General features: G+C 59.7%; 52 protein-coding genes and 2 pseudogenes (1 of these 54 only partly in view). 25 read left to right on the top strand and 29 right to left on the bottom strand.

All coding sequences use genetic code 11. The features are described 5' to 3' along the window. Positions 1–422, top strand: partial view of an oxygen-dependent coproporphyrinogen oxidase gene (gene hemF, locus ACIQVE_RS14265; protein WP_402809231.1) — the 3' portion only. Its footprint begins 493 nt before the window's first position; 422 of the gene's 915 nt are visible here — the last part of the coding sequence; its start codon lies beyond the left edge, outside the window; it ends in the stop codon at positions 420–422. A gap of 9 nt (positions 423–431) precedes the next feature. After that, positions 432–1,253 carry a shikimate dehydrogenase gene (gene aroE, locus ACIQVE_RS14260; RefSeq protein WP_402809228.1) on the top strand — a complete coding sequence of 274 codons (822 nt, stop codon included), beginning with the start codon at positions 432–434 and terminating at the stop codon, positions 1,251–1,253. 90 nt (positions 1,254–1,343) lie between these two features. Here the strand turns inward: aroE and ACIQVE_RS14255 are convergent, their stop codons facing one another. The 3 genes from ACIQVE_RS14255 to betC all read right to left on the bottom strand — a co-directional run bounded on the left by ACIQVE_RS14255 (position 1,344) and on the right by betC (position 5,737). Beyond that, positions 1,344–2,912, bottom strand: a complete 1,569-nt coding sequence (locus ACIQVE_RS14255; protein WP_402809226.1) for a SulP family inorganic anion transporter — start codon at positions 2,910–2,912, stop codon at positions 1,344–1,346. 373 nt (positions 2,913–3,285) lie between these two features. Further along, on the bottom strand, positions 3,286–4,206 hold the full coding sequence (gene choX / locus ACIQVE_RS14250; RefSeq protein ID WP_402809223.1) for a choline ABC transporter substrate-binding protein: 921 nt from the start codon (positions 4,204–4,206) through the stop codon (positions 3,286–3,288). A gap of 16 nt (positions 4,207–4,222) precedes the next feature. Next, entirely contained in the window at positions 4,223–5,737 is a 1,515-nt protein-coding gene (gene betC, locus ACIQVE_RS14245; protein ID WP_402809220.1) for a choline-sulfatase, read from the bottom strand. 114 nt (positions 5,738–5,851) lie between these two features. On the opposite strand from betC, the gene ACIQVE_RS14240 reads away from it, so the two are divergent. After that, positions 5,852–6,802: a choline sulfate utilization transcriptional regulator gene (locus ACIQVE_RS14240; RefSeq protein ID WP_402809218.1), complete on the top strand. Its 951-nt coding sequence runs from the start codon at positions 5,852–5,854 to the stop codon at positions 6,800–6,802. Positions 6,803–6,859: 57 nt separating this feature from the next. Here the strand turns inward: ACIQVE_RS14240 and ACIQVE_RS14235 are convergent, their stop codons facing one another. Beyond that, positions 6,860–7,522, bottom strand: coding sequence for an NAD(P)-dependent oxidoreductase (locus tag ACIQVE_RS14235; protein ID WP_402809215.1), 663 nt, complete (start codon positions 7,520–7,522; stop codon positions 6,860–6,862). A gap of 403 nt (positions 7,523–7,925) precedes the next feature. On the opposite strand from ACIQVE_RS14235, the gene ACIQVE_RS14230 reads away from it, so the two are divergent. The 9 genes from ACIQVE_RS14230 to ACIQVE_RS14190 all read left to right on the top strand — a co-directional run bounded on the left by ACIQVE_RS14230 (position 7,926) and on the right by ACIQVE_RS14190 (position 18,417). Continuing rightward, the gene (locus ACIQVE_RS14230; RefSeq protein WP_402809212.1) at positions 7,926–9,233 is read left to right on the top strand and encodes a CitMHS family transporter; all 1,308 of its coding nucleotides are present in this window, start codon (positions 7,926–7,928) and stop codon (positions 9,231–9,233) included. A gap of 85 nt (positions 9,234–9,318) precedes the next feature. Beyond that, positions 9,319–10,086, top strand: a complete 768-nt coding sequence (locus tag ACIQVE_RS14225; protein ID WP_402809210.1) for a TerC family protein — start codon at positions 9,319–9,321, stop codon at positions 10,084–10,086. Between the two features lie 307 nt (positions 10,087–10,393). Then, positions 10,394–12,052, top strand: a complete 1,659-nt coding sequence (locus tag ACIQVE_RS14220) for a Na/Pi cotransporter family protein (RefSeq protein ID WP_402809208.1) — start codon at positions 10,394–10,396, stop codon at positions 12,050–12,052. Between the two features lie 175 nt (positions 12,053–12,227). Beyond that, positions 12,228–13,616: a M16 family metallopeptidase gene (locus tag ACIQVE_RS14215; RefSeq protein ID WP_402809207.1), complete on the top strand. Its 1,389-nt coding sequence runs from the start codon at positions 12,228–12,230 to the stop codon at positions 13,614–13,616. Positions 13,617–13,807: 191 nt separating this feature from the next. Beyond that, on the top strand, positions 13,808–14,836 hold the full coding sequence (locus ACIQVE_RS14210; protein WP_402809204.1) for a DUF5924 family protein: 1,029 nt from the start codon (positions 13,808–13,810) through the stop codon (positions 14,834–14,836). Between the two features lie 54 nt (positions 14,837–14,890). Beyond that, entirely contained in the window at positions 14,891–16,039 is a 1,149-nt protein-coding gene (locus ACIQVE_RS14205) for an ABC transporter permease (protein WP_402809202.1), read from the top strand. Next, positions 16,036–16,839 carry an ABC transporter ATP-binding protein gene (locus ACIQVE_RS14200; protein ID WP_402809199.1) on the top strand — a complete coding sequence of 268 codons (804 nt, stop codon included), beginning with the start codon at positions 16,036–16,038 and terminating at the stop codon, positions 16,837–16,839. The genes ACIQVE_RS14205 and ACIQVE_RS14200 overlap by 4 nt, the downstream gene beginning before the upstream one ends. Position 16,840: 1 nt before the next feature. Continuing rightward, on the top strand, positions 16,841–17,779 hold the full coding sequence (locus ACIQVE_RS14195) for an MlaD family protein (protein WP_402809198.1): 939 nt from the start codon (positions 16,841–16,843) through the stop codon (positions 17,777–17,779). Beyond that, positions 17,776–18,417 (top strand): ABC-type transport auxiliary lipoprotein family protein, encoded by a 642-nt coding sequence (locus ACIQVE_RS14190; protein WP_402809195.1) that lies wholly within the window; start codon positions 17,776–17,778, stop codon positions 18,415–18,417. The genes ACIQVE_RS14195 and ACIQVE_RS14190 overlap by 4 nt, the downstream gene beginning before the upstream one ends. 54 nt (positions 18,418–18,471) lie before the next feature. On the opposite strand, the gene ACIQVE_RS14185 is transcribed toward ACIQVE_RS14190, so the two are convergent. The 5 genes from ACIQVE_RS14185 to ACIQVE_RS14165 form a co-directional block, all read right to left on the bottom strand. Continuing rightward, positions 18,472–19,701, bottom strand: coding sequence for a nucleoside recognition domain-containing protein (locus ACIQVE_RS14185; protein WP_402809192.1), 1,230 nt, complete (start codon positions 19,699–19,701; stop codon positions 18,472–18,474). 203 nt (positions 19,702–19,904) lie between these two features. After that, a complete protein-coding gene (gene gltP / locus ACIQVE_RS14180; RefSeq protein ID WP_401188382.1) occupies positions 19,905–21,236 on the bottom strand; it encodes a glutamate/aspartate:proton symporter GltP in 1,332 nt (443 codons plus the stop codon). Between the two features lie 705 nt (positions 21,237–21,941). Beyond that, complete coding sequence (locus ACIQVE_RS14175) at positions 21,942–22,406, bottom strand: inhibitor of vertebrate lysozyme family protein (protein ID WP_402809188.1); 465 nt, start codon at positions 22,404–22,406, stop codon at positions 21,942–21,944. 2 nt (positions 22,407–22,408) lie between these two features. Then, positions 22,409–22,573 carry a DUF1328 domain-containing protein gene (locus tag ACIQVE_RS14170; RefSeq protein ID WP_042556943.1) on the bottom strand — a complete coding sequence of 55 codons (165 nt, stop codon included), beginning with the start codon at positions 22,571–22,573 and terminating at the stop codon, positions 22,409–22,411. A gap of 74 nt (positions 22,574–22,647) precedes the next feature. Continuing rightward, positions 22,648–22,932 (bottom strand): hypothetical protein, encoded by a 285-nt coding sequence (locus ACIQVE_RS14165; protein WP_402809186.1) that lies wholly within the window; start codon positions 22,930–22,932, stop codon positions 22,648–22,650. A gap of 427 nt (positions 22,933–23,359) precedes the next feature. On the opposite strand from ACIQVE_RS14165, the gene algB reads away from it, so the two are divergent. Together algB and ACIQVE_RS14155 are read left to right on the top strand one after the other, a co-directional pair. Then, positions 23,360–24,706: a sigma-54-dependent response regulator transcription factor AlgB gene (gene algB, locus ACIQVE_RS14160; protein WP_402809183.1), complete on the top strand. Its 1,347-nt coding sequence runs from the start codon at positions 23,360–23,362 to the stop codon at positions 24,704–24,706. A gap of 10 nt (positions 24,707–24,716) precedes the next feature. Continuing rightward, on the top strand, positions 24,717–26,507 hold the full coding sequence (locus ACIQVE_RS14155; RefSeq protein ID WP_402809180.1) for a KinB sensor domain-containing domain: 1,791 nt from the start codon (positions 24,717–24,719) through the stop codon (positions 26,505–26,507). Here the strand turns inward: ACIQVE_RS14155 and ACIQVE_RS14150 are convergent. From ACIQVE_RS14150 to ACIQVE_RS14115, 8 genes and pseudogenes are all read right to left on the bottom strand, one after another. Further along, positions 26,504–28,117: an EAL domain-containing protein gene (locus ACIQVE_RS14150; protein ID WP_402809270.1), complete on the bottom strand. Its 1,614-nt coding sequence runs from the start codon at positions 28,115–28,117 to the stop codon at positions 26,504–26,506. The two genes, ACIQVE_RS14155 and ACIQVE_RS14150, sit on opposite strands and share 4 nt — an antisense overlap. Positions 28,118–28,193: 76 nt before the next feature. Beyond that, positions 28,194–28,976 carry an N-acetylmuramoyl-L-alanine amidase gene (locus ACIQVE_RS14145; protein ID WP_402809178.1) on the bottom strand — a complete coding sequence of 261 codons (783 nt, stop codon included), beginning with the start codon at positions 28,974–28,976 and terminating at the stop codon, positions 28,194–28,196. Between the two features lie 99 nt (positions 28,977–29,075). Further along, positions 29,076–31,133, bottom strand: coding sequence for a diguanylate cyclase (locus tag ACIQVE_RS14140; RefSeq protein WP_402809175.1), 2,058 nt, complete (start codon positions 31,131–31,133; stop codon positions 29,076–29,078). Beyond that, positions 31,130–32,008 carry an endonuclease/exonuclease/phosphatase family protein gene (locus ACIQVE_RS14135; RefSeq protein WP_402809172.1) on the bottom strand — a complete coding sequence of 293 codons (879 nt, stop codon included), beginning with the start codon at positions 32,006–32,008 and terminating at the stop codon, positions 31,130–31,132. Before ACIQVE_RS14135 ends, ACIQVE_RS14140 begins: the two co-directional genes overlap by 4 nt. A gap of 14 nt (positions 32,009–32,022) precedes the next feature. Beyond that, complete coding sequence (gene dsbA / locus ACIQVE_RS14130) at positions 32,023–32,664, bottom strand: thiol:disulfide interchange protein DsbA (protein WP_402809169.1); 642 nt, start codon at positions 32,662–32,664, stop codon at positions 32,023–32,025. A 188-nt stretch (positions 32,665–32,852) separates the two neighbouring features. Then, positions 32,853–33,464 (bottom strand): c-type cytochrome, encoded by a 612-nt coding sequence (locus ACIQVE_RS14125; protein WP_402809167.1) that lies wholly within the window; start codon positions 33,462–33,464, stop codon positions 32,853–32,855. Between the two features lie 45 nt (positions 33,465–33,509). Continuing rightward, positions 33,510–33,641: pseudogene (locus tag ACIQVE_RS14120) on the bottom strand (c-type cytochrome); the annotation flags it as partial. A 123-nt stretch (positions 33,642–33,764) separates the two neighbouring features. Next, positions 33,765–33,890: pseudogene (locus ACIQVE_RS14115) on the bottom strand (cytochrome c5 family protein); the annotation flags it as partial. Positions 33,891–34,107: 217 nt separating this feature from the next. Between ACIQVE_RS14115 and yihA the strand changes: the two are divergent. Then, positions 34,108–34,752, top strand: a complete 645-nt coding sequence (gene yihA / locus ACIQVE_RS14110; RefSeq protein ID WP_402809164.1) for a ribosome biogenesis GTP-binding protein YihA/YsxC — start codon at positions 34,108–34,110, stop codon at positions 34,750–34,752. A 409-nt stretch (positions 34,753–35,161) separates the two neighbouring features. Here the strand turns inward: yihA and polA are convergent, their stop codons facing one another. Further along, positions 35,162–37,966 carry a DNA polymerase I gene (gene polA / locus ACIQVE_RS14105; RefSeq protein ID WP_402809161.1) on the bottom strand — a complete coding sequence of 935 codons (2,805 nt, stop codon included), beginning with the start codon at positions 37,964–37,966 and terminating at the stop codon, positions 35,162–35,164. A 74-nt stretch (positions 37,967–38,040) separates the two neighbouring features. On the opposite strand from polA, the gene ACIQVE_RS14100 reads away from it, so the two are divergent. Together ACIQVE_RS14100 and ACIQVE_RS14095 are read left to right on the top strand one after the other, a co-directional pair. Beyond that, positions 38,041–38,337 (top strand): DUF2782 domain-containing protein, encoded by a 297-nt coding sequence (locus ACIQVE_RS14100; RefSeq protein ID WP_402809158.1) that lies wholly within the window; start codon positions 38,041–38,043, stop codon positions 38,335–38,337. A gap of 61 nt (positions 38,338–38,398) precedes the next feature. Next, entirely contained in the window at positions 38,399–39,352 is a 954-nt protein-coding gene (locus tag ACIQVE_RS14095; protein ID WP_402809155.1) for a homoserine kinase, read from the top strand. A gap of 96 nt (positions 39,353–39,448) precedes the next feature. Here the strand turns inward: ACIQVE_RS14095 and ACIQVE_RS14090 are convergent, their stop codons facing one another. Then, on the bottom strand, positions 39,449–40,369 hold the full coding sequence (locus ACIQVE_RS14090; RefSeq protein WP_402809152.1) for a zinc ABC transporter substrate-binding protein: 921 nt from the start codon (positions 40,367–40,369) through the stop codon (positions 39,449–39,451). Between the two features lie 66 nt (positions 40,370–40,435). Between ACIQVE_RS14090 and ACIQVE_RS14085 the strand changes: the two genes are divergently transcribed. From ACIQVE_RS14085 to ACIQVE_RS14070, 4 genes are read left to right on the top strand one after another with little or no spacing between them, the layout of a single operon-like run. Beyond that, complete coding sequence (locus ACIQVE_RS14085; protein WP_122612889.1) at positions 40,436–40,918, top strand: Fur family transcriptional regulator; 483 nt, start codon at positions 40,436–40,438, stop codon at positions 40,916–40,918. Beyond that, the gene (gene znuC, locus ACIQVE_RS14080; RefSeq protein WP_402809149.1) at positions 40,918–41,703 is read left to right on the top strand and encodes a zinc ABC transporter ATP-binding protein ZnuC; all 786 of its coding nucleotides are present in this window, start codon (positions 40,918–40,920) and stop codon (positions 41,701–41,703) included. Before ACIQVE_RS14085 ends, znuC begins: the two co-directional genes overlap by 1 nt. Continuing rightward, positions 41,696–42,484, top strand: coding sequence for a zinc ABC transporter permease subunit ZnuB (gene znuB / locus ACIQVE_RS14075; RefSeq protein WP_402809147.1), 789 nt, complete (start codon positions 41,696–41,698; stop codon positions 42,482–42,484). The genes znuC and znuB overlap by 8 nt, the downstream gene beginning before the upstream one ends. A 37-nt stretch (positions 42,485–42,521) precedes the next feature. Continuing rightward, on the top strand, positions 42,522–43,235 hold the full coding sequence (locus tag ACIQVE_RS14070; RefSeq protein WP_402809144.1) for a PA5502 family lipoprotein: 714 nt from the start codon (positions 42,522–42,524) through the stop codon (positions 43,233–43,235). Positions 43,236–43,356: 121 nt separating this feature from the next. Here ACIQVE_RS14070 and katE read toward each other — a convergent pair whose 3' ends face one another. Continuing rightward, positions 43,357–45,498 (bottom strand): catalase HPII, encoded by a 2,142-nt coding sequence (gene katE, locus ACIQVE_RS14065; protein ID WP_402809142.1) that lies wholly within the window; start codon positions 45,496–45,498, stop codon positions 43,357–43,359. A 262-nt stretch (positions 45,499–45,760) separates the two neighbouring features. Here katE and ACIQVE_RS14060 point away from each other — a divergent pair, with 262 nt between their 5' ends. The 3 genes from ACIQVE_RS14060 (at position 45,761) to ACIQVE_RS14050 (ending at position 48,287) form a co-directional block, all read left to right on the top strand. Beyond that, complete coding sequence (locus ACIQVE_RS14060; RefSeq protein WP_402809139.1) at positions 45,761–46,768, top strand: methionine ABC transporter ATP-binding protein; 1,008 nt, start codon at positions 45,761–45,763, stop codon at positions 46,766–46,768. Continuing rightward, the gene (locus tag ACIQVE_RS14055) at positions 46,768–47,442 is read left to right on the top strand and encodes a methionine ABC transporter permease (protein WP_402809137.1); all 675 of its coding nucleotides are present in this window, start codon (positions 46,768–46,770) and stop codon (positions 47,440–47,442) included. The genes ACIQVE_RS14060 and ACIQVE_RS14055 overlap by 1 nt, the downstream gene beginning before the upstream one ends. Before the next feature lie 74 nt (positions 47,443–47,516). After that, entirely contained in the window at positions 47,517–48,287 is a 771-nt protein-coding gene (locus tag ACIQVE_RS14050; protein ID WP_150605084.1) for a MetQ/NlpA family ABC transporter substrate-binding protein, read from the top strand. 233 nt (positions 48,288–48,520) lie between these two features. On the opposite strand, the gene ACIQVE_RS14045 is transcribed toward ACIQVE_RS14050, so the two are convergent. Genes ACIQVE_RS14045 through ACIQVE_RS14025 form a run of 5 tightly spaced genes read right to left on the bottom strand, consistent with a single transcriptional unit; the run spans position 48,521 to position 52,429 of the window. Then, positions 48,521–49,156 (bottom strand): SCO family protein, encoded by a 636-nt coding sequence (locus ACIQVE_RS14045; RefSeq protein ID WP_402809135.1) that lies wholly within the window; start codon positions 49,154–49,156, stop codon positions 48,521–48,523. Continuing rightward, on the bottom strand, positions 49,153–50,052 hold the full coding sequence (gene cyoE, locus ACIQVE_RS14040; RefSeq protein WP_402809132.1) for a heme o synthase: 900 nt from the start codon (positions 50,050–50,052) through the stop codon (positions 49,153–49,155). Before cyoE ends, ACIQVE_RS14045 begins: the two co-directional genes overlap by 4 nt. Next, positions 50,040–51,119, bottom strand: coding sequence for a heme A synthase (locus ACIQVE_RS14035; protein WP_402809130.1), 1,080 nt, complete (start codon positions 51,117–51,119; stop codon positions 50,040–50,042). The genes cyoE and ACIQVE_RS14035 overlap by 13 nt, the downstream gene beginning before the upstream one ends. Before the next feature lie 10 nt (positions 51,120–51,129). Then, a complete protein-coding gene (locus tag ACIQVE_RS14030; RefSeq protein ID WP_402809128.1) occupies positions 51,130–51,723 on the bottom strand; it encodes a hypothetical protein in 594 nt (197 codons plus the stop codon). Next, complete coding sequence (locus tag ACIQVE_RS14025) at positions 51,689–52,429, bottom strand: SURF1 family protein (RefSeq protein WP_402809127.1); 741 nt, start codon at positions 52,427–52,429, stop codon at positions 51,689–51,691. Before ACIQVE_RS14025 ends, ACIQVE_RS14030 begins: the two co-directional genes overlap by 35 nt. A gap of 70 nt (positions 52,430–52,499) precedes the next feature. Here ACIQVE_RS14025 and ACIQVE_RS14020 point away from each other — a divergent pair, with 70 nt between their 5' ends. Beyond that, the gene (locus ACIQVE_RS14020; RefSeq protein ID WP_402809124.1) at positions 52,500–52,703 is read left to right on the top strand and encodes a twin transmembrane helix small protein; all 204 of its coding nucleotides are present in this window, start codon (positions 52,500–52,502) and stop codon (positions 52,701–52,703) included. Positions 52,704–52,710: 7 nt separating this feature from the next. Here the strand turns inward: ACIQVE_RS14020 and ACIQVE_RS14015 are convergent, their stop codons facing one another. The 4 genes from ACIQVE_RS14015 to ACIQVE_RS14000 form a co-directional block, all read right to left on the bottom strand. Then, positions 52,711–53,598 (bottom strand): cytochrome c oxidase subunit 3, encoded by an 888-nt coding sequence (locus ACIQVE_RS14015; RefSeq protein WP_402809121.1) that lies wholly within the window; start codon positions 53,596–53,598, stop codon positions 52,711–52,713. 25 nt (positions 53,599–53,623) lie between these two features. After that, positions 53,624–54,175, bottom strand: coding sequence for a cytochrome c oxidase assembly protein (locus ACIQVE_RS14010; RefSeq protein WP_402809118.1), 552 nt, complete (start codon positions 54,173–54,175; stop codon positions 53,624–53,626). Between the two features lie 282 nt (positions 54,176–54,457). Continuing rightward, entirely contained in the window at positions 54,458–56,044 is a 1,587-nt protein-coding gene (gene ctaD, locus ACIQVE_RS14005; RefSeq protein ID WP_402809116.1) for a cytochrome c oxidase subunit I, read from the bottom strand. Between the two features lie 82 nt (positions 56,045–56,126). Next, a partial coding sequence (locus ACIQVE_RS14000; protein ID WP_402809113.1) for a c-type cytochrome occupies positions 56,127–56,846 on the bottom strand: 720 nt, incomplete at its 5' end.

The following is a 56,846-nucleotide window of genomic DNA, read 5'->3' as shown; positions in this document are numbered from 1 at the left end:
AGGCGTGGTGCGACACCTACTTCCACATCAAGCATCGCCACGAACCGCGCGGCATCGGCGGCTTGTTCTTCGATGATCTGAACGAGTGGGATTTCGACACCAGTTTCACCTTCATGCGCGCCATTGGCGATGCCTACATCGATGCCTATCTGCCGATTGTGCAGCGCCGCAAGCACGATGCGTTCTCCGCTCAGCAGCGTGAGTTCCAGGAATTCCGCCGTGGCCGCTACGTCGAGTTCAACCTGGTTTACGACCGTGGCACGCTGTTTGGCCTGCAATCGGGCGGGCGTACCGAGTCGATCCTGATGTCGCTGCCGCCGCAAGTACGCTGGGGCTACGACTGGAAGGCTGAACCTGGCAGCGAAGAAGCGCGCCTGACCGAGTACTTCCTGCAAGACCGCGACTGGCTGACCCAGGCCTGAGGACATCTGATGGATCGTTACGTCGTTTTCGGCAACCCGATCGGCCACAGCAAATCGCCGATGATCCACAAGCTGTTCGCTGAGCAGACCGGCGATAGCCTCGACTACAGCACGATGCTGGCGCCGCTCGACGACTTTTCCGCCTGCGCTACGGCGTTTTTCCGCGAAGGTCGCGGCGCCAATGTCACCGTGCCGTTCAAGGAAGACGCCTATCACCTGGCCAACAGCCTGACGGCCCGTGCGCAGCGGGCCGGTGCTGTGAATACCTTGAGCAAACTGGCCGACGGTTCGTTGCTTGGCGACAACACCGACGGCGCCGGACTGGTACGCGACCTGACAGTGAATGCAGGTTTCAGCCTGACCGGTAAACGCATCTTGCTGCTCGGTGCCGGTGGCGCCGTGCGTGGAGCGCTGGAGCCGTTACTGGCGGAAAAACCGGCGTCGGTGATCATCGCCAACCGCACGGTGGACAAGGCTGAGTTACTGGCGCAATTGTTCTGCGATCTGGGGCCGGTGTCGGCCAGCGGCTTTGATTGGCTGCGCGAGCCGGTGGACGTGATCATCAACGCCACTTCCGCCAGCCTCACCGGCGATGTGCCGCCGATTGCGCCGAGCCTGATCGAGCCGGGCAAAACCCTGTGCTACGACATGATGTACGGCAAAGAACCGACCGCGTTCTGCCGCTGGGCCAGTGAGCACGGTGCGGCGGTGTCGATGGATGGCTTGGGCATGCTCGCCGAGCAGGCAGCCGAGGCGTTCTATTTGTGGCGCGGAGTTCGCCCGGATACGACGCCGGTTCTGGCCGAGCTCCGCCGGCAGTTGGCCCTTTAAAAGCTTCGCGAGCAAGCTCGCTCCCACATTTGACCGCAATTCAATGTGGGAGCGAGCTTGCTCGCGAATGGCAACAGCGCCGACATTGGATCAATCCTCAAACCGGATCGGGCATTTCTCCGGCCCTTCCAGCTTGCGCAGTTCCTCCACCACCTGCGGCCGTGCACCGCGCAAGGTCAGGCTGCGACCCTGACTCAGCAAGCGCCGCGCCTCCTGATGCAGCATCTCCACTCCCGAATAGTCGATGAAGTTGATCTGCTGCGCCTCGATCACCACCCGCGCGCCGTGCATGCGCTGCAAACGCACTTGCAGATAATGGCTGGCGCCGAAGAAGATCGAGCCGCCGACCCGCAGCACATCGTCTTCGCCATCACGCGAATGCTGCACCCGCGGTTGCGAAGTGCGTTTGAGATAGAAAAACAGCGATGCCAGCACGCCGGCGTAGATCGCGGTCTGCAACTCCAGCAACAGCGTGGCGAGGCAGGTCAGCGCCATTACCACGAACTCGGCGCGGCTGACTCGAAGCAACGATCGAATCCCACGATGATCCACCAACCCCCAGGCGATCAACAGAATGCTTCCGGCCATGGCCGGAATCGGGATGTGCGCAATCAGCCCGGCGCCAAAAACCGCAAACAACGCCACCCAGATCGCCGAAAACACGCCGGCCAGCGGTGAGCAGGCGCCCGCCTCATAACTGAGGCCCGAACGGGTAAACGAGCCCGCCGACAGCGATCCGGAAAAGAACGCCCCGACAATGTTCGACAGGCCCTGCGCACGGACTTCCTGATTTGCGTCGAGCAACTGCTGCGAACGTGCAGAAATCGAACGGGCAATCGACAAACTGGTGACCAGCCCAAGCATGCCCACCGCCACCGCACTGGGCAGCAGGCGCAGCACCAAATCCAGATCCAGCGGCAACCCGCTGAACGGCGGCAAACGCCCGACAAACGCGCTGACCAGATGCACATGGCCGAACATCGCCGGCCACAGCCACACCAGCAGACTGGCCAGCACCAACGTTATCAACAACGTCGGCCAGCGCGGCAGCCATTGTTTGAGCACAACGCCGACCATCACCGTGGCCACTCCGAGCAGCAACGAAGGTTTATCCACATCCCGAAGGTGTTGCAGCAGCTCCATCAGACTGTCCAGCGCCGTGGCTTTGCCCGGCAGATCCAGCCCCAACAGGTTTGGCAACTGCCCAATGGCAATCACCACCGCCGCGCCGAGGGTGAAACCCAACACCACCGAATGCGAGACGAAATTCACTAGCGCGCCAAACCGGAGCAAGCCAAGCAACCACTGAAATATCCCGGCGAGGAAAGTCAGCAGCAGGATCAGGGTGACGTAGTCCTGCGACGCCGGCACCGCTAGAGGACTGACGCTGGCGTAGAGCACGATAGAAATCGCTGCGGTCGGGCCGCAGATCAGATGCCATGACGAACCCCACAGACAGGCGATCAGCACCGGGATGATCGCGGCGTACAGGCCATATTCAGGTGGGAGACCGGCGATCAGGGCGTAGGCAATCGACTGAGGTAACGCGAGAATTGCACCGCTGAGGCCGACGATCAGGTCCCGTCCGACGCTGGCGCGGGTTTGCCGGGGCAGCCAGGTGAGGAAGGGAAGCAGTGAGCGGCGACTGGGGAAGGCCATGGGTCCTCGCGGTTTGGGGTTTTGTTCAAGGTTATCAGGGTGGCAGGGGGAAAAGCCCCTCACCCTAGCCCTCTCCCGGAGGGAGAGGGAACTGACCGAGGTGTTTGGACGAATTACGCCGACGTGAAATTTCAGCGTCGAACTCAAATCCTGAAAGCAACGAAGATCGGCTCCCTTTCCCCCGTGCCCGCTTTGGGTAAAGGGAACTGACCGAGGTGTTTGGTCGAGTTACGCCGACGTGAAAAATCTGCGTCGAACTCAAATCCTGAATACACCAGAGATCGGCTCCCTTTCCCCTCGCCCCCTCTGGGGGAGAGGGCTGGGGTGAGGGGGCAAAAGTCTCAAGCCGAGCACAATTCCAGCAACCCAACGATCAGAGCTTGGCTTTAACCGCCGCCAACGCATCCTTCCCATCCAGCGTCTTCACCCCATCCAGCCACTTGTCCAGCACCGCCGGATTCGCCTTGATCCACGCCTTCGCCGCCTCGGCATTGCTGACCTTCTTGTTCACGACCTCGGCCATGATGCTGTTCTCCATCTCCTGAGTGAACGAAAGATTGGTCAGCAATTTACCCACATTCGGACAAGCCTCGGCGTAACCCTTGCGTGTCAGAGTGAAGACGCTGCCGGTGTCGCCAAAGTACTTCTCACCGCCCTTCAGATAGCGCATTTTCAACTGCACGTTCATCGGATGCGGTGTCCAGCCGAGAAAGGTGACGAATTTCTGTTTCTTCACCGCCCGCGACACTTCGGCGAGCATCGCCTGTTCGCTGGACTCGATCAGTTTCCACTGACCCATGTCGAAGTCATTCTTCTTGATGATCTCCTGCAACGATATATTCGCCGGGGCGCCCGAGCCGATACCGTAGATCTTCTTCTCGAACTTATCTGCGTATTTGTTCAAGTCGGCAAAGTTATGCACACCCGCGTCCCACACGTAGTCCGGCACGGCCAAAGTGAATTCGGTGCCGTCGAGGTTTTTCGCCAGTTGCGTGACATCGCCGGTGGCGATGAATTTGTCGTAGAAGCCCTGCTGCGCCGGCATCCAGTTGCCGAGGAACACATCCACCTGGCCGTCCTTCAAACCACCGAAGGTGATCGGCACCGCGAGCGTGTCGACCTTGGCCTTGTAGCCCATGCCGTCCAGCAAAAAACCGGTAATGGCGTTGGTTGCGGCGATGTCGCTCCAGCCCGGGTCGGCCATCTTCACTGTGTTGCAGCTTTGCTCGGCGAATGCCGAGGCACTGCTCAGCGCTATCAGGCCAAACGTCACTGCTGTGGATAACTTGCGCATGGACTTCCCCTTAACTTTATTGGTTTTGGCAGGGTTGTGGATAACGGGCCTTGCGTTCCAGATCATCGAGATCGATGTGGTTGCGCATGTACTGCTGACTGGCGTCCACCAGCGGCTGGTGATCCCAGCTCTTCAGCTTGCCGATGGTTAACGCATCGGCGACAAAGCGGCGGCGGCGCTGGCTGGCGAGAACGTCCCGGTGGATTGCGGGGATATCCCACTTGGCCCGCGCCTCGACGAGAAAATCGTCGAAAAGCTGGCGATGCTGCGGCGATTGGCTGAGTTCTTCCATTTCGCGCGGATCGTTGGCTACGTCAAAGAGTAGGCATGGGTCGCTTTCGCTGTAGATGAATTTGTAGGCGCCGCGGCGAATCATCATCAGTGGGCTGACCGTGCCTTCGGCCATGTACTCGCCGAACACTTCGTCATGGCCGCCCTGCCCTTGCAGGTGCGGCACCAGCGAACGGCCATCCAGCGGCAAATCCGGCTCCAGCGTGCCGCCCGCCAGTTCTACGAAGGTTGGCAACAGGTCGGCGGTGGACACCGCAGCGCTGATCCGGCCAGCATCAAACAAACCTGGCGCACTTATCAACAGGGGCACTCGCGCCGCCATCTCGTACCAGTGCATTTTGTACCAGAGGCCTTTCTCGCCGAGCATGTCACCGTGGTCGCCGGAGAAGACAATGATGGTGTCGTCAATCAGCCCGGTTTCTTCAAGGGTTTGCAGGAGTTTGCCGACGTTGGCATCGATATAGCTGCAAGCACCGAAGTACGCACGACGCGCGTCGCGAATCTTATCCACAGGCAAAGGTTTATCCCACAGGTCATAAACCTTGAGCAGCCGTTGCGAGTGCGGATCGAGTTCGTGCTGATCCGGCGTTGTAGGCAACGGGATATCGCCATCGTCGTACAAATCCCAGAATGCCTTGGGAATCGTGTACGGATCGTGTGGGTGAGTCATCGACACGGTCAGGCAGAAAGGCTGATCGCCATCCTCGCGAATGTGATCGAACAGATATTGCTGCGCCTTGAACACCACCTCTTCATCGAAGTCGAGCTGATTGGTGCGCACGCACGGCCCGGCTTGCAGCACCGATGACATGTTGTGATACCAGGTCGGCCGCACATCTGGCTCATCCCAATTCACCGACCAACCGTAATCGGCGGGATAGATATCGCTGGTCAGGCGCTCTTCGTAGCCATGCAACTGATCCGGGCCGCAGAAATGCATCTTGCCCGACAGTGCAGTGCGGTAGCCGAGGCGACGCAGGTAGTGGGCATAGGTCGGAACATCGGCGGGGAAGTCGGCGGCGTTGTCATAAGCGCCGATTTTGCTCGGCAGTTGGCCGCTGACCAAGGTGAAACGCGACGGCGCGCACAACGGGCTATTGCAGTACGCGGCATCGAACACCACGCCTTGGGCGGCGAGGCGAGAAAGATTCGGCAGTTTGATCGGCAAAGGACCGTAGATCGGCAACATTGGCGCGGCCATCTGATCGGCCATGATGAAAAGAATATTCTTGCGCTTCATGTGATCGCGGCATTCCATAGTGAATATTTATGCGACATTGCTGCGATCGAGCATGGAGTCCATGCTCTGTCGGGTAAAGCCCGCGCCGGGCAATGACTAGGATAAGCACAGCTTATGTATGAAGCCCTTGGGGATCTGTCGCTCGACCTGTTGCGCGCCTTCGAGGCCGCTGCCCGGCATCGCAGTTTTACCGCCGCCGCGGTGGAGCTTGGGACCACGCAACCGGCAATCAGCCAGCAGATCAAACGGCTGGAAGAACAGCTTGGCTCACGGTTGTTCGATCGAATCTACCGTGGCATTGAACTCACCGAAGTCGGCACTCTTCTGTTTGAGCAAGTTAGCATCGGTTTGCAGAACATCGACGCTGGTTTGAGTGCGATCAGCGCACAGCAACAACATGAGGTGCTGCAAGTCGCGACTGATTTTGCGTTCGCCGCGTATTGGTTGATGCCGCGTTTGCACCGCTTCCATGAAGCCAATCCGCACGTCGACGTCAGCCTGGTCACCAGCGAGCGCAATCACAACATGCTGCGCACCGATATCGACGTGGCGATCCTGTTTGGCGATGAACGTTTTAAGCAGGGCGAAAGCCATTGGCTGTTCAGCGAAGAAGTGTTCCCGGTGTGCAGTCCGCTATTGCTCAAGGATCGTGTTTTGCCCTTGGCCGCGCAGGCATTATTGGAATTTCCGTTGCTGCATCTGCGCGGGGAAAACAGCAGCAACTGGTTCGACTGGAGCGGTCTGTTCCGTGAACTCGGTATCACCACCCCGCCGGCGCCGGGACAATTGCGTTTCGACAATTACACGCTGTTGATCCAAGCGGCGATTGGCGGCCAAGGCGTGGCGATTGGCTGGCGTCACCTTGTGGATAACTTGCTCAGTCAAGGTTTGTTGTGTCGGCCGATTGCCGAAACCACCCTATCGCGCCTCGGCTATTACGTGGTGTTGCCGCAGCGTAAACGGCGGGGAGTGTTGATTCAGCAGTTTGTCGATTGGTTGATGGAGGAGCAGGCACGCAGCGCCGAGTCGTTGGCCGGGTTGGAGTTGCCGTCTATTGCGGTTTGAAGATCAAAAGATCGCCCGAGCCTGCGGCAGCGCCTACATCGGTATCGCGATCTTTTACTAACCCGATGCCGCGACAAAATTAACATGCTGGCCCACATGCAGATTCAGCCGCAGCTCATCGGCAATCCCTACCGCCACGCGATTCAAGCGTTCCAGCGGCTCGGCCAGACCCGGCTCCAGATTGCCGCCGACCTGACCGAAATGCTCGATGGTCAGCCCCGCAACCCCGTTTGGTGCGTTCACCAGTGTCCAGTGCAGCGGGCTGCTTTGCACCGCTTCGCGGATTTCTTCGGCGGCGTGGCGTTGCAGGCGATTGTCCAGATCCGGCTCATCGAGCACGGCAAACTCCCCCACCAGAAACAGCCGCGAGACATTCGCCGCTTGCAGCCCATCGACCAGCGCATCCACGGCCAACACCTGTTCGACCGGCCCGAGCACTACAGAGCGTTCAACATGATCGCTACTGAACGGCAGTCCCGGCGCATCGAGCAAACAGATCACCGCTGAACTGCCGGCGACACTTTGATTAACCCGCTCGGAATCGAACAGGTCGCCGCTTTTGGTTCGCAATCCCGGACGCGGCGCGAGCGCAGTCAGGTCGTCGAGAATGGCGATGACTTCGTGCTGTCGGCGCAGCAACTCAGCCATCAACGCAGCGCCCAAGCTACTCATGGCACCATAGAGCACCACTTTTACCGCCGGGGTTTCGGCATTTTTCATGGCTGATCCCTTTTATTTTCCCTTGTATGGCGTGTGACATACGGGCAACGCAGAGGGTTCGAACCGATTGCCGAGGGTTTGCGAAGCAGACGTTCAAGGACCCTGATCGCATCCGACGACCGGCTGACCGTTCATTCAAAGCTTTCACCCGCGAAAGGTAGCTGAAAGCTTCCCCGATTAGGATCGCCCTCACTTCCGGCAATAGACCGGTTGGCCAACGCGTGTGATGCCTCGCCCGCCCGGCCCAATTAACAACAACAATGGTGATTCTGATGTCCTCTGTAGCCCGCCTCTTCCCGCGTTTTCTCATTGCCACTCCGCCCGTACGTCTCGTGCTTCCCGTTCTGCGCTGATCCGACCGATCCGCTCACTTAACTAGCCGCGCTACGCCTGGAGTATTCCCATGCTGACTTTCCTTGGCTTCGCCATGGTCATCACGTTCATGTTCCTGATCATGACCAAGCGCCTGTCCGCGCTGATCGCCCTGATCATCATCCCGATCCTGTTTGCCCTGTTCGGTGGTTTCGCACCGAAGATCGGCCCGATGATGCTCGAAGGTATTACCAAGCTGGCGCCGACTGGCGTGATGCTGATGTTCGCCATTCTCTATTTTGCCTTGATGATCGATTCCGGCCTGTTTGACCCGGCCGTGCGCAAGATCCTCAAACTGGTCAAGGGCGACCCGCTGAAAGTTTCGGTCGGCACTGCCGTACTGGCACTCGTCGTTTCCCTCGATGGTGACGGCGCGACTACTTACATGATCTGCGTGGCCGCCATGCTGCCGCTGTACAGCCGCATCGGCATGAGCCCGCGGATCATGGCCGGCCTGATCATCCTCGCCGGTGGCGTGATGAACATGACTCCATGGGGTGGCCCGACGGCCCGTGCGGCGAGTGCGCTGCACGTTGACCCGTCGGACATTTTTGTACCGATGATCCCGGCGATGGCCGCTGGCGTGGTGGCGATCCTGGTCATCGCCTACTTCTACGGAAAGCGTGAGCGCGCGCGTCTGGGCGAGTTGCACCTGATCGGCGACGAGATTGATCACAGCGAAATCAGCGTGTCGCAGTTCCCGGATGCCCGTCGTCCGAAACTGATCTGGTTCAACGGCGCGCTGACTCTGGGCCTGATGTGCACGCTGATCGCCGGCCTGTTGCCATTGCCGGTGTTGTTCATGGTCGCGTTCAGTATTGCCATGATCGTCAACTACCCTTGCCTGCAACAGCAGAAGGATCGCGTCGCGGCGCACGCAGGTAGCGTGCTGGCAGTGGTCGGGCTGATCTTTGCGGCGGGCATCTTCACCGGTATCCTGACGGGCACCGGCATGGTCGATGCGATGTCGAAGAGCCTGTTGGCGGTGATCCCGGATTTCCTCGGCCCGTACCTGGCGGTAATTACGGCGCTGGTGAGCATGCCGTTCACCTTCTTCATGTCCAACGATGCGTTCTACTATGGCGTGTTGCCGGTGTTGGCCGAAGCCGCCAGCCACTACGGGATTACCGCGGTGGAAATGGCACGTGCCTCGATCGTCGGCCAGCCCGTCCACTTGCTGAGCCCGTTGGTGCCATCGACCTATCTGTTGGTGGCGCTGGCCGGGATTGATTTTGGTGACCACCAGCGTTTCACCCTGAAATGGGCGATCCTGGTGTGTATCTGCATCCTGATTGCTGCACTGCTGTTGGGGACTTTCCCGCTCTTCAGCACTCTATAAGCCCAAGACTCACCGCACCGAGTCCCGGCTTCGCTGTTTGAAGCCCGGACTCTTTGTGGTTTAACAATCGCTCAAAGGAATACACATGGAATGGCTGACCAACCCTGAAATCTGGGTTGCCTTCTTTACCCTGACTGCCCTGGAAATCGTCCTCGGCATCGATAACATCATCATGATTTCGATCCTGGTTAGCCGCATGCCTAAACACATGCAGAAGCGCACCCGGATCTTTGGTCTGGCGCTGGCCATGATCACGCGGATCCTGTTGCTGCTGTCGATCACCTGGGTCATGCGCCTGACCGCCGACCTGTTTGTGGTCTTCGGCCAAGGCATCTCCGGCCGCGACCTGATCCTGTTCTTCGGTGGTCTGTTCCTGCTGTGGAAGAGCTCGCAAGAGATGTACCACGCGCTGGAAGGCGAAGACGAAAGCGAAGAAACGCCTGGCGGCAAGGGCGGCAACTTCCTCTACACCATCATCCAGATCGCGATCATCGACATCGTCTTCTCGCTGGACTCGGTGATCACCGCTGTCGGCATGGTCTCGCACGTACCGGTCATGGTTGCAGCGATCATCGTTGCGGTGCTGGTGATGATGCTGGCGGCGGGCACGATCAGTGAATTCATCGACAAGCATCCGTCGCTGAAGATGCTGGCGCTGTCGTTCCTGCTGGTGGTTGGTACTGTGCTGATTGCTGAATCGTTCGACGTACATGTGCCAAAAGGCTACGTCTACTTCGCCATGGCGTTCTCGCTGGCGGTCGAAGCGATCAACATCAAACTGCGCGGCGCGATGGCCCGGAAGAAGAAACAGCAAGATCCGGTGAAACTGCGCAAGGACATTCCGGGGCAGTAATCCGGTAGTCCGCTTACACGCAATACCCCTGTGGGAGCGAGCTTGCTCGCGAATGCGGTAGATCAGCCAACATTTATGTCGACTGACACTCCGCCTTCGCGAGCAAGCTCGCTCCCACAGTGTTTTTAGCGGCCCCGAAGAATTTGGCTCAGGCCGTTTTCATGACGCTTTTGTTTCAATCCCCACTTTAGCTGTGCAATGCTGGCGCGCAGACCGTTAGCCAACTACAGCTTAAGTATCAGAACGTAGAAAACGCGCGGTACCGCAAACTTGCTCCTCTGGGGCGCTGCTATTTCAGGGGGTCTGCATGCTCACCCTGCTCAATCTGCTTTCCGCCGTGGCCCTGCTGATCTGGGGCACACACATCGTTCGAACCGGCATCCTGCGGGTGTACGGCACCCACCTGCGCCATGTGATTGGCCAGAACATGTCCAAGCGCTGGCTTGCCTTTGTCGCCGGTATCGTCGTCACCGCGATGGTGCAGAGCAGCAACGCCACCGCCATGCTCGTGACCTCCTTCGTCGGCCAGGGCCTGATGGCGCTGACCCCGGCGCTGGCGACCATGCTCGGCGCCGACGTCGGTACGGCGCTGATGGCGCGGGTGCTGACGTTCGACCTGTCGTGGCTGTCGCCGCTGCTGATTTTCGTTGGAGTAATTTTCTTTCTGTCGCGCAAACAGACGCGGCTCGGGCAGATGGGCCGTGTGTCTATCGGCTTGGGGCTGATCATTCTTGCGCTGCAATTGATCGTCGAGGCCGCTGCGCCGATCACCCATGCGCAAGGAGTGAAGGTGATTTTCGCTTCGCTGACCGGCGACATCCTCCTCGATGCCTTGGTCGGCGCGTTGTTCGCGATGATTTCCTATTCCAGCCTCGCCGCCGTGCTGCTCACCGCAACACTGGCCGGGGCTGCGGTGATCAGTCTGCCGGTGGCGATCGGTCTGGTGATTGGCGCCAACATCGGCAGCGGCATTCTGGCGTTCATGAGCACCAGCATGCAGAACGCGGCGGGCCGGCAAGTGGCGCTGGGCAGTTTGTTGTACAAGTTGATCGGTCTGTTGCTGATCATCCCGGTGCTCGATCCGCTGGTGCACTGGATCGACAGTCTTGATTTCAGCCCGCAGGAAATGGTCATCGGCTTCCATCTGCTCTACAACACTGCGCGTTGTCTGATTTTACTGCCCAGTGTCGGGCCGATGGCGCGGCTCTGCGCCTGGTTGCTGCCGGAGCGGCCGGAGATTAACGGCACCGCCAAACCGCGTCATCTCGACGCCACCGCACTGGTCACACCAAGCCTGGCGCTCGCCAACGCCGCGCGGGAAACCCTGCGCATGGGCGATCTGCTCGACAACATGCTCGACGCCACCCTCGATGTGTTGCGCGGCAAACAGACCGCCGTCACCCAGGAAATGCGCCGACTGACCGATGATGTCGAAGCGTTGTACAGCGCGATCAAGCTGTATCTGGCGCAGATGCCCCGCGAGGATCTCGGCGAGCGGGACAGTCGACGCTGGGCGGAGATCATCGAGTTGGCGATCAACCTGAAACTGTCCAGCGATGTCATCGAACGCATGCTGCGCAAGATCCAGCAGCAGAAGACGTCGCAACGGCGTTCGTTTTCCGAGGAGGGGCTGGAAGATCTGGCCGTCCTGCATCAACAACTCATCGCCAACCTGCGGTTGGGGCTGTCGGTGTTTCTCAGTGGCGACCGGGAAAGTGCCCGGCAGTTGTTGCGCGAGAAGCGTCGCTTTCGCGCACAGGAACGCCGTTTGGCCCATGCGCATGTCAGCCGTTTGCAACGTAAGATCGTGCAGAGTATTGAAACCAGTTCGCTGCACCTTGAGTTGATTGCAGATATGAGGCGGCTCAATTCGTTGTTTTGCGGCAGCGCGTATGTGGTGCTGGAAACGGCGGATACCGGCGCGCTGGCGGCGGATGATATGAGCGACATTACGCATTCGCCTTGAACGTCTGCGGTTGTGGTCAGTCAGTAACTCAGAGTTCAGCCTCAAGGCCGCCATCGCTGGCAAGCCACCCCACAGGGTTTTGTGAGCGCCATCAATCCTTGTGGGAGCTGGCTCGCCAGCGATGAGGGCCTGACTGACGACACGGATCTCCAAATCAGCCGTATGGAAGCCTGTTATGCGTTGCCTGTTGTTCGCTTGTCTGTTGCTCGGTTCTCTACCCTCCTTCGCACTGGATCGTTTTCAGGTCGAAGGCTATGCGCTGCCCAACGGTTTGCAGCTGATGCTCAAACCCGGCACCGAGCGCGGACATGTGGCGATCCGCTTGGTGGTCGGCGTCGGTCTCGACGATTTTGACTGCGACGAAAAAGAGCTGCCGCACCTGCTCGAACACCTGCTGTTCAGCGGCATCGATGCCACCGGCGAAGGTGGCCTCGAAGAACGCATGCAGGCCCTGGGCGGCGAATGGAACGCCTTCACCAGCAATGCCGACACCACGTTCGTCATCGAAGCCCCGGCGAAGAACCAGCGCAAGGTGCTCGACCTGCTGCTGGCTCTGCTGACCCAGACCCGTATCGACGACAACGCGATCAACGCCGCCAAACGCGTGGTCGAGCGTGAAGACGGCGGCCATTACACGCGCCTGCAACGTTTTCTTGATCGTCAGGATCTGGGCCACACCGCGAGCAATCAATTGGCCGTCGAACTCGGCCTGAAATGCCCGCAACGCGCCGAAGTCGATCATCTGACCCAGGAGCAACTGGAGAAGGTGCGCCAGGCCTGGTACGCGCCGAACAACATGACCCTGATCGTCGTCGGCGAACTCGACAAGCTGCTGCCGGCCTATCTTGAGCGCACGTGGGGCGCCCTCGAACCGGTCGAACCCAGCGAGCACCGTCCGCTGCCGGACATCAGCACCCGCGCCGCCCACGAGCGCACCCTCACCCGCGGTTTCGTTGGCGATAGCGCCAAGCTGCACTGGCTGGTGCCGGAGCCGGTGCTGGACGATCAGTACGATCAGACGTTCGATATCCTCAAGGATTACCTCGACTGGGCGCTGTACCGGCAGATCCGTCTGAACCACGGTTTGTCTTACGGGCCGTGGGCCGAGCGCGAAGTGTTCGGCGGCGTCGGCTTCATGAGCCTCAACGCCGACCTGGATCGCGATGACGTCGACGAAGCGGTTCAGGTGCTCGAAGACCTCAAGGCCGACTTGCTGAAAAACGGCCTCGACGCCGACACTTTCGCCCGCATCAAACAGGCCGCCATCGCCCATCAGGCGTGGGCGGTTCAAGGTAACAGTGCGATGGCCGATTATTACTGGAGTGCGCTGAGCGATTATCAGGACGGCCGCTTCGCCAACCCTGCGCGGGAGTTGCGAGGCGTGACGCTGGAGACTGCGAACAAGGCGATGCGCGAGTTGCTGTTGCAGCCGGGGTATCTGCGGATCGAGAAGCCGTTGATCAGTGATGATCAGGTGTTGTGGCTGGCCGCGGGTGGAGTGGGTGTGGTGCTGCTGATGTTGATCGGCTGGCGCGTGTACCACCGCAAGTCAGTCAAACAGTGAACCTGTGGGAGCGAGCTTGCTCGCGAAAGCGTCGTGTCAGTCACTGCAATTTTACCTGACCCACCGCATTCGCGAGCAAGCTCGCTCCCACAGGGTAATGCGGTAAATTTAGCTGACTGCCAACCTCGCCACATGGCCCGGTGGGCGCTACTCTGTCGAGGTTTTCCCCCACATTGTCGTGAACTGCCCAAATGTCAAAATTGACCCTCCTTATCCAGCGCATTATCGAGCTGATGAAGCGCTACCCCGGGGTTATTGCGCTGGGTGGTTTCATCTCGGGGGTCGGCAGTTTCATTCTGGTCGATCGCCAGCAGGGATTGGCGAGCTGGATCACCGTGATCATGCTGCTCAGCTGGATCTGGCTGATGCTGGAAAACACCCTCACCGGCGTCTTCACGCGGATTTTCAAACGGGAAATCCCCCAGCCGCTGCTGCGTTACGCCACGCAGATGATCCATCAGGAAAGTCTGTTTTTCGTCCTGCCGTTCTTTTTCATCACCACGACGTGGAACAGCAGCCAACTGGTCTTCACCGGCCTGCTCAGCATCGCTGCGCTGATCTCCATCGTCGATCCGCTCTATTACAAATGGCTGGCGCCACGGCGCTGGGCGTTTCTTGCGTTACACACACTGACCCTCTTCGCCGCCCTCCTCACGGCGTTGCCGGTGATCATGCACCTGACCACCTCGCAAAGTTTCAAATGGGCGCTGGGGATTGCCGTGCTGATGTCGTTCCCGAGTCTGGCGTCGATCTTCCCTATTCGAACCGTGCGCAACGCGCTGGCGATTCTGTTTATCACGTTCGGCATCGGCGGCGTCGGCTGGGCACTGCGTTCGTGGGTGCCGCCGGCGACGTTGTGGATGGCCGACATGGCAATCAGCACGCAGATGCAGGATCGCACCCCCGGCGCCAGTCTCGATAAGGTCAGCGCCGAGCAGATTCGCAACGGCGGCCTTTACGCCTACACCGCGATCAACGCGCCGCGCGGGCTTGATGAGCGGATTTATCACGTCTGGAAGTTCAACGGCAAAGAGGTCGACCGCATCGCCCTCGACATCCACGGCGGGCGCAAGGAAGGCTACCGTGCGTGGACGCACAAGCAGAATTTCCCCGGCAACCCGGCCGGCAAATGGCAAGTGCGGGTGTTGACCGAGGATGGACAGCTGATCGGCGTGCTGCGCTTTGAAATTACCGACAGCACACCGGTCAAAGAAAAGTAGTCCGGTTCGTGCTATTACGTTAGTTCGCTTAGCCGCCGAACAAGCACGGAGCTTATGACCAGCAGCTCGATGACAGGCAGTGCCCAATTGGACACGTCCAACACCCCTGCCCGCCTGCGGGTCAGCGGGGACTGGACGCTCGCCCATTACACCGAGCTCAAGCAACTGAGCGAAACGCTGCGTGGCCAGTACGACACTGACACGTCCATTGACCTCAATGGCCTCGGCGCGCTCGATACTGCTGGCGCCTCGTTGCTGGTGGAACTGCTCGGCTCCGAGCGTCTGGGCAAATCCGCCGAACACCCCGATTGCACAATCTCCAGCGCCGACCGCGCGCTGCTGCAAACCGTCTATCAATCGATGACTGATTTTTGCATGCCGATCAAGGAACCGGAAATCAGCGTCAGCGTGCAATTGCTGACGCGCATCGGCCGCGCCGTCGATACCGTTTGGCAAGACACCCTGCAACTGCTCGGCTTCGTCGGCCTGATTCTGGAAACCATCGCCCGGAGCCTTTTCCGGCCCAAGCGCTGGCGCATCACGCCGGTGATCGCGCACATCGAGCAGACCGGCCTCGACGCCGCGCCCATCGTGGCGCTGCTGACCTTTCTGGTGGGCGCGGTGGTGGCGTTTCTCGGCGCGACGGTCCTGGCCAGTTTTGGTGCGAGCATCTTTACCGTCGATCTGGTGGGCTTCGCCTTTCTGCGTGAGTTCGGCGTGTTGCTCACCGCGATCCTGATGGCCGGGCGCACCGCCAGTGCGTTTACCGCGCAAATCGGTTCGATGAAGGCCAACGAGGAAATCGATGCGATCCGCACCCTCGGTCTCGATCCGATGGAGTTGCTGGTGGTGCCGCGCGTGCTGGCGTTGCTGGTGGCGCTGCCGCTGCTGACCTTTCTGGCGATGATCTGCGGGATCGTCGGTGGTGCCGTGGTCTGCGCCGTGTCGCTGGATATCTCGCCGGCGATGTTCCTCTCACTGCTGCAGAGTGACATCGGCGTTCAGCATTTTCTGGTCGGGCTGGTGAAGGCGCCGATCTTCGCGTTCCTGATTGCGGCGATTGGCTGCCTGGAAGGCTTCAAGGTCAGCGGCAGCGCCGAATCGGTCGGCGCGCACACGACGTCGAGTGTGGTGCAGTCGATATTCGTGGTAATCGTGCTCGACGCGGTGGCTGCGCTGTTCTTCATGGAGATGGGCTGGTGAGTCGTTTACCCCGCGCGCCCTCGGAGGCGGTGATTGAAGTCCGTGGCCTGTGCAACCGCTTCGGTACGCAGAGCGTGCACGAGAACCTCGATCTGGATTTGTACAAAGGCGAAATTCTCGCCGTGGTCGGTGGTTCCGGCAGCGGTAAATCGGTACTGCTGCGCAGCATTGTCGGCCTGCGCCGACCGAGCGAGGGCATCGTCAAAGTGTTCGACCAGGATCTGCCTAGCCTGTCTGAGCATGAGCGCTCGTTGATCGAACGACGCTTTGGCGTGCTGTTCCAGAAAGGCGCGTTGTTTTCTTCGCTGACCGTGACCGAGAACGTCGCCCTGCCGCTGATCGAACACGCCGGCCTGAGCCGCGATGACGCCGAGCACCTTGCAGCGGTCAAACTGGCACTGGCCGGGCTACCGCTGTCGGCGGCAGACAAATACCCGGCGTCGCTGTCCGGCGGCATGATCAAGCGCGCCGCCCTGGCCCGGGCCTTGGCGCTGGATCCGGACATCCTGTTTCTCGACGAACCCACCGCCGGCCTCGATCCGATTGGCGCGGCGGCGTTCGATCAATTGATCCTGACCCTGCGCGATGCGTTGGGTCTGAGCGTATTTTTGGTGACCCACGATCTGGACACGCTCTACACCATCACCGACCGCGTGGCTGTGTTGGCGCAGAAGAAAGTGCTGGTGGCCGATGCCATCGACGTGGTCTCGGAAACCGATGACGCGTGGATTCACGAATACTTCCATGGCCCGCGTGGCCGCTCGGCGCTGGACGCCGCCAAATTGCTCAACGAGGTCTGACATGGAAACCCGAGCGCATCATGTGTTGATTGGCCTGTGCACCGTGCTGGTGGTGGCTGGCGCCCTGCTCTTCGGCCTGTTCCTGGCCAAATCCAGCGTCGACACCGAGTTCAAGGATTACGAGGTGGTGTTCAACGAGGCGGTCAGTGGCCTGTCCAAGGGCAGTTCGGTGCAGTACAGCGGGATCAAGGTCGGCGACGTGGTCAGCCTGCGCCTCGATCCTCAGGACCCACGGCGGGTGCTCGCGCGGATTCGTCTCGGTGGCGACACGCCGGTGAAGGAAGACACCCAGGCCAAACTGGCGCTGACCGGGATCACTGGCACGTCGATCATCCAGCTCAGCGGCGGCACGCCGCAGAGCCCGACGCTCAAGGGGCGTGACGGCAAACACCCGGTGATCATTGCTTCGCCCTCGCCTATCTCGCGGCTGCTCAATGACAGCAACGACCTGATGAGCGGCATCAGCGCCCTGCTGCACAACGCTAATCAGATGTTCTCCACCGATAACGTCGAACGCGTCAGCAAGACCCTTGCCCATCTGGAACAGACCACCGGCACCATCAACGATCAGCGCGGCGACATTCGCCAGGCCATGCAGCAACTGGCGAGCGTCGGCAAACAGGCCGGCAGCATGCTCGAACAGACCTCGGCGTTGATGCGTAACGCCAACGGCTTGCTCAACGATCAGGGCAAGCAGGCGCTGGGCAGCGCCGAGCAGGCAATGAAATCGCTGGAAGACAGCAGCGTCACCATCAATGCGTTGCTGAACAAGAACCAGAACTCCCTCGACAGCGGCATGCAAGGCCTCAATGGCCTCGCGCCGGCGATCCGCGAACTGCGTGAAACCCTGAGCTCGCTGCGCGCCATTTCCCAACGTCTGGAGGCCAACCCCAGCGGTTACCTGCTGGGCAGTGACAAGAACAAGGAGTTCACGCCATGAAGCTGACTCGCCTCGCCCTCTTCGCCACCGGCTTTACATTCATCAGCACGCTGATCAGTGGTTGCACGATCTTCCCCGAAGCTGAGCCGCTGGAGGTTTACCGCTTGCCGGCAGCTCAGGCGCCCGCCTCGGGCGGTTCGTCGGCGACGCAGCAATGGTCGCTGCGCTTGAACAAATTGCAGGCCAGCGAAGCGCTGAATCGGCCGACCATCGCGGTGATTCCGCAGGGTGACGTGTTCAGCAGCTACAAGGCTTCGCGCTGGAGCGATCCGGCGCCGGTGTTGCTGCGCAATCGGCTGCTCGACGGTTTTCAGCGCGATGGCCGGGTGACGTTGCTGAGCACCGATGACAGCAACTTTCAGGCGGATTTAGAGCTGGGCGGGAATTTGCAGGCGTTTCAGACTGAATATCAGGGCACCCAGGCCAGCGTCGTCGTGCGCCTCGATGCGTTGCTGGTGCGCGGTTATGACCAGCGCATTCTGGCCAGTCGCCGGTTTGAAGAGCGTCAGCCGCTCAATGACGTGAAGGTGCCGGCGGTGGTGGCTGGGTTTGGCCAGGCGAGTGACAGATTGACTGCCAAGGTCGTGGCGTGGGCCGTCGAACAAGGCCAGAAACTGGCGCCCGCCCCAAGGCCTTGAATCACCACAATCCCTGTGGGAGCCAGCAGGCTGGCTCCCACAGTTGATCCGTATTCAACCGAAGAACCAGTAGCAAACGGAGATGGCGCCGATCACACCGGCCAACTCCGCCAACAACGCACACCCCACCGCATGCCTTGCGCGCTGAATCCCCACCGCGCCGAAATACACCGCCAGCACATAGAACGTCGTCTCGGTACTGCCTTGTACCGTGGCTGCCACCAGCGCCGGGAAGCTGTCCACGCCTGAGGTCTGCATTGTCTCGATCAGCATCGCCCGCGCAGCACTGCCGGAGAACGGTTTGACCATCGCGGTCGGCAGCGCATCGACAAACCGCGTATCCCAACCGGCCCATTCGACCAGATGACGAATCCCGTCGAGACCAAAATCCAGCGCCCCGGATGCACGTAATACGCCGACGGCGCAAAGCATCGCGACCAGATACGGCAGCAGGTTCTTGGCGACGTCGAAGCCTTCCTTCGCGCCTTCAACGAACGCTTCGTAAACCTTCACTTTGCGTAAAGCACCGATCACCAGAAACAGCATGATCAGCCCGAACAACGTGAGATTGCCGAGGATCGACGAAAGCCCCGCCAGCGCCGTGGCCGACATCGTCCCCAGCAGCGCCATGAATGCGCCGAGGATCAGCGCGCCGGGAATCAGATACGCCAGCACCACCGGATCCCAGACCCGCAAGCGCTGCATAAATGCCACCGACAGGAAGCCGACGATGGTCGAGCAACTGGTCGCCAGCAGAATCGGCAGGAACACCAGGGTCGGATCCGGCGCGCCTTGCTGGGCGCGGTACATGAAGATCGTCACCGGCAGCAGGGTCAGGGAGGAGGCGTTGAGCACCAGAAACAGGATTTGCGCGTTGCTGGCGACGGTGGCGCTGGGGTTGAGCTCCTGCAACGCCTTCATGGCTTTGAGGCCGATCGGCGTGGCGGCGTTGTCCAGACCGAGGCCGTTGGCGGCGAAGTTCAGGGTGATCAGGCCAAGGGCCGGGTGGCCGGGCGGAACTTCAGGCATCAACCGCAGAAACAGCGGGCCCAACACCTTGGCCAGCCAGTCGACGATCCCGGCCTTTTCGGCAATGCGCAGGAAACCCAGCCACAGGGTGAGGGTGCCGAACAGCAGCACCATGACTTCGACCGAGAGCTTGGCCATGGCGAAAATGCTTTCCACCATCGCCGCAAAGATCCCGGCGTTACCGCCGACCAGCCACTGCACCAGTGCCGACACGGCTGCCACGATGAAGAAGCCAAGCCACAGGCCATTAAGCATCAGTCAAATCCCCCGGAAGATGCGGCGAATGATAACGGGGTCGCCAGAAACGACAAACCCCGGATTTCTCCGGGGTTTGTTTATAACGGCTGGCGGCGATCCCTGTGGGAGCGGGCTTGCCCGCGATGGCGGTGTGTCAGTCAACAAAGATGTTGAATTTGCTGGCCTCATCGCTGGCAAGCCAGCTCCCACAGGGTTTTGTGTCAGTTCTTCGAGATTTCACCCGCTGGCAGTTTTTCCTTGCTGCGCCAGTGCGGCAGGGAGTTCCAGTAGCGCTCGCCCTTGGCGTCGTCGTACATGCCTTCCCAGCGCGAGATAACCAGCACGGCCAGAGCATTACCGATCACGTTCAGCGCGGTACGGGCCATGTCCATGATGCGGTCGACACCGGCGATGAACGCCAGGCCTTCCAACGGAATACCAACGCTGCCCAGAGTAGCCAGCAGCACCACGAAGGACACGCCCGGTACGCCGGCGATGCCTTTGGAGGTGACCATCAGGGTCAGCACCAGCAACAGTTGCTGGCTGATCGACAGGTCGATGCCGTACAACTGGGCGATGAAGATGGCGGCGATGGACTGGTACAGGGTCGAACCGTCGAGGTTGAATGAGTAACCGGTCGGCACCACGAAGCTGCAGATGGCTTTCGGTGCGCCGTAGGCTTCCATCTTCTCGATCACGCGCGGCAGCACGGTTTCCGAGGAGGCGGTGGAGTAGGCCAGGACCAGCTCATCCTTGAAGATGCGCATCAGCTTCAACACCGAGAAGCCGAACAACTTGGCGATCAGGCCCAGCACCACAAAGGCGAAGAAGGCGATGGCGACGTAAACCAGGATCACCAGTTTGGCCAGTGGCACCAGGGATGCGAAGCCGAAGTTGGCCACGGTCACCGCGATCAGTGCGAACACGCCGATCGGGGCGTAGTTCATGATCATGTGGGTGACTTTGAACATGCTTTCCGAGACGCCCTGGAACATCTTCACCAGCGGCTCGCGCAGGTCCGACTGCAGGCTCGACAGACCGAGACCGAACAGCACGGAGAAGAAGATGATCGGCAGCATTTCGCCGCGCGCCATGGCTGCGAAGATGTTCGACGGGATCAGGTTGAGGATGGTCTCGATGAACGCGTGTTCATGCTGTACTTCGGCGGCAGTCGCCTGGTACTTGGAGATGTCCACCGTACCCAGGGTGCTCATGTCGATGCCGGTACCCGGGTGGAACAGGTTGGCCAGCACCAGACCGACGACGATGGCGATGGTGGTGACGATTTCGAAATAGATGATCGTCTTCAGGCCGATACGCCCAAGCTTCTTGGCGTCGCCCACGCCGGCGATGCCAACGATCAGGGACGAGATGACGATCGGGATCACGATCATCTTGATCAGACGGATAAAGATATCGCCTGCCGGTTGCAGGACGTTGCTGATCCACCAGGCCTTCTCGGCACTGAAATGGTTGAGCAACGCACCGATTGCAATCCCCAGTACCAGACCGATGAGGATCTGCCAGGCGAGGCTAATTTTTGCCTTCTTCATTATCTTTACCCTTACTTGCGTTTGACTCAGGCACATGCGGCAACTGGAACGCTTTTAGCGAAAAAGTCTGTGCATCTGCCTCCGTATAAGGTGCCCCGAAGCGCGTATTAACGGCTCTTCGGCAGGCGAAAAAAGGCGCAACTATTCCGATGCAAGGTTGCGCCGTCTAATGCCGTAAACGCCTACCCTATGCCGAATCGGCATGAGCTTTTTCAAATGAAACTGGCGTCCCAACCGGTTCGATTGTGACATTTCAGCCGGCATAAGTGCCGTGAACCGGCCATCACAGCGTAGATTGATTATTTTTTGAGCGGGAAATTTTGACGGAAATTTGAACAAATAGCCTGCTTTGGAAGGCTGGAAGTCTCACTGTTTCAAATGTCTCTTTCGCGATATACGGTCGCCCGGAAACACCGCGTAATGTTTTCGCGCGCAGTGTGGACGATAAAAAGAAGAGGCTGGACGCTCTGGATCAACGTTTTGCGTTATTGAAAGCTCAGCGCAAGCTCGTCGAACCCCTTTGGATTGGCGAACTTGCGGCAGCTTTTTACCCTGACCCGGCCCTTGCGCAGGCACTCCCTGTACCCGTAGGTCACTCCGACCCTGTAACAGTCAAAACGTCCCGGCCCCTTGATCATGCGCCGACCTTCATCGGGTGGACGCAATAGAGGGCAGCGGGGGGCTGCCCTCATGTACGAAGTCGCATCAATACCAGTTCGGATCTTTCTTCAGTGTTTCCATCAGAAGATCCTGCATGCCCTGGTCGGGTTTGCCGAGGAAGCGATACGTGGCATGTCGCGTTGGCGACTTGTCAGTCGGCAGACCTTCAGGCACATCGACGAGCATGGCATAGGCATCTTTCTTGTCGAAGCTGAAGGCGACGATCAAGCGGTGATTCAAGCATTTGTCTGCTGATTCACAAAGCGGCCCGACCAGATACTGGTCGCCATCTTCAGTCACGGCATTCATCTGTTGGTCAGGCGTGCCGGAAAGGTTCATCACCCATTCCGGCAAGCGCTCTTCCTTCTTCACCACGCCTTCCCAGGTTTCCCTGTATTGCGGGTCGGAACTCAACAGTTCGTTGGCCCGCGCCTGGCCGTCGTTGGCCGCCATCGCCATGGCACTACCGCCCAGAAGCAGGGCGGCTGCCAGTGTCTTTAAAGCGCTCATCGTCAACCTCGGCCGCGACGGCCCATGAAGAACGACACAACAAACATCACCAGGAACACGACAAAGAGAATCTTGGCGATACCCGTGGCGGTGCCCGCGATACCACCGAAGCCCAATACTGCAGCGATGATGGCAATGATCAAGAATGTAATTGCCCAGCTCAACATGGTGATTCTCCTTACTTCTCTATTTAGGGATGTTGCATGTTCCGGCGCAACGCGCCCGAATCCGTTTAAATCAGTTAGAAAACCCAACGCTCTTCACGTGTTAGCTGATCCAGTGGCTGCGACTGGTCGACGTCCATCATGCGCATTGACGCGTTCTCGGCCGCAGTGCTGCTGACAGCACTGAAGTGCTTCTGCGTACTGTGCTGGATCGAGATCAGCGGCTCAGGTTTCTGGCTGTTTTCCCAGCTCAGGTATTGCTGACACGCGATCAGGGTGATCAACAGCGCAAGTACGCCAAACAGACCTTGCTGGATATGCAGAGGCGAGATACGCATTTGGGCGGCACGTTGGCGAGTCATCCTGGGTTCCTCACTCTTATTCGGTTGGGGCAGTTCTGATCTGCCCGGGATGAATAACGTATTGCAGCCTGCATGCCAGGTTTTTAACTAAAAAATAGTCAATAAAATCAATGGCTTATTATTGGCTGGATAATTTCCTGAGACGCATCCTGCACGATGGCTCATCTGTGGTCGTGCGCAATGCACGATTTTTTCGTAGGAGAATTCATTCTTATGGAATTGAGAGCAGGGCGCAGATGTCAGAAAAGGATGCAGGTGACTGCCTGCAAAGCGGTGATTGTTTAAAAAATCAACAAAATCAGTGGATTAGCCGTAAAGGCATGAGAGAGCTACCCTCCTATGGCTGGCATCGTTCAGAATCAACCATGCAACTTGCCCGATTTTTCCGGGACTAACTCAAGACCAATCACTATGGAGCGTAGGAAAAATGGAATCTGCCACTGAGCAACAAGGCCGCATTCTGCTGGTGGATGATGAATCCGCCATCCTGCGAACCTTCCGTTATTGCCTCGAAGACGAAGGTTATACGGTGGCCACCGCCAACAGCGCGGCTCAGGCCGACGCACTGTTGCAACGTCAGGTCTTCGACCTGTGCTTCCTTGATTTGCGCCTGGGCGAAGACAATGGCCTCGACGTATTGGCGCAAATGCGTATTCAGGCACCGTGGATGCGGGTGGTGATCGTCACCGCTCACTCGGCTGTCGACACGGCCGTGGATGCGATCCAGGCCGGCGCCGCCGACTACCTGGTCAAACCTTGCAGCCCTGATCAATTGCGCTTGGCAACGGCCAAGCAACTGGAAGTGCGCCAACTCTCGGCCCGACTTGAAGCGCTTGAAGGCGAGATCCGCAAGCCGAAGGACGGTCTCGATTCCCACAGCCCGGCGATGAAAGTCGTGCTGGAAACCGCGCGGCAAGTGGCGGGCACCGATGCCAACATTCTTATTCTTGGCGAGTCCGGCACCGGTAAAGGTGAACTGGCCCGAGCGATTCACGGTTGGAGCAAGCGCGAGAAGAAATCCTGCGTGACCATCAACTGCCCGTCGCTGACCGCCGAGCTGATGGAAAGCGAGTTGTTCGGTCACAGTCGCGGGGCGTTTACCGGTGCCAGCGAAAGTACTCTGGGTCGGGTCAATCAAGCGGATGGCGGCACGCTGTTTCTCGACGAGATCGGCGATTTTCCCCTGACGTTGCAACCCAAATTGCTGCGTTTCATTCAGGACAAGGAATACGAGCGGGTAGGCGACCCTGTGACCCGCCGCGCCGATGTGCGGATTCTGGCGGCGACCAACCTCAACCTTGAAGACATGGTGCGTGATGGTCGATTCCGCGAAGACTTGCTGTATCGCCTGAACGTCATCACCTTGCACCTGCCGCCGTTGCGCGAGCGTGCCGAGGACATCCTGACGCTGGCTGACCGCTTTCTCGCACGCTTCGTCAAAGAGTACGCACGTCCAGCGCGCGGTTTCAGTGACGAGGCCCGTGAAGCGTTGCTCGGCTATCGTTGGCCGGGCAACATTCGTGAACTGCGCAACGTGGTCGAGCGGGCGAGCATTATCTGTCCGCAGGAACGCGTGGAAATCACTCACCTCGGCATGGCCGAGCAACCGGCCAACAACGCGCCGCGAGTCGGTGCGGCGCTGAGTCTGGATGAGTTGGAGAAAGCCCACATCGGCGCGGTACTCGCGACCGCCGGTACTCTGGATCAAGCGGCGAAAACCTTGGGCATCGACGCCTCGACGCTGTATCGCAAGCGCAAGCAGTACAACCTGTGAGTGCCCGACGATGAAACTGGCGATGAAGTTGCGGACCCGGTTGTTCCTGAGCATTTCCGCGCTGATCACCGTGGCTTTGCTTGGGCTGTTGCTCGGGCTGGTCAGCGTGATGCAGATGGCCGGCACTCAGGAAACAATGATCCGCAACAACTTTGTCACCCTCGACCTGGGGCTCAAGCTGCGCCAGACCCTCGGCGATCAACTGATCATGATGCTCGCCGAGAAACCTGACCCGGCGGCGTTCGAAGCGTCCAAGCAACATTACTTCCAGTTGCTTGACGAAGGCATTGCCCAGGAAGAGGAAGGCGATGGTCGTCATTACGGGTTCTCTCAGGCCAAGTCCGATTACCTGAAGTTTCTTCAGGTCTTCGAACAGTCTCGTGATCCGGGCGCGGCCCTTAGTGGCAACGGTGATCTTCGTGAGCGCTTCAACACCTTGCGCAATGGCTTGATCGCCGAGCACAAGCACGCGCTGGACAACATTAATTCAGTACAACACGCGGCCCGCGACCGGGCGCTGCTGATCGCGAGTCTGCTCGGGTTAGTCGGAGTGGCGGTGTTGATCATCGGGTTCATTACCGCCCACGGGATTTCCCGACGCTTTGGTGCGCCCATCGAGGCGCTGGCCAAAGCGGCCGATAACATCGGCCAGGGTAATTTCGAAGTGATTCTGCCGACGTCCTCGGCCATGGAAGTGAATTTGCTGTCGCGCCGTTTCGGGCTGATGGCCGAAGCGCTGCGCGAGCATCAGGCCACCAACGTAGATGAGCTGCTGGCCGGCCAGCAACGCTTGCAAGCGGTGCTCGACAGCATCGACGACGGCTTGTTGATGATCGATCGCCAAGGCCATCTCGAGCACCTTAACCCGGTCGCCCAGCGCCAATTGGGCTGGGACGACGACCGTCTCGGCCAAGGCTTGGGCTCAGCACTCGAGCGGCCGGAACTGGATGAGCAACTGCAACTGGTGTTGCGCGGTGGCACTCTGGAGCGCGCGCCGGAAGACTTGAGCATTGAGGTCGACGGCGAATCACGCCTGCTGACTTACAGCCTGACCCCGGTCAGCCATACGCAAGGCCACATTCTTGGCGCGGTGATGGTGTTGCACGACGTCACCGAGCAACGCGCCTTCGAACGGGTGCGCAGCGAATTTGTCCTGCGCGCCTCCCATGAACTGCGTACGCCGGTCACCGGCATGCACATGGCGTTCGGGCTGTTCCGTGAGCGGGCGAAGTTTGCGCCGGAGTCCCGCGAGGCCGACTTGCTCGACACCGTCAACGAAGAAATGCAGCGCCTGATGCAGTTGATCAATGACTTGCTCAACTTCTCGCGTTACCAGAACGGCTTGCAGAAGCTCACGCTGGCGCCGTGTTCCATCGAAGATTTGTTGGAGCAGGCGCAATTACGCTTTGCCGGTTTGGCGGCGGAAAAAGGTGTCGATTTGACTGTGGAAGTGCAGGGGCCGTTGCCGCGCTTGCAGGCCGATCAGGCGCAACTTGATCGGGTGCTCGACAACCTGATCGATAACGCATTGCGCCATACCGCCCATGCCGGCCAGATCCGTTTGCAGGCACGTCGCCATGGCGAGCGGGTGATCATCAGCGTCGAAGATAACGGCGAAGGCATTGCCTACGGCCAGCAAGGGCGGATTTTCGAACCGTTCGTTCAGGTCGGGCGCAAGAAGGGTGGGGCCGGGCTCGGCTTGGCGCTGTGCAAGGAGATCGTCCAGTTGCACGGTGGACGGATGGGCGTTTATTCGCGGCCGGGGCAGGGCACGCAGTTTTATATGGCTTTGGCGGTTTAGGCTTCGTCATCTATCCGGCGCCCCGCAAGCCGCCGTCCACGAGTGATCAACTCGATGAACTGCACCGCGCTCAGGGCATGGGCGAACAGCCAGCCCTGACCGAATTTCACGCCTTCGCTGCTGAGCAGTTCGGCTTGTGATTCCAGCTCGATCCCTTCGGCAATTACCTTAAGATCCAGGGCCTGCGCCATGTGAATGATGTGCGGAGCGACGCCGCTGCTGGCGGCGTCATGGCCGAGCGCGTCGATAAACGCCTTGTCGATTTTCAGGCAATCCACCGGCAGGGTTTGCAGGTAGGCGAGGCTGCAATAGCCGGTGCCGAAATCGTCGATCAGCACTTGATGGCCCACATCGCGCAGCGCTTGCAGGTTTTCCCGGGCGACCACCACATCAATCAAGCCGCGTTCAGTCACTTCGAAGGCAATCTGCTTGGCTGCCACTCTGTGCAAGGTCAGCAGCCGCGCCATGACCTGGCCAATGCGCGGCACCATCACGTCGCAAGCGGCGAGGTTGACCGAGATATACAGCTGAGGATTGGCGCGCAACACCGGTCCCAATTGCTCCAGTAAGCGCTGAAGGACAAAGTCGGTCATCTGGCGGATCTGCCCGGTATTCTCCGCCAGCGGGATAAACAGGTCAGGACTGGTCAATGTGCCGTCCGGACGGCGCCAACGCAGCAAGGCCTCGGCACCGACGCAATTGCGGCTGTCGAGGTCGAAGATCGGTTGATAGAGCACTTGCAGCTCGCCGCGGCGGATGGCGCCGTGCAATTCGGCGTCCAGTGATTGGCGCTGGCGCACCAGCAAAAACATGCAGGACCCCACGACAGCGCCAAGCACCAGGCAGGCCGGAATAATCCACCACCAGATGGCTGGGATCTGCATGCCGGTGCGCGGCGTGATCAACACCAACTGATACTCCGGGTTGTCGGTGGGCATACGGTAGATCAAGCGACTCTGAGTCACTTGCAAGGCGTCGCTGCTTTTTGGCGGCCAGGGTTCTGTTGGCGGCCAGATCTGTGACGTGCCCAGCACCGGAATCGCCCGAGTGCCATGATCCAGCACCACCAGCAGGCTGCTGCCGGGCGACAGGTCGACCATGTCGGTCAGATGCCCGCGTGAGGTAGCCACACGAAAATTGCCGCGACCCAGCATCAACGCTGCGCGGTTTTCATCGGGTTCGGTAGTGGTGTTCAGCCAGTAGCTGTAGGTCGGGCCTATGATGTCCGGCGCGCGGAAAACCGAAAGACCTTCCTCGCGCGGACGGTTGGAGCAGATCCGCGAGGCGTCCATGTAAGCCGCTTCATAGACGAAGCGATAGTTGAAGGTGACTTGCCGTAGCGTGGCGATCATTTCGTCGTCGCAACTGCGCAACGGCTGGGCTTCAAGGTCGTCGAGGCTTTCGCGTAATTGACCGAACAATTGTTCGAGACGGGCGAGAAAGCGCTCGCCCTGCGCGTTCATCACCTGACTTTCGCTTTGCTCGACTTGGCGCATTGCCACGAACATTCCGCCGGCGAACGACAGGCCTGCACTGAGCACAGCCGCGATCATCGCCAAAAACCATGGGCGATAAAACCAGCTACGCAGCGTCGCTCGGGTAGCAACCATCATGGAATATCCGAAGAATTACCAATGAGTTATAGCTGCTGATTGCAAGTTCGCCCTGACCGTCGGGCGGGCGTCATTATTTTGTCTGATTCAGAACCAGCAGCAACGCCGCCGTTTGCGCGTCCGGCGTACCGTCAAACCGCGAAGGTCGGAAGTGCATCTGGAACGCGGCGAGGACGTGGCGCGTCGCGACGTCCAGCTCGCCAGTCTGCGGCGTCTCATAGCCAAGATGCGCCAATTGCGCCTGGAACCAGCTGATGCTCGGTAGTTCTCCGCTGTTGAACAACGCTTGCTGTCGCGCCACGGCTTGCTCGCTCGGCCACACACCCAGACCTTCGGCAGCGAGACGCTTCCACGGGAACAGCGGCCCTGGATCGAGCTTGCGCAGTGGCGCGATGTCGCTGTGGCCGATGATGTGCTGCGGGCTGATGCCATTGCGTTTGCTGATGTCTTTGAGCAGGACGATCAGCGCTTGAATTTGCGCTTCGCTGTAGGGATACCACAGGCGCCCGGTCGGGGTGTCTTTGAAACCCGGGTTGACGATTTCGATGCCGATCGAGCTGGAGTTGAGCCAGGTACGGCCCTGCCATTGGCTTTCACCGGCGTGCCAGGCGCGCTGGTTTTCGTCCATCAGCTTATAGACCGTGGCGCCCTTGTCGTCACCGATCAGGTAGTGGCTGCTGACTTCACCGTGGGTGAGCAACTGCAGCGAACGCTCGAGCGAAGCAGAGGTGTAATGCACGACTACGAACTGGATGCGGCTATCGTAGTTGGCCGAAGGATGGCTGGTGTCAAAACGCGGGCCGCTGGCACAGCCGGCCAGAACAAGTAGCGACGCGAGGAGGGCAAAAAATTTCATGGCAGAGGCAATATACGCAAGACAGTAATGCAACAGTGTAACGTACTGCCTTGCGTCGAGATGGTCAGGAGGCGCATTTAAACAAAATGGGACAATTTCTCAGCCCAGCTCAACTCGATTGCGTCCGGCATTTTTAGCCCGGTACAACGCCTGATCGGCTCTTTTAAGCACCAGATCGCTGTGTTCTCCAGTTTTGAACGATGCCAGGCCCATGGAAATCGTGATCGTCACCCGCTCACCCTTGAAGTGGAACGGGCACGCTTCGATCGCCGCGCGCAGGGTTTCCAGCAGTTTTGCACCGACCGCTGGGGGGGTGGCCGGCATCAGCAGAACGAACTCTTCGCCGCCGAAACGCGCGATGAAATCGGAGCCGCGCAGGCGTTTGCGCAGCACGGTGGCGATGATCTTCAGGACTTTGTCACCGGCCAAGTGGCCGTAGTTGTCGTTGATTCGCTTGAAATGATCAAGGTCGAGCATCGCCAGGCTCAGCGTATTGCCGTGTTGCTGCCATTGCTTGATCTCGTGCTCGAGACGTTCGCTCCAGGCCGCGCGGTTGGGCAGGCTGGTGAGCGGATCAATAAGGGCTTTCTGGCGTTGCTCTTCAAGGTGTTCGCGGAAGCCCTGTGCCTCTTGCTCCATGTGCGCCACACGCTCGGACAGACCTTTTAGGCGCGCCGCGACTTCCTGCTCCCGGGCATCGCGCTGCTTCTGGTGTTGATCCATGGTGCCGAGCAAGCCTTCGAGATGGTTTTCCAGCACTTGCTTGAGGTCATCCAGATCCGCTGCTTCCTGGACACTGGTCTGCAAGCCGTCGACTTGTTCACGGATCTGCGTGTCCATGGCCCGCGCCGCCGAACTGTTGTCGGCATGGCCTTCGCTGGCGGCTTGCAAGTTGCTCTGGAACGCTTCGAGGCGTTCGTTGAGTTGCTGCAGATACGCTTCGAATTCGTGCTGACCGCTGTCGGTAATCGCCAGCATCAACGTCGCCAGATCGTCGAGGATCGGGATCAATTCGTACCAGTTCAAACCGTGCTTGAGCCGTTCGCGCATGGCTTCGGCTTGTGGGCGGTGTCGTTCGGGCAGGGTCAGGTCGTCGAGCAGGCCGATCAACGTATCTTCAATGTGTTTGGCCACGGAGCTGTAGGACGGCTCCGGGGAATCCGGCAGGGCGAAGAGGATGTCGTGCTCGGATTGCTCCGGGTCGATAGCCGCCAGTGCCTGCGCGATGGGTTCGGGCAGGGGCAGGCTGTCGAGGATCAGCGGGTTTGGATCGCCAGGGTGGATCAGTTCGTCGGGGTTGAAGGCGGCCGATGAAACTGGCGCAGGAGCAGTGACGGCTTCAGACGCGGGTTCGATTGCTTCTGCTTCAACCGGCGCTTTGCTCACTTCGCTGGTGATCGTTGGCGGCACGAAAGTCGTGACGTGAGGTTCCCGCTGAGGCGCAGCTGCTGGTATTTCCGGTGCCGCGGCTGGTGTGGCCTCTTGGATAACCTGAGCGACCGTCGCCGGTTCAGTGACTGCGGCAGGAGCCGTTTGTACAGGCTCGTGGGCGGATTCGCGTGCAGGTGCAGCGGCCGGTTGTAGCGTCGGCGCGACGTGAGCTTGCGCCGGTGGCTCTGGCGCCTCCTCGCTGTCACGGCTGCCGAAAAGCCTTTGCAGCAATCCCGGGCGGCCTGGTTCGGTAGGTGTCTCCAGCTGACTCAGCGCCTTGCCCTGCAGGCCGCTGAGTTCATCCAGCAGCAGCGGCATTTCCCGGGCCTGACCGACCCGGCTATCCAGTTGTTTGGCGAATTTCTTCAGCGGCTGGGCGACTTCCCGTGGCAGCGGCAACGCCTGCAACTGAGTCACCAGCGCGGTCAGTGCAGTGCTGACCTGATCGATCCGGGTTTCGCGGCGCTGCTCGGAATCGAGCACGGCTTTTTCCAGGCGTGGCAACAGGGCGGCGAGGCCGGCGTCCATGTCATCGGTGCGCACCACGTCGCGCATTTCTTTCATGCATTGATCAACGACGCGGTCGGTACCCTCAGCGGCCAGCGTGCTGCGCACCAAGCCTCGGCGCAGCAGGTCGAGCCTTGCGGCCCAGCGGCGTTCGAGTTTGTCTTGTTGTTCGATGCTTTTGAGGTATTTCTCTTTCCAGCGCTGGGCTTCGTCGCTCATTCAGGGGTTCCGCGAGGGGCAGGGCTCAACGCGGGCAATGCATCGGCCGTGAGCGAACCCGGCAGACGAATCTCTACCGCGACCGGCAGGTGATCGGAAATCGGTTGTGCCAGCACTTCGACCTTTTCCAGGGTCAGGGTCGGACTGAGCAAAATATGATCAAGGCAACGCTGAGGACGCCAACTGGGGAATGTCGCTTCCACCTGCGGGGCCAGCAGGCCGAGATCGCGTAACGGTGAATGTTGTAGCAGATCGCTGGCATGGGTGTTCATGTCGCCCATCAATATTTGATGTTTATAGCCACCGATCAGATCACGAATGTAGGCCAGTTGCAGGCTGCGCGTTCGCGCGCCAAGGGCCAAATGCATCATCACCACCACCAGCGCTTCCGGGCCTTCGCCGAAGCGCAGCAGGATCGCGCCGCGACCTTTCGGGCCGGGCAGCGGGTGATCTTCGATCGCCCACGGCTTGAGACGACTGAGCACGCCATTGCTGTGCTGGGCCAGTCGACCGAGGTTGCGATTGAGTTGTTGATACCAATAGGGGAAGGCGCCGAGATGGGCCAGGTGTTCGACTTGATTGACGTAGCCGGAGCGCAGGCTACCACCATCGGCTTCCTGCAACGCGACCAGGTCGAAGTCGCCGAGCAGATCGCCGATCTTCTGCAAATTGCCTGAGCGCCCGGTGTGCGGCAGCAGATGCTGCCAACTGCGGGTCAGGTAATGCCGATAACGCTCGGTGCTGATACCGACCTGAATATTGAAACTAAGCAAGCGCAGACGCTGATCCGCTGGCAGGCCCGTGGACGCCAGGTGATGCTCGTTGACCTGCGGATCATGCAGGCCAACGACGCGTTGGGTCTTCCAGCGGCGCATGGCGGTTGCCGCGCTTAGTTGGCAGCAGCCTTGTGGGTGGCTCGCTCTTTGGCAACCAGTTGGTCAGCCAGTTTCAGCGCTTGCTCGGCACCACCGGCGGAGCCGATGTCGAAGCGGTATTTGCCGTTGACGATCATGGTTGGAACGCCAGTGATTTCATACTTCTTGGCCAATTCGCGAGCCTTTACGACCTGACCCTTGATGGCGAAAGAGTCGAAAGTGGCGAGGAACTTGTCCTTGTCCACGCCTTGAGTGGCGAGGAAGTCAGCCATGTCGTTCTTGTCGGTCAGCTTCTTGTGTTGTTTCTGGATCGCTTCAAACACGGCGCTGTGAACCTTGTGCTCGACACCCATTGCTTCCAGGGTCAGGAACATCTGACCGTGAGCGTCCCATGGGCCGCCGAACATCGCTGGAATACGCACGAAGTTGACGTCGGATGGCAGTTTTTCAACCCACGGATTGATCACTGGCTCAAAGGAGTAGCAGTGCGGGCAGCCGTACCAGAACAGTTCGACCACTTCGATCTTGCCAGGCACGGCAATCGGTACCGGATTGCTCAGCTCTACATAAGGGGCGGCAGGGGCTTCAGCGGCCTGGGCAGTCACGCCGAACAAGCTGGCAGCGACGAGGGCGGCGCTGATGATCAGATTACGCATGCTTTACTCCTGGACAAATTGGGTCGCCTCGCGCGACCTGTATTCAGACAGGTCCTGGCGGGCATGAGTTCTGTAGTGTAACGGCAGCGGCCACAAAAAAGGGCGGCCAAAGCCACCCTTTTTATACTTGCTGCGACGGATTAATCGAGCGTTAACGTTGCGCGAGATGTCCGTCGCAGTCAGCGCCCTTAATGCAGGCCCTGAATGTAGCTCGAGACCGCTGCGATGTCTTCATCGCTCAGGCGTTTGGCGATGGTCTGCATGGTCATCGTGTCGCCATCGTTGGTGCGGCCGCCTTCTTCCTTGCGAAAGTCGGTCAACTGTTTGGCGATGTACGAGGCGTGTTGGCCACCCAGGTGCGGGAAGCCGGCGGCGGCGTTGCCGGCACCATTTGGCGCGTGGCAACCGGTGCAGGCTGGCAGGCCCTTGGTCAGGTTGCCGCCACGGAACAGGGCTTCACCGCGAGCAACGAGCTTCGGATCGGCGGCGCCGACGCTGCCTTTCTGGCTGGCGAAGTAGGCGGCCATGTCGGCCAGATCCTGATCGCTCAGGTTGGTCAGCAGGCCGGTCATTTCCAGGACTACGCGCTTGCCCGACTTGATGTCGTGCAGCTGCTTGGTCAGGTAGCGTTCACCTTGACCGGCCAGTTTTGGAAAGTTTGGCGCCATGCTGTTCCCGTCCGGGCCATGGCAGGCACCGCATACGGCGGCTTTCGCCTGGCCTGCTGCGGCATCACCTGCAGCATGGGCGAAACCTGAAATTCCCACGGTCAACAGCAGACTCACGATCAATTTGTTCATCAGCTAATCCAACTACGGCTAAGGGTTAAGAGTTATGGACCGGGTTTACTCGCTCATCCAAAGGATGATGGCCTGGTAATCCTCGGTACTGCAGTCCATGCACAAACCACGCGGCGGCATCGCCTTGAAACCCTGGGTCACGTGTTGCACCAGCGTCTCCATACCTTTCGCGATCCTCTGCTTGATAGCTTCCTGATCGACTCTTTCTGGAGCCATGGGTAGTTGTAGTTAATGTCAGGCAGTAAAAATGAAAACCAGATTCACAATATTCACAAGAGTATCCAAACCTTTAGAAAACCTCGGCGTCCAAGCTGCCTGATCGCCTCTTTCGGGCGCCATGGGTAGTTGGCCGGAATGACAGGCACTACAAACACGGTTGTACACGGCTTCCGGATCCTGTGTAGCCTGTGCGCTGTAAAGCGGCATCAAGACTCCGGCAGCCAGCAGCCATTTAAACGACCTTTTCAGGGTTGAGAGCGTTTTGCGTTCTAATGCGCAATCAAGGTCTGTCGCTCCCGTGAACTTCATCCTTCGCTGGGACAAAGCACACACAAAATCTGCGGCATTATATACTGGCGTCACTGAAACGGAAGCGACACCGCGTTCCGCGCCCATTCCCGGCGCCGCCCACATCGGAAATCCCATGCAGCTCAAAAATCCCATCCTCGGCCTGTGCCAACAGTCCACGTTCATGCTCAGTGCCGCCAAAGTCGATCAGTGCCCCGACGACGAAGGCTTTGAAGTGGCTTTCGCCGGTCGTTCCAACGCCGGCAAATCCAGCGCGCTGAACACCCTGACTCACGCCAGCCTGGCGCGTACCTCGAAAACTCCGGGTCGCACACAGCTGTTGAACTTCTTCAAGCTAGACGAAGATCGTCGTCTGGTCGACCTGCCGGGCTACGGTTATGCAAAAGTACCGATCCCGCTGAAGATGCACTGGCAGCGTCACCTTGAGGCTTATCTGGGTGGCCGCGAGAGTTTGAAGGGGCTGATTCTGATGATGGACATCCGTCATCCAATGACCGACTTCGACCTGCTGATGCTCGACTGGGCTGTTGCGGCCGGCATGCCGATGCACATTCTGCTCACCAAAGCGGACAAGCTGACCTACGGCGCAGCCAAGAACACACTGCTCAAGGTGCAGGCGGAAATCCGTAAAGGTTGGGGTGATCTGGTCACTATCCAGCTGTTCTCGGCGCCAAAACGTATGGGGCTGGAAGACGCCTACACTGTACTGGCAGGCTGGATGGAACTTGCCGACAAAGGCGCGGAAGCGACCGCCGAGTAGTTGGGATATGGAAATTTGTTTGTAGTGTGTTCAGGCAAGGCGAAAGCGCGGTTTGAAAGCGGAGTTTAGGGGACCTAAATGAGCATTTTGGACTGCGCTTTCAACGCAGCATGAGCGCGCTACAGACAAATTTTGGGCAAAAAAAGCCCCGGATTCAGTGGGGAGGGAGAATTCCGGGGTTTAAGGTCCGAACCGCTAGGGCGGGGTTCAGATATCTGCCAACACTTAACACAACATAGGAGCATCGAAGGGCTTCACCAGCCATTCAGTAACTCTGAGTAGTGTGCTGCAAGATTAGTTCAGAATTTTTTCAAAAAGCTTTGGAATAACCTCAAGCGCTATTCGGACTAAGCACTCTTCGAAGGTTCTGCCGCGACGTCATGGCGCAGCAGAACCGGCTTCAAATGGCTTAGTGAGCCTCATCCCAGTTGTTGCCAACCCCGACTTCTACCAGCAGCGGCACATCCAGCTTCGCCGCTTCGCTCATGTGCTGACGAATTTCGGCGCTGACCTGCTCGACCAGATCCTCGCGAACTTCCAGCACCAGTTCATCGTGTACTTGCAGGATGACCCTGGCGTCCAGCCCGGAAGCCGCCAGCCAGTTATCCACCGCCACCATGGCTTTCTTGATGATGTCTGCCGCCGTGCCTTGCATCGGCGCGTTGATCGCCGTGCGTTCGGCGGCGGCGCGCTCCTGCGGCTTGTTGGAGTTGATCTCCGGCAGATACAGACGACGACCGAAGAACGTCTCGACATAACCCTGATCCGCCGCCTGGGCGCGGGTGCGATCCATGTACTCGCGAACGCCCGGATAACGCGCAAAGTAGGTGTCGATGTAAGCCTTGGCGGTCTTGGTGTCGACGCCAATGTCCTTGCCGAGTTTCTGCGCGCCCATGCCGTAAATCAGACCGAAGTTGATCGCCTTGGCGCCACGGCGCTGGTCGGAGGACACTTCGTTGAGCTCGACCTTGAACACTTCAGCAGCAGTGGCGGTGTGCACGTCCAGATTGTTGCGGAAGGCGTTCATCAAGCCTTCGTCCTTGGACAGGTGCGCCATGATCCGCAGTTCGATCTGCGAATAGTCCGCCGCCAGCAGTTTGTAGCCTTTTGGCGCGACGAAGGCCTGGCGGATGCGCCGGCCTTCAGCGGTACGCACCGGGATGTTTTGCAGGTTCGGATCGCTGGAGGACAAGCGCCCGGTCGATGCCACGGCCTGATGGTACGAGGTGTGGATACGCCCGGTGCGGGGGTTGATCTGCTCCGGCAGGCGATCAGTGTAGGTGCTTTTCAGCTTGCTCATGGAGCGATGCGCCATCAGCACTTTCGGCAAGCGGTGATCGTCTTCGGCGAGTTTCGCCAGCACTTCTTCGGCAGTAGACGGCTGGCCCTTGGCGGTTTTCTTCAAAACCGGCAGACCGAGTTTCTCGTAGAGAATCACGCCAAGCTGCTTCGGCGAGCCAAGGTTGAATTCTTCCCCGGCGATCTCGAAGGCTTCCCGCTCCAGCGCGACCATCTTGTTGCCCAATTCGATGCTCTGGATACCGAGCAGTTCGGCATCGACGAATGCGCCCTGGCGCTCGATGCGCGCCAGCACCGGCACCAATGGAATCTCGATGTCGGTCAGCACGCTGGCCAGGCTTGGAATAGCGCTGAGTTTTTCGAACAGGGTCTGGTGCAGACGCAAGGTGATATCGGCGTCTTCGGCGGCATACGGCCCGGCTTGCTCCAGCGCGATTTGATCGAATGTCAGCTGTTTGGCGCCCTTACCGGCGATCTCCTGGAAACTCACGGTGGTGTGGTCCAGATACTTCTGCGCGAGGCTGTCCATGTCGTGGCGGGTGGCGGTTGAGTTGAGCACGTAGGACTCAAGCATCGTGTCGAAGGCGATGCCGCGCACGGTAATGCCTTCGTTCTGATCGCCGCCGATGGCGCAGTTGGCCAGAATGTTCATGTCGAACTTGGCGTGCTGGCCGACCTTGAGTTTGTTCGGGTCTTCCAGAATCGGCTTGAGCGCGCGCAGTACGGTGTCGCGATCCAGCTGTTCCGGCACGCCGATGTAGGAGTGGGTCAGCGGAATGTACGCCGCTTCGTTGGCCTGCACCGCGAACGACAGACCGACCAGTTGCGCTTGCTGCGCGTCGATGCCGGTGGTTTCGGTATCGAATGCGAACAGCTTGGCGTTCTGGAGTTTTTCCAGCCAGACGTCAAAGCGCGCCTGATCGAGGATGGTTTCATAAGCGGCCTCAGCCGGAGCGGCCGGAGCCTCGGCTTCTGGCGCACTGAACAGATCACCCGCCGGCTCAGGCGCCGCAGCGCTGCTCAGCTCCAGACGTTTGGCGTCGCGATCCAGATCGTTGATCCAGCTCTTGAATTCCAACAGGGTGTAGAGCTCGTAGAGTTTGGCTGGATCTTCGGCGCGCATCTGCAAATCGTCGAGTTCGACGTCCAGTGGCACGTCGATCTTGATGGTCGCCAGTTGATAGGAGAGGAAGGCCATCTCCTTGTGCTCTTCGAGCTTGGCCGGCAGAGTTTTGGCGCCGCGAATCGGCAAGGTCGGGACGATGTCGAGATTCGCGTACAGCTCAGTCAGACCGCCGTTGACGCCGACCAGCAGGCCGGACGCGGTTTTCGGACCGATGCCGGGAACGCCCGGAATGTTGTCGGAAGAGTCGCCCATCAGCGCCAGATAATCGATGATCTGCTCCGGAGCGACGCCGAATTTCTCCTTCACGCCCTCCACGTCCATCGAGCTACCGGACATGGTATTGACCAAGGTAATGTGGCCATCGACCAGTTGGGCCATGTCCTTGTCGCCCGTGGAGATCACCACTGGGCGATCCGCCGCCGCGCTGCTGCGGGCCAAAGTGCCGATCACGTCGTCGGCCTCGACGCCTTCCACGCACAGCAGCGGGAAGCCGAGGGCGATCACGCTCTGGTGCAGCGGCTCGATCTGCACGCGCATGTCGTCGGGCATGCTCGGGCGGTTGGCCTTGTATTCAGCGTACATCTCATCGCGAAAGGTCCCACCCTTGGCGTCGAAAACCACGGCGAACGGGCTGTCCGGGTACTGCTTGCGCAGACTTTTGAGCATGTTCAGCACGCCCTTGACCGCACCGGTCGGCAAGCCTTTGGAGGTGGTCAATGGAGGCAGGGCGTGGAAAGCGCGGTACAGGTAAGACGAACCGTCCACCAGGACGAGGGGGGCTTGGCTCATGAGCAGAATCAACCTTTTCGGCGGGCCCGGCGCTAGAATAGCGGGACCGTTGACGACAAAGGGACAAGGTTATCATGCGTACGTTAAATCGCTTGCTGCTGGTCGGTTTGATTGCTGCTTCGCCATTGGCCGCGATGGCGGCGGATGATGCACCGGCAGGGGAGCCGGAAGTTACCATTAACACGCACACGGAAGGCGACAAGGTCATTCAGGAATACAGCCGGAGTGGGTTTGTGTATGCGATCAAGGTCACGCCCAAGGGTGGCAAGCCGTATTTCCTGGTGCGCGCCGATGGTACGGACGCGAACTACATCCGCTCCGACCAGCCGGATATGTTGATTCCGTCGTGGGAAATCTTTACCTGGAAGTAAGTTTCCCGACTTTTAATCGGCGCCGCGCAAAAGCGGCGCCCGAACTGAGCAGTTTTTAACCATGTCTGTGTTCACCCCCCTGGCTCGGCCCGAGCTGGAAACTTTTCTCGCCCCTTACGGGCTTGGCCGTCTGCTTGATTTCCAGGGGATCGCCGCCGGCAGCGAAAACACCAATTTCTTCATCAGCCTGGAGCAGGGCGAATTCGTCCTGACCCTGGTCGAACGCGGCCCGGTGCAGGAAATGCCGTTCTTCATCGACCTGCTCGACGTGCTGCACGAAGCCGATCTTCCGGTGCCTTACGCACTGCGCACCGTCGACGGCGTGGCATTGCGTGAACTCAAGGGCAAACCGGCTCTGCTGCAACCGCGTCTGGCCGGCAAGCACATCAAGGTCGCCAACGCTCAGCATTGCGCGCAGGTCGGCGAGTTGCAGGCGCATCTGCACCTGGCGACCCAGGGCGAGCACATGATCAAGCGCAAGACCGATCGTGGCCTGGACTGGATGCTGGAGGAGGGCACCGAGCTTCTTTCGCACCTGAGCGATGCGCCACGCGCTTTGCTGCAAAAGGCGCTGGATGAAATCACTGCGCGCAAAGACAAGATTCTCGCGCTGCCACGGGCCAACATCCACGCCGACCTGTTTCGCGACAACGCGATGTTCGAAGGCACGCACCTGACCGGGTTGATCGACTTCTACAACGCCTGTTCAGGGCCGATGCTCTATGACGTGGCGATTGCGCTGAACGATTGGTGTTCGGACGATGATGGCTTGATTGATGGCCCGCGTGCGCGTGCTTTCCTCGGCGCCTACGCGGCGCTGCGTCCGTTTACGGCGGCAGAGGCTGAGCTGTGGCCGACCATGTTGCGCGTGGCGTGTGTGCGGTTCTGGTTATCGCGGTTGATCGCCGCCGAACAGTTTGCCGGGCAGGACGTGTTGATTCACGATCCGCAGGAGTTTGAGCAGCGGTTGGCGCAGCGGCAGCAGGTCAACACAGCGCTACCGTTCGCCTTCTGAGGTAATTTTAAAAACTCAACACTGTGGGAGCGAGCTCGCTCGCGAATGCGACAGACCGCTTTCGTGAGCAAGCTCGCTCCCACAGGTTTTGCGGTATTACAGCGACTCCAGGCACCCGGCCAAATCATTACCCAGCTTCTCCAGTACCTGCTCATACCCCTGAGCCGTCGCCGGGGTGTACCCACCCAGCGCATCCAGTTCCGCCAGTTTCACCGGCAGGCCGGCGACCAATGTCTCCGCCAGACGCGGACGCAATGGCGGCTCACTGAACACGCACGTCTTGCCTACTTCCTGCAAACGCTTGCGCATCGCAGCGACGTGCTGGGCACCTGGCTGCACCTCGGCCGCCACGCTGAACACGCCGGTATGCTTCAAGCCATAGGCCTCTTCGAAGTAATCGAACGCTTCGTGAAAGACGAAGTACGGTTTGCCTTCAACACTGGCCAGACGCTTCTTCAAACGCAGATCCAACGCATCAAGACGCTCATCGAAAGCCTTGGCGTTGCTCTGATAGCGCTCGGCATTCGCCGGATCAGCTGCGCTCAAGTCAGCAGCCATTTTGTCGGCAATTACCCGCGCGTTCACTGGCGATAACCACAAATGCGCATCCAGCGTGCCCGGACGGTGATCGTGGTCATGATCGTCAGCTTCTTCGGCGTGGGAATGGCTGTCTTCAGCGAAGTGACGCAGTTTCAGGCCGGGCAGATCCTGCACCGCCACGCTCGGCAGCGTACGACCGTTCAGCAAACGCGGCAGGAAACCTTCCATGCTCGGGCCGATCCAGTAGAGCAAATCCACCGATTGCACTTTCCGTACGTCGGATGGGCGCAGCGCATAGTTATGCGGCGAAGCACCCGGTGGCAGCAGCACTTCCGGAATGGCTACGCCGTCCTGTACCGCAGCGGCAATCAGCTGCAAAGGCTTGATGCTGGTCAGAACTTTTACCTCGGCCTGAGCTGATCCGATCAGAAGAAAACCGGTGACGAATGCGACAAAAACAGAAAAAAGTCGGGACACGATGACCACTCAAGTAGGCGAGAACGGGTAACATAATAACGTCTCTATCAAAACTCGTCGCCGCCCATGCCTATTACACCGATCGCCAGCCGTCCCCACGACCACTCTCATTGCGTGCACAGCGCTTTGTCCGAGGCCGATACTCTGTGTGCACAGAAAGGCTTGCGCCTGACTGCGTTGCGCCGCCGGGTGCTGGAACTGGTGTGGCAAAGCCATAAACCGCTGGGCGCCTATGATATTCTGGCGGTGCTGAGCGAGCAGGACGGCCGCCGCGCCGCGCCGCCAACCGTGTACCGGGCGCTGGATTTCCTGCTGGAAAACGGTCTGGTGCATCGCATTTCCTCGCTCAACGCCTTCGTCGGCTGTGTGCACCCGGAGCACGCGCATCAGGGCCAGTTCCTGATCTGTCGCGAATGCCACGCTGCCATCGAGCTTGAACAAAAAGTGATCAGCGACGCGATCATCAACAGCGCCAAAGACGTTGGTTTCATCGTCGAAGCGCAGACCGTCGAAGTGGTCGGCCTGTGCGCCGGTTGCCAGGGGGCTTGATGAGCAACGCGCTGATCCGTCTGGAGCAGGTGGCCGTCACGTTCGGCGGGCAGACCGTGCTGGACAACATCGAGCTTAGCGTCGAGCCGAGGCAGATCGTCACCCTGATCGGCCCCAACGGCGCCGGCAAGACCACGTTGGTGCGCGCCGTGCTCGGGCTTCTGAAACCGGACAGTGGCAGCGTCTGGCGCAAGCCGAAACTGCGTGTCGGCTACATGCCGCAAAAGCTCCATGTCGATCCGACCTTGCCGCTCTCGGTCCTGCGTTTTCTGCGGCTGGTGCCGGGTGTTGATCGTTCGCGCGCGCTGGCGGCATTGAAAGAAGTCGGCGCCGAACACGTCATCGACAGCCCGGTACAAAGCGTTTCCGGTGGTGAAATGCAGCGCGTGCTGCTGGCCCGTGCCCTGCTGCGCGAACCGGAACTGCTGGTACTGGATGAGCCGGTGCAAGGCGTCGACGTCGCCGGCCAAGCCGAGCTGTACAGCCTTATCACCCGTCTGCGCGACCGCCACGGCTGCGGCGTGCTGATGGTTTCCCACGATCTGCATTTGGTGATGAGCACCACCGACCAAGTGGTCTGCCTCAACCGTCACGTCTGCTGCTCCGGCCACCCCGAGCAGGTCAGCGGCGATCCGGCGTTTGTCGAGCTGTTCGGCAAGAACGCGCCGAGCCTGGCGATTTATCACCACCACCACGACCACGCCCACGACCTGCACGGTTCGGTGGTCAAAGGCCCGGTTTCGGGCCAATCCCACGTTCATGGAGACAACTGCAAGCATGGCTGATTTTCTGTTGTATGCCCTGCTTGCAGGTCTGGCGCTGGCGGTGGTCGCAGGGCCGTTGGGTTCGTTTGTGGTGTGGCGGCGCATGGCGTATTTCGGCGACACCTTGTCCCATGCCGCGCTGCTCGGCGTGGCGTTGGGCTTTCTGCTGGATGTCAGCCCGACCGTCGCGGTGACCGTCGGCTGTCTGCTGCTCGCGGTGCTACTGGTGACGTTGCAACAGCGCCAACCACTGGCGTCCGACACGCTGTTGGGAATTCTCGCACCGAGCACGCTCTCTCTCGGCCTTGTCGTACTAAGCTTTATGCATGAAGTGCGGATCGACCTGATGGCCTATCTGTTCGGCGACCTGCTGGCGATCAGCCCGACTGACCTGGCGTGGATCCTCGGCGGCAGCGCGGCGGTGCTGGTGTTGCTGGTGACGCTGTGGCGACCGCTGCTGGCGATCACCGTGCATGAAGAGTTGGCCAGGGTCGAAGGGCTGCCGGTCGCTGGTTTGCGCATGGCGCTGATGTTGTTGATCGCGGTGGTGATTGCGGTGGCGATGAAAATCGTCGGTGTGTTGTTGATCACTTCGCTGTTGATCATCCCGGCGGCTGCGGCACAGCGTCACGCCCGTTCGCCAGAGCAGATGGCGTTGGGCGCGAGCCTGCTGGGCATGGTCGCCGTGTGTGGTGGGTTGGCGTTGTCGTGGTTCAAGGACACCCCGGCGGGGCCGTCAATCGTTGTGACGGCGGCCGCACTGTTTCTGCTGAGTTTTGTTCTGCCCCGTCGTGGGGTGTAGACTTGGCCGCTTTTTGCGCAATTAGAGAGTCGCAGGAATGAAGCCGTTCGCCTCCCGTTATCTGCTCCTTGTTGCATTTACAGTGCTGCTGGGCGCCTGCCAAAGCACGCCACCGGTGGCCAAAGTCCCCGATGCGCGGGCTACGGCCATCGCACAGCTGGAGCAAAGTCTGGCCAGTAGCGAATTGGCCACTGCCGAAGACCAGTTGGCAACCTTGCAGGCCGCATCCCCCAACGATCAATCCCTCGAGCAATACCAACGGCAATTGGCCGAAGCGTATCTGCGTCGCAGCCAGATCGTCTTGCAAAAGGGTGATGTAAACGCTGCAGCCACCGCGCTCAGCCGTGCCCGCGTATTGATGCCCAAGGCTCCGGCGCTGACCGGAGGGGTCAACGGCGCCATTACCGAAGCGCGTAAGGCTGAGCTTGAAAAAGCCGAAGCGGCGTTGCTGGCGGCGGAAGCCAAGCCGAAAGCCAAGGTGATTGATCCGACCGCTGAGAGCACCACAGTTTCGCTGAATATCACCGATAGCCATAAACTTCGCCGTCAATTGGATGCGATCGCCGCCGATGTGGTGAATTACGAGTGTGCGGTAACTATTCAGGCGCCACGGACCGATGACTATCCGTGGTTGGCGAATTTGCTGACCAAGCGCGTTAAGAAATTGAATCCGGATTTTGATCTGGAGATCAAGAAGCAGATTCTGCGCACGGTGCCAGCGCAGATGGTTTTGAGTCCGCGTAAACCGTAAAAGCATCGCGGGCAAGCCCGCTCCCACAAGGGATTTCCAGCGAACACAAGATTGTGTTTTTAGGAGATCCCTGTGGGAGCGAGCTTGCTCGCGAAAGCGTTCTTACAGTCAGCGAAGATCTTTAGGCCGGAACGGCTTTCGCCTTAGGCTCCCGAGCCCAAACCCGATGCTGCCCGATCGCGGCAAAGAACGGTTTGGTCAACGCCCCGACATCCTTACCCTCCAGTAACCCGGCATCCGCTTCCAGCTTCAGCACGTCCAGCAACTGCTTGGCTTCGCCGTGCAAGGCAATCGCCTTCAGATGCTTGTACGCCTCCAGCACGTAATGCAACGCCACGCCGTCGCCGCTCAACGCCTTGATCGACGCCGCGCCACCCGGCACGAACACCGCATCGAAAATCACAGAAGGCATGCCTTCCATTGATGCATCCACCGGCAGGCTTTTGCCATCGGCGGTTTTTACCGGCGCCGAGGTCGGACCGAGTAACTTGGCGTGCGCACCTTCAGCGGCCAGCGCCTTCTTCATCGCATCAATCGCCGCACCATCGACGCCGTTGGCAGCAAGAATCGCCACTTTTCGCGTCTTGATGTTTTCCGGCAACAGATTGGCCTGGCTCAGCGCCGGCGAATGATCGAAAGACGTCTTGCGCGCTTCGACCGTGCCTTTTGTGGGTGCCGGTAGACCAAGGTTTGCCGCTACGCGCTTGGCCAATTCAAGATCGATATTGGCCAGAATCTCGTTCACCTCCCGCGCACGGATGAACTCGCGCTCGACCTTGCCCAGCTCGAAGCTGTACGCGGCAATGATGTGTTCCTTCTCATGCGTGCTCATGCTGTTGAAGAACAACGTGGCCTGCGAGAAGTGATCGCTGAACGACTCGCTGCGCTGACGGATCTTGGCGGCATCGATGCGTTCCGGGTAACTCTCGAAACCGCCGTCTTGAGCGGCCGGCGGGGTTTCTTTCGGCCAGCCACCGTCGATGGAGTTCGGTTCGTAGGAAGCGCGCCCCTTGTCGATCGTCGTGCGGTGCTGAGCATCGCGCTGACCGTTATGGAACGGCGCGACCGGACGATTGATTGGCAACTCATGAAAGTTCGGCCCACCGAGTCGGCTGATCTGCGTATCGGTGTAGGAAAACAGACGACCTTGCAGCAACGGATCGTTGGAAAAATCGATGCCCGGGACGATGTGGCCAGGGCAGAACGCAACCTGCTCGGTCTCGGCAAAGAAATTGTCCGGGTTGCGGTTGAGGGTCATTTTGCCCAGCGGCGTGATCGGCACGATTTCTTCGGGGATCAGCTTGGTCGGGTCAAGGATGTCGAAATCGAAGTCATGCTCGTTTTCCTCCTCGATGATCTGCACGCCCAACTCCCATTCCGGGTAATCGCCCATCTCGATCGCTTCCCAGAGATCGCGACGGTGATAGTCGGTGTCTTTACCGGCGAGCTTTTGCGCTTCATCCCACACCAGCGAGCAAGTGCCAGCGGTCGGGCGCCAGTGGAATTTGACGAAGCGCGATTTGCCCTCGGCATTGATCAGGCGGAAGGTGTGCACGCCGAAGCCTTGCATGCTGCGTAGGCTTTTCGGGATCGCCCGGTCGGACATCGCCCAGATAACCATGTGCGCCGACTCAGGCACCAGGGAGACGAAGTCCCAGAAGGTGTCGTGCGCCGAGCCACCGGTAGGAATTTCGTTATGCGGTTCAGGTTTCACCGCGTGGACGAAGTCGGGAAACTTGATCGCGTCCTGGATGAAAAACACTGGCATGTTGTTGCCGACCAAGTCGAAGTTGCCTTCGTCGGTGAAGAACTTCACGGCAAAACCGCGCACGTCACGCACGGTGTCACCAGAACCGCGTGGCCCCTGCACCGTGGAAAAACGCACGAACACCGGGGTTTTCTTCCCCGGGTCCTGTAGGAAACCGGCTTTGGTCAGCGCAGCATGATTCTCATAGGCTTGAAAGAAGCCATGGGCGCCGGTGCCACGGGCATGGACGATGCGCTCAGGGATTCGCTCATGGTCAAAGTGCGTGATCTTTTCACGCATGATGAAGTCTTCGAGTAACGACGGTCCGCGCTCACCAACCTTGAGGGTGTTCTGGTTGTCCGCGATCTTCACGCCCTGATTGGTGCGCAGGGCCTGGCCGGTGGCGTCGGAGCGAAATGTCTCCAGACTGTCCAGCTTGGTATTGGTGTTGGCGCGATCCGGGGTATCGGTTCCGGCCATTTCACTCTTTACTGGGGCAGGTTTCTTGGTACTCATCAGACGTAAACTCCTCGTTTGACCCCGGGATGTGCCGAGGACTCTTGAGTGGTTCCCGGGCACGGCACCCAGGGTTTCAAGTCGCTTACGTAGTGACTGATGAGCATCGCCAGCCGTTCCTTTTTTATGACCTTTGATCTTCTTATTGCCAAATCGAAGGTTAATTGCGAAATAAATGCTAAGAACCTCTATACGGACAGGCTAAAATGCGCGCCCGGCTAACCGCTGATCCTTTTCTAACGCGCCCCACAAGGTTCGCTACGTGATCGAGTTTCAAAACGTCCACAAGACTTACCGCGTCGCCGGTAAGGACATCCCCGCCCTGCACCCGACCAGTCTCAAGATTGAGAACGGCCAGGTCTTCGGTCTGATCGGTCATTCCGGTGCGGGAAAAAGTACCCTGCTGCGTCTGATCAATCGCCTGGAAGAATCCAGTGGCGGCAAGATCTTCGTCGACGGCGAAGAAGTCACCGCGCTGGACGCCAATGGCCTGCGCCGTTTCCGCCAGCAAGTCGGGATGATCTTCCAGCACTTCAACCTGCTCGCGTCCAAGACTGTTGCCGACAACGTTGCGTTGCCGCTGACTCTGGCGGGTGAGCTGTCAAGCAGCGAAATCGACAAGCGCGTGGCCGAGTTGCTGGCGCGGGTTGGTCTGTCCGATCACGCCAAGAAGTACCCAGCGCAGCTGTCCGGCGGCCAGAAGCAGCGCGTCGGCATCGCCCGCGCCCTGGCAACCAAGCCCAAGATTCTGCTGTGCGACGAGGCCACCAGTGCCCTTGACCCGCAGACCACGGCGTCGGTCCTGCAATTGCTGGCCGAGATCAACCGTGAGCTGAAGCTGACCATCGTGCTGATCACCCACGAGATGGACGTGATCCGCCGCGTGTGCGATCAGGTTGGCGTGATGGATGCCGGCGTGATCGTCGAGCAAGGCTCGGTGGCCGATGTGTTCCTGCATCCACAGCACCCGACCACCAAGCGTTTCGTGCAGGAAAGCGAGCAGGTTGACGAAAGCGAACAGCGCGACGACTTCGCTCACGTGCCGGGCCGTATCGTGCGTCTGACCTTCCAGGGCGAAGCGACCTACGCGCCGTTGCTCGGTACTGTCGCCCGGGAAACCGGTGTCGACTACAGCATCCTTGCCGGTCGTATCGATCGCATCAAAGACATTCCGTACGGGCAATTGACCCTCGCCGTCACCGGTGGCGACATGGAAGCGGCGTTCGCCCGCTTCACCGCCGCTGACGTTCACATGGAGGTGCTGCGTTAATGGAAGCCTTTATGAATTTCTTCGCCAATGTCGACTGGTTCGAAATCTGGCTGGCCACCGGCGACACCATGCTGATGCTCGGCGGTTCGCTGCTGTTCACCGTGCTGCTCGGCCTGCCGCTGGGTGTGCTGCTGTTTTTGTGCAGCCCGCGTCAGTTGCTGGAAAACCGTGGTGTCTACGCGTTCATGTCGCTGGCGGTGAACATCCTGCGCTCGCTGCCGTTCATCATTCTGCTGATCGTGATGATCCCGTTCACCGTGCTGATCACCGGCACCTCGCTGGGTGTGGCCGGGGCGATTCCGCCGCTTGTGGTGGGGGCAACACCGTTCTTCGCACGTCTGGTGGAAACTGCGCTGCGTGAAGTCGATCGCGGCATCATCGAAGCGACCCAGTCGATGGGCGCGACCACTCGGCAGATCATCGTCAATGCGTTGCTGCCAGAGGCCCGCCCGGGCATCTTTGCAGCGATTACCGTGACAGCGATTACACTGGTTTCCTACACGGCGATGGCCGGTGTGGTCGGCGCCGGTGGTTTGGGTGACCTGGCGATCCGATTCGGCTACCAGCGTTTCCAGACTGACGTGATGATCGTCACCGTGGTGTTGCTGCTGATTCTGGTGCAAGTGCTGCAAATGGTAGGCGACCGACTGGTCGTGCATTTCTCGCGCAAATAACCGGTTTTGAAATTACATGAGCCGGCCATTCGCTGGCAGGCGCCAAACGGGCGCCATGAAAAGGAGTTAGCTGAATGAAAAAACTGATCGCTGCTTTCGCTGCCGTTGCGGCATTCTCGGCCCACGCCGAAACCCTGACCGTTGCCGCCAGCCCTGTGCCGCACGCCGAAATCCTCGAATTCGTGAAGCCGGCACTGGCCAAAGAAGGCGTGGATCTGAAGGTCAAAGTCTTCACCGACTACATTCAGCCGAACGTACAGGTTGCCGAAAAGCGTCTGGACGCCAACTTCTTCCAGCACCAGCCGTACCTCGATGAGTTCAACAAGGCCAAGGGCACCAGCCTGGTTGCCGTGACCGGTGTTCATCTGGAACCACTGGGCGCGTACTCGAGCAAGATCAAGAAGATCGAAGAACTGCCGGGCGGCGCCAACGTGGTGATCCCGAACGACGCCACCAACGGCGGCCGTGCGCTGTTGCTGCTGGCCAAGGCTGGTGTGATCACTCTGAAGGACCCGACCAACATCCTGTCGACCATCAAAGACATCGCGCAAAACCCGAAAGACCTGAAATTCCGTGAACTGGAAGCCGCGACCATCCCGCGCGTGCTGACTCAGGTTGATCTGGCGCTGATCAACACCAACTACGCGCTGGAAGCCAAGCTCGATCCGTCCAAGGATGCGCTGGTGATCGAAGGCAACGACTCGCCGTACGTGAACATCCTCGTGTCCCGTGCGGACAACAAGGACAGCGACGCGATGAAGAAACTGGCCGCGGCCCTGCACAGCCCGGAAGTGAAGAAATTCATCACCGAGAAGTACAAGGGTGCGGTGTTGCCGGCGTTTTGATTCAGATTGCGGCAATGAAAAAGGGGCGCATTGAATGCGCCCCTTTTTTTGCCTGAATACCGCACCGCATTTGTGGCGAGGGGATTTATCCCCGTTCGACTGCGCAGCAGTCGCAATATCATTGCACACGGTATTCCTGATACACCGCAGTTGCAGGTTTTTGGGGCGGCTTCGCAGCCCAACGGGGATAAATCCCCTCGCCACAAAGGGTTCCCGGTGCTTCCAGTGGTGACTTACTTGCGGTTAAGCATCACCGGCAACTGCACCACCAGTTTCGCGTTGTTCAGCGGCGCCCGAATAAACCCGCGTTGCGTCCCGTCCGGCCCGATCACCGCCAGGTTGCCGCTGTGATCCACCGTGTAATTCGGCTTGCTGGTATCCGCCGGAATAAACGGAATGCTCACCGCGTTGGCAACTTTCTGCAGTTCTTCGATCGAGGTCGGCGTCAGGCCGATAAATTGCGGATCGAAGTAGCCCAGATACTGCTTCAACTGCTTCGGGTTATCGCGGTTCGGGTCAACGCTGACCAGCACGATCTGCAACTTGTCCACAGCGTCTTTCGGCAGTTCACTTTTGATCTGGCGCAGCTGCGCGAGGGTGGTCGGGCAGATGTCCGGGCAGAAGGTGTAGCCGAAAAACAGCAGGCTCCACTTGCCCTTGAGTTCATTGATCGCGACCGGTTTGCCGTCCTGATCCGTCATCGTCACGTCCGGCAGATTGCGGCTTTGCGGCAGCAGGATGATGCCGGCGTCGATCAGCGCGGTCGGGTCGCCCTGGCCCTTGCCGCTCAGCACTTTGTTGACGGTAAGGCCGAGGATCAACGCGACCACGGCGACGAGGATGAAGACGGTTTTCTGGGTTCGAGTCATAGGTTCAACAGTAAGTAGTGGTCTACGAGCAGGGCGATGAACAACAGGAACAAGTAATAAATAGAGTACTTGAAGGTGTTGATCGCCGCGTGCGGCCGAGTGCCACGGTACAGCACCACGGCCCATTGCAGAAACCTCGCGCCCAAGGCGAGAGCACATACGAGATAAAGCACGCCGCTCATGTGGATTACATAGGGCAGCAGACTCACCGCCAGCAGCGCAAAGGTGTACAGCAGAATGTGCACTTTGGTGTAGTGCTCGCCGTGGGTGACCGGCAGCATCGGGATGTCGGCCTTGGCGTATTCCTCTTTGCGATGGATCGCCAGCGCCCAAAAGTGCGGCGGGGTCCAGGCGAAGATGATCAGTACCAGCAGCAACGGTTCGGCGCTGAAATGGCCGGTGGCGGCGGTCCAGCCGAGCAGCGGTGGCGCGGCGCCGGCCAGGCCACCGATGACAATGTTCTGCGGCGTCGCGCGTTTGAGGAAACCGGTGTAGACCACCGCGTAACCCAGTAACGACGCGAGCGTCAGCCACGCAGTCAGCGGATTGGTGAAGGTCAGCAACAACGCCTGCCCCAGCAGCGCCAATACCAGCGCAAAGGTCAGAGCGGCAGCAGGTGAAACCCGGCCCTCGGCCAAAGGCCGTTTGTGCGTGCGCGCCATCAGCGCATCAATGCGCCGATCCACCACATGATTGACCGCCGCCGCACCGCCGGCACACAGCGCGATCCCCAGATTGCCGAACACCAGCACCGTCCACGGCACCCCGGCGCGGGTCGCGAGGAACATGCCGACCAGCGAAGTGATGAGCATCAGCACCACCACTTTCGGTTTGGTCAGTTCCAGATAATCGCGCCACAACGCCTGCGCGGGACGTTCGCCAATCAGAATCGCCACGGCGTTTCTCCTTTTATTGTGATGGGCGCCGCCGAGTGTTTACGCGGGCTCAGGCGCCACCGCGCAATCAGCGGCTGCTTGACCCGAACCAGGCTGGTGCGCGCGTGATAATTGACCAGCACCATCGACAACAACAATGCTGCGCCGCCGGCGTTATGGGCGACGGCCACTGGCAGCGGCAGATGGAACAGCACGTTGCTGATGCCGAGGGTGATTTGTGCGGCGAGAGCGATCAGCACCAGCCCGGCCAGTCGCGTCATGCCGACCACTTTCAGTTGCCAGGCCAGACCGAGCAGCACCAGTGTCACCAGCAGTGCACCGATGCGATGGGTCAGATGAATCGCCGTGCGTGCGTCGCTGTCGAGTTGTCCGCCCAGATAATTCGGGCCGATGTGTTGGGTCAGGTGAAAGCCATTGGCGAAATCAGCGGGTGGCAGCCATTCGCCGTGGCAGGTGGGGAAGTCGATGCAGGCCACTGCCGCGTAGTTGGAACTGACCCAGCCACCCAAGGCGATCTGGCCGATCACCAGCAACAGTCCGGCCGTCGCCCAATACTGCAAACGCTTGGGTACGGTGAGGGCCGGCAATACGCCGGACAGTCGTAAGGTCAGCAGAAACAACAGACTCAAAGTCGCGAAACCGCCCAGCAAATGCCCGGTCACCACTTGCGGCCAGAGCTTGAGCGTCACTGTCCACATGCCGAACGCTGCTTGCGCGATCACCACCGCCAGCAAGAACAGCGGCAGTTTCAAAGGCAGGCCCGGATGACGCCGATTGACCCACGCGCGACCGGCCAACACTGCGATCAGCATGCCGAGGGCGCCGGCGAAGTAGCGGTGGATCATCTCGTTCCAGCCCTTGTGTGCCTCGACCGGCGCCTCGGGGTAATGCAGTTCGGCATGGGCCAGTTGGGCTTCGCTGGCCGGCACGCTGATAAAACCATAGCAGCCCGGCCAGTCCGGGCAGCCGAGACCTGCGTGGGTCAGGCGCGTGTAGGCGCCGAGCAGCACCACTATCAGTGCCAGCAGGGTGGCAAACAGCGCGAGGCGAAATCCAGGTTTGGCCATGACGATGCCCTTATCCGATGTTCGACAGTTTCAGCAGGTGACGCAGGTCGTTGAGCAGATCCTTACCCTTCACACTTGGGTCGTAGCGCAGCACGAGGTTGCCGTGCGGATCGATGATCCACAGCTGCGGCGTGACCTTTTCGCCCGTCGTTTTGCTGAACGCCGCGGCATCCAGCGGATAGCGTTGCAGCTGTGGGTATTCTCGAGTCAGTTTGGCGTCGTAATCGCTGCTCAGCGGTTGCGCGGCGGCGAGGGCGTGGCTGGCGCGCCCGGCTTCACGGCCGAGGCCGATCTGGATCTGCCGCGCCAGATACACCAACTGCTGGCAATCCACCGCGCAGTCTTTGGGCGCCGTCACCAGCATCTGCCAGCGCTGTTCTTCGGCTTGCACGCCGAGGTCGGCGCGGGTCTGGCCGTTGCCGATCAGTTCGCCGTGATAGCTGCGACCTTCCGGCACCCAGAACTGCAATTTGTACATGCCAGTGGCGAGAAGCATCGGGCCGACCACGCCGAGTACGATCAGCAGCAGTTGAATGCGTCCGCGACGGCGACTGACCGGGGTTTTGGCTTCAGACATGCTGGGTGGATTCATGACCGTTCCCATGGTGTTTCTCCTTTGCGTTATGCCAGCCGAGATAGAGGTAGAGACCGAGCAGGGCAATGCTCATGGCGAACCACTGCACGGCGTAACCGAGGTGTTTTTCGGGGCCCATCGCGACCACTGACCAATCGGCCTGATAGCTGGCCGGGCCGGGTTCGGCGCGTAATTCGTAGGCGTAGCCGTCGCGCTCCAGTGTTTTCCACAGCTTGGCCGGCTCGACGGCGGTGATGGTTTGCGGCCATGTGTTGCTGACCGGGTCGGCGTGGAGCTGGAAAGTCGCGCCGGGGGCGACATAGACCCAGGCGTCGATATCCAACGCCTCGGAAGGCGTGCTGAATTGCGGTGCCACGCGTCGATCCGGCCACGGTAGCCAGCCCCGATTGACCAGCAGCCACAGCCCGCTGACCTGATCCTGAAACGGTTGCAGCAACTCGACGCCGACCTTGCCATCACGCTGACGATTGTCGAGCAACAGACTGTGGGCGCCATCGAACTGGCCCTGCAGATGCACGCGGCGATAGGCCGGGTCGGCGCTGGTCAGTAATTCGCTGCTGGCCATTGGTTCGGCGGCACGGCGTTCGGCGTAGCTGGCGAGCAGGGCGGTTTTCTCCGCGCCACGACCCAGTTGCCAGAAGCCCAGCGACACCAGCAGCGGCAGCAACAACCCCACCACCACGGTCGGAATCACACCCGGGCGAAAGCGCTTCATGGCTGCGCCAAAAAGTCAGTCGTTGCGATCGCTATACTCAACTGCATCGCCTTTCCCCCGGAGTCTTCCCATGCTCAAAACAGCTATCGTCCTGATGCTGATTGCCACGGTGATCAGCCTGTTCAGCGGCCTGTTTTTCCTGGTCAAGGACGACAGCAGCTCCAATCGCCTGGTCATCGCCTTGAGTGTTCGGGTGGCATTGGCCGCTGGAACCGTCGGCTTGATCGCCTGGGGTTTCTACAGCGGCCAACTGGTGTCGCACGCGCCTTTTTAGCGCTGCCTCAGAGCACGTAAACGAAGATGAACAAACCGATCCACACCACATCGACAAAGTGCCAATACCAGCTCGCCGCTTCAAAGCCGAACTGATGCTCGTTGTCGAAGTGGCCCTTCATGATCCGCATCAGCATCACAAACAGAATGATCGTGCCGATGGTCACGTGGGCGCCGTGGAAACCGGTGAGCATGAAGAACGTCGCGCCGTAGATCCCCGAACCCAGGGTCAGGCCCAGTTCCTTATAAGCGTGGATGTATTCTTCCACCTGGAAGCCGAGGAACGCGCACCCCAGTAGCACGGTGATCGCCAGCCAGATTTTCAGCGCGCCGCGATGGCCTTTCTTCAGCGCATGGTGGGCGATGGTGAGGGTCACACTGGAGCTGACCAGCAGAACCGTATTGACCAACGGCAGGCCCCACGGGCTGATGACGTCCTTGGCCGGCGGGAACAGTTTCGGATCAGGCGTGTTCAGCAGCGGCCAGGTGAACTGAAAATTTGGCCAAAGCATGTGCGCGACCCCTTTGGGGCCTTCGCCCCCCAGTGCCGGGCCGGAAATGTGCCGCACGTAGAACAGCGCACCGAAGAAAGCGACGAAGAACATCACCTCGGAGAAGATGAACCAACTCATGCCCCAGCGGAACGAGCGATCCAGCTGCGCGCTGTACAGCCCCGCGCGGCTTTCCTTGATCACCGTGCCGAACCAGCCGAACAGCATGTACGCCACCAGCAGGCCACCGACGAAAAAGATCAGCGGGCCGTGGGACTCCGGGCGCGCTGCCTTCAGATCGTTGAACCAGACGGCCAGGCCGTACACGGTGACCAACATCCCGATCGTGGCGATGATCGGCCACTTGCTTTGGGCCGGAACGTAATAGTGCTCATGAGTTGCCATTTATTGTTCTCCTTATCGGGCACGCTCAACCGCCAGTGCTTGCAGCCACCGGTGGATGTCGGGCGGTGATATCGAACAGCGTGTAGGACAGCGTCAGGTGCTTCACTTCCTTGGGCATGTCGCGGTCAACAATGAAACGCACCGGCATTTCGATCTGTTGTCCGGGCTGCAGCACCTGCTGGGTAAAGCAAAAGCATTCGGTCTTGTGGAAATACGCAGCGGCGTTACTCGGCGCGATGCTGGGTACGGCTTGCGCACTCATCGGTTTGTCGGTGGGGTTGCGGGCGATAAAGATCATCTCGTTGACCGCGCCGGGGTTGGCCGTGAGTTCGTCATGCTTGGGATAGAAATCCCACGGCATGTCGGCAGTGTTGGTCGACAGAAACTGCACGCGCACCTGGCGCGAGGTATCAACCACCTGCTCGCCCTCGTACTGGCCGCCGGTTTTGCCGTTGATGCCGAACGCCTTGCACATCACGTCGTAGATCGGCACGAGGGCAAACCCGAAAATGAACATCGCTACCACTACACCGAGCAGGCGGGTGACGAGTTTTTTCAGTGAGATCGAGTCAGCCATGGGTCATGTCCTCCACCGAAAACCCTGTTGGGACCGGCTTGGTCCAGCACTGCTTACTCAGGTGTGAACACTCTCTTGTGGCGAGGGGATTTATCCCCGTTGGGCTGCGAAGCAGCCCCAAAACCTGTAATCGAGGTGCATCAGTCACACCCCATTTGCTGGATTTACGACTGCTGCGCAGCCGAACGGGGATAAATCCCCTCGCCACAAGGGGTCTGTGTGCAGTCTTAGAAGACCTGTGTGCTTGCACAGGTTTCTCACTGTTCACACCGGGCTGGCTGTTCATTTCACTTCCGGCGGTGTGCTGAAGGTGTGATACGGCGCCGGGGACGGCACGCTCCACTCCAGACCTTCCGCGCCATCCCACGGTTTGGCCGGTGCCGGTACGCCGCCGCGGATGGTCTTGATCACGATGAACAGGAAGAAGATCTGCGTGGCGCCAAACATGAACGCGCCAATCGAGGAGACCATGTTGAAGTCGGCGAATTGCAGGTTGTAGTCCGGAATCCGTCGCGGCATTCCCGCAAGCCCAACAAAGTGCATCGGGAAGAAGGTCAGGTTCATGCCGACGAACGACAGCCAGAAATGCAGCTTGCCGAGGGTTTCGTCGTACATGTACCCGGTCCACTTTGGCAGCCAGTAATAGGCTGAGGCGAAGATCCCGAAGATCGCCCCAGGCACCAGCACGTAGTGGAAGTGCGCGACCACAAAGTAGGTGTCCTGATACTGGAAGTCCGCCGGAGCGATGGCCAGCATCAACCCGGAGAACCCGCCGATGGAGAACAGAATCACGAACGCCACGGCAAACAGCATCGGTGTCTCGAAGGTCATCGAGCCTTGCCACATGGTGCTCGCCCAGTTGAACACCTTCACTCCGGTCGGTACGGCGATGAGCATCGTCGCGTACATGAAAAACAACTCGCCCACCAACGGAATGCCGACCACAAACATGTGGTGCGCCCAGACGATAAACGACAGGAACGCGATGCTCGCCGTGGCGTAGACCATCGAGGTGTAGCCGAACAGCGGCTTGCGCGCGAAGGCCGGGATGATCTGGCTGACGGCGCCGAAGGCCGGCAGGATCATGATGTACACCTCGGGATGGCCGAAGAACCAGAACACATGCTGGAACAACACCGGGTCACCGCCACCGGCAGCACTGAAGAAACTGGTGCCAAAGTGGATGTCCATCAGCATCATCGTCACGCACCCGGCCAGCACCGGCATCACCGCAATCAGCAGGAACGCGGTGATCAGCCAGGTCCAGACGAACAGCGGCATTTTCATCAGTGTCATGCCGGGGGCGCGCAGGTTGAGGATGGTCGCGACCACGTTGATCGCGCCCATGATCGAGCTGATCCCCATCAAGTGGATGGCGAAGATGAAGAACGTCACGCTCTCAGGTGCGTAAGTCGTCGATAGCGGTGCGTAGAACGTCCAGCCGAAATTCGGCCCGCCACCGGGGCTGAACAGGGTCGACACCAGCAGCAGGAACGCCGCCGGCAGCAGCCAGAAGCTGAAGTTGTTCATTCGCGGCAGGGCCATGTCCGGCGCGCCGATCATCAACGGGATCATCCAGTTGGCGAGGCCAACGAACGCCGGCATCACCGCACCGAACACCATCACCAAGCCATGCATGGTGGTCATCTGGTTGAAGAACGCCGGTTCGACGATCTGCAAACCGGGCTGGAACAGTTCGGCGCGAATCACCATGGCGAACGAGCCGCCGAGCAGAAACATACAGAACGCAAACCACAGGTACAGCGTGCCAATGTCCTTGTGGTTGGTGGTCAGCACCCAGCGCATCAGGCCTTTGGCCGGGCCGTGGGCGTGGTCGGCGTGACCGTGGTCATCGATGACAGCGCTCATGGCCGGTCTCCTTCAAGCGAGTGGACGGGGCAGGCCGGGGCGCGGAGCCCCGACCGATTCACGAAGTACGCAATAGACCGGGTCATTTGCTTTCCGCCTGTTTCAGCTCCAGCACTTCTTTTGGCGTCACCATGTCGCCCTTGTTGTTGCCCCACGCGTTTCGTTCGTAGGTTACGACGGCGGCGATATCGACTTCCGACAACTGCTTGCCGAACGCCGCCATGGCGGTGCCGGGCTTGCCGTGGAAGACGATGCTCAGGTGATCCTTGATCGGGCCGGTGGCGATTTTCGAGCCCTTGAGCGCCGGGAACATCGGCGGCAGGCCCTGGCCTTCGGCCTGGTGACAGGCGACGCAAGCGGTGTGATAGACCTTGTCGCCGCGCTCCTTGAGCTCTTCGAGGGTCCAATCCTTGCTGGTCAGCTCTTTGAGTTGCGCGGCTTCGGCCTTGCGCTCGGCGAGCCATGTTTCGTAATCGGCCTTCTCCTTGACCTCGACCACGATCGGCATGAAGCCGTGATCCTTGCCGCACAGTTCGGCGCACTGGCCACGGTAAATGCCGGGCTTGTCGACACGGGTCCAGGCTTCGTTGACGAACCCCGGAATCGCATCGCGTTTGACCGCGAAGGCCGGCACCCACCAGGAATGGATCACGTCAGCGGAGGTGACGAGGAAGCGCACCTTGGCTCCGGTCGGCAGCACCAGCGGCTTGTCGACCTCAAGCAGGTAATGCTCGCCCTTGGCTTCCTTGTTGTGGATCTGTTCGGCGGGGGTGGCCAGGTTGCTGAAGAACTCGACGTCCTG

This window comes from Pseudomonas sp. NPDC098747 (genome assembly GCF_044760045.1).
In the GTDB taxonomy this organism is placed as follows: Bacteria; Pseudomonadota; Gammaproteobacteria; order Pseudomonadales; family Pseudomonadaceae; genus Aquipseudomonas.
The sequence above is the reverse complement of the archived record's forward strand: the minus strand, read 5'-3'. Positions and strand labels throughout refer to the sequence as shown.

Coding starts and splice junctions, on each gene's coding strand:
- ACIQVE_RS14230 (WP_402809212.1), top strand. CDS start 7,926: ATGCTGACTTTCCTTGGCTTCGCCATGGTCATCACGTTCATGTTCCTG.
- ACIQVE_RS14170 (WP_042556943.1), bottom strand. CDS start 22,573: ATGTTGAGCTGGGCAATTACATTCTTGATCATTGCCATCATCGCTGCA.
- ACIQVE_RS14050 (WP_150605084.1), top strand. CDS start 47,517: ATGAAAAAACTGATCGCTGCTTTCGCTGCCGTTGCGGCATTCTCGGCC.
- ACIQVE_RS14140 (WP_402809175.1), bottom strand. CDS start 31,133: ATGAGCGACGAAGCCCAGCGCTGGAAAGAGAAATACCTCAAAAGCATC.
- ACIQVE_RS14085 (WP_122612889.1), top strand. CDS start 40,436: ATGCCTATTACACCGATCGCCAGCCGTCCCCACGACCACTCTCATTGC.
- ACIQVE_RS14220 (WP_402809208.1), top strand. CDS start 10,394: ATGCTCACCCTGCTCAATCTGCTTTCCGCCGTGGCCCTGCTGATCTGG.
- ACIQVE_RS14190 (WP_402809195.1), top strand. CDS start 17,776: ATGAAGCTGACTCGCCTCGCCCTCTTCGCCACCGGCTTTACATTCATC.
- ACIQVE_RS14030 (WP_402809128.1), bottom strand. CDS start 51,723: ATGGGAACGGTCATGAATCCACCCAGCATGTCTGAAGCCAAAACCCCG.
- choX (WP_402809223.1), bottom strand. CDS start 4,206: ATGCGCAAGTTATCCACAGCAGTGACGTTTGGCCTGATAGCGCTGAGC.
- ACIQVE_RS14045 (WP_402809135.1), bottom strand. CDS start 49,156: ATGACTCGAACCCAGAAAACCGTCTTCATCCTCGTCGCCGTGGTCGCG.
- ACIQVE_RS14010 (WP_402809118.1), bottom strand. CDS start 54,175: ATGGCTGACTCGATCTCACTGAAAAAACTCGTCACCCGCCTGCTCGGT.
- ACIQVE_RS14095 (WP_402809155.1), top strand. CDS start 38,399: ATGTCTGTGTTCACCCCCCTGGCTCGGCCCGAGCTGGAAACTTTTCTC.
- ACIQVE_RS14025 (WP_402809127.1), bottom strand. CDS start 52,429: ATGAAGCGCTTTCGCCCGGGTGTGATTCCGACCGTGGTGGTGGGGTTG.
- dsbA (WP_402809169.1), bottom strand. CDS start 32,664: ATGCGTAATCTGATCATCAGCGCCGCCCTCGTCGCTGCCAGCTTGTTC.
- ACIQVE_RS14175 (WP_402809188.1), bottom strand. CDS start 22,406: ATGAGCGCTTTAAAGACACTGGCAGCCGCCCTGCTTCTGGGCGGTAGT.
- ACIQVE_RS14165 (WP_402809186.1), bottom strand. CDS start 22,932: ATGACTCGCCAACGTGCCGCCCAAATGCGTATCTCGCCTCTGCATATC.
- znuC (WP_402809149.1), top strand. CDS start 40,918: ATGAGCAACGCGCTGATCCGTCTGGAGCAGGTGGCCGTCACGTTCGGC.
- ACIQVE_RS14185 (WP_402809192.1), bottom strand. CDS start 19,701: ATGCTTAATGGCCTGTGGCTTGGCTTCTTCATCGTGGCAGCCGTGTCG.
- ACIQVE_RS14240 (WP_402809218.1), top strand. CDS start 5,852: ATGTATGAAGCCCTTGGGGATCTGTCGCTCGACCTGTTGCGCGCCTTC.
- katE (WP_402809142.1), bottom strand. CDS start 45,498: ATGAGTACCAAGAAACCTGCCCCAGTAAAGAGTGAAATGGCCGGAACC.
- ctaD (WP_402809116.1), bottom strand. CDS start 56,044: ATGAGCGCTGTCATCGATGACCACGGTCACGCCGACCACGCCCACGGC.
- aroE (WP_402809228.1), top strand. CDS start 432: ATGGATCGTTACGTCGTTTTCGGCAACCCGATCGGCCACAGCAAATCG.
- ACIQVE_RS14125 (WP_402809167.1), bottom strand. CDS start 33,464: ATGAACAAATTGATCGTGAGTCTGCTGTTGACCGTGGGAATTTCAGGT.
- ACIQVE_RS14155 (WP_402809180.1), top strand. CDS start 24,717: ATGAAACTGGCGATGAAGTTGCGGACCCGGTTGTTCCTGAGCATTTCC.
- ACIQVE_RS14015 (WP_402809121.1), bottom strand. CDS start 53,598: ATGGCAACTCATGAGCACTATTACGTTCCGGCCCAAAGCAAGTGGCCG.
- ACIQVE_RS14215 (WP_402809207.1), top strand. CDS start 12,228: ATGCGTTGCCTGTTGTTCGCTTGTCTGTTGCTCGGTTCTCTACCCTCC.
- ACIQVE_RS14055 (WP_402809137.1), top strand. CDS start 46,768: ATGGAAGCCTTTATGAATTTCTTCGCCAATGTCGACTGGTTCGAAATC.
- ACIQVE_RS14070 (WP_402809144.1), top strand. CDS start 42,522: ATGAAGCCGTTCGCCTCCCGTTATCTGCTCCTTGTTGCATTTACAGTG.
- ACIQVE_RS14195 (WP_402809198.1), top strand. CDS start 16,841: ATGGAAACCCGAGCGCATCATGTGTTGATTGGCCTGTGCACCGTGCTG.
- betC (WP_402809220.1), bottom strand. CDS start 5,737: ATGAAGCGCAAGAATATTCTTTTCATCATGGCCGATCAGATGGCCGCG.
- algB (WP_402809183.1), top strand. CDS start 23,360: ATGGAATCTGCCACTGAGCAACAAGGCCGCATTCTGCTGGTGGATGAT.
- ACIQVE_RS14210 (WP_402809204.1), top strand. CDS start 13,808: ATGTCAAAATTGACCCTCCTTATCCAGCGCATTATCGAGCTGATGAAG.
- ACIQVE_RS14225 (WP_402809210.1), top strand. CDS start 9,319: ATGGAATGGCTGACCAACCCTGAAATCTGGGTTGCCTTCTTTACCCTG.
- ACIQVE_RS14205 (WP_402809202.1), top strand. CDS start 14,891: ATGACCAGCAGCTCGATGACAGGCAGTGCCCAATTGGACACGTCCAAC.
- ACIQVE_RS14145 (WP_402809178.1), bottom strand. CDS start 28,976: ATGAAATTTTTTGCCCTCCTCGCGTCGCTACTTGTTCTGGCCGGCTGT.
- ACIQVE_RS14135 (WP_402809172.1), bottom strand. CDS start 32,008: ATGCGCCGCTGGAAGACCCAACGCGTCGTTGGCCTGCATGATCCGCAG.
- polA (WP_402809161.1), bottom strand. CDS start 37,966: ATGAGCCAAGCCCCCCTCGTCCTGGTGGACGGTTCGTCTTACCTGTAC.
- gltP (WP_401188382.1), bottom strand. CDS start 21,236: ATGAAGAAGGCAAAAATTAGCCTCGCCTGGCAGATCCTCATCGGTCTG.
- ACIQVE_RS14235 (WP_402809215.1), bottom strand. CDS start 7,522: ATGAAAAATGCCGAAACCCCGGCGGTAAAAGTGGTGCTCTATGGTGCC.
- ACIQVE_RS14100 (WP_402809158.1), top strand. CDS start 38,041: ATGCGTACGTTAAATCGCTTGCTGCTGGTCGGTTTGATTGCTGCTTCG.
- ACIQVE_RS14035 (WP_402809130.1), bottom strand. CDS start 51,119: ATGGCCAAACCTGGATTTCGCCTCGCGCTGTTTGCCACCCTGCTGGCA.
- ACIQVE_RS14020 (WP_402809124.1), top strand. CDS start 52,500: ATGCTCAAAACAGCTATCGTCCTGATGCTGATTGCCACGGTGATCAGC.
- ACIQVE_RS14150 (WP_402809270.1), bottom strand. CDS start 28,117: ATGGTTGCTACCCGAGCGACGCTGCGTAGCTGGTTTTATCGCCCATGG.
- yihA (WP_402809164.1), top strand. CDS start 34,108: ATGCAGCTCAAAAATCCCATCCTCGGCCTGTGCCAACAGTCCACGTTC.
- ACIQVE_RS14255 (WP_402809226.1), bottom strand. CDS start 2,912: ATGGCCTTCCCCAGTCGCCGCTCACTGCTTCCCTTCCTCACCTGGCTG.
- znuB (WP_402809147.1), top strand. CDS start 41,696: ATGGCTGATTTTCTGTTGTATGCCCTGCTTGCAGGTCTGGCGCTGGCG.